The organism is Corynebacterium sp. KPL2830 (genome assembly GCF_040225635.1).
Taxonomy (GTDB): domain Bacteria; phylum Actinomycetota; class Actinomycetes; order Mycobacteriales; family Mycobacteriaceae; genus Corynebacterium.
This window is the reverse complement of sequence record NZ_JBEHFR010000018.1, coordinates 1-52,877: the sequence shown is the minus strand read 5'-3', so window position 1 is coordinate 52,877 and position 52,877 is coordinate 1. Positions and strand designations below refer to the sequence as shown.

The following is a 52,877-nucleotide window of genomic DNA, read 5'->3' as shown; positions in this document are numbered from 1 at the left end:
TGAAATAATCCTAATACCAGCACGCCAGACCGGCTAAACATATAACTTCACCAACACATCCTGTCGTTTAGGCCGCGGTTAGTGCGATGGAGTGGCCTCAGCCTAGGCTTAAACGACGGGTTAAACGACAAAATGTGTGTTTAGGCCGCGGTTTAAGCCATCCGGGGCAGGTGCACATAAAAAGAGGCGCTCAACCCATAAGAAGGGGAGCGCCTCTGAAGCTAGAATGGGAGTACAGGCAAAAGAATGTCAATGTACAAAGGTAATGACATATCTTTTACGTGATTCCCATTTGCAACTTTTAGGTTAGCACACCGATGATCATCATCAAACCAGAAAAGCTAGAAGGCATAGTGCCTCGTATGCTTGAATTGACCTCCCGCACCACCCCTTGGCACCGGAGGGATTGGCGCGCTGGCACTCTCGAGTTGGTCGATGAGGCCTTAAACGAATCGAGGATCCCTGGGACCAGCTCAGCAGCATTAAAGGAGCTGCGTGGGCATATGCGTAAGGCTCTTGGAAATGATTTGGGAGTATCCTCTATCCAAAAGAACCTTAATAGCATTGTGGATAATATCGGTTCCGCTAGCAATGCGAATAGTCACGATGTCCAGCTAGCTGAGAAGCACGCACAAGATTTGAAGCAGACCTATCTACAAAATTGGGCAGATGTATTCGAGTCTCCAAGTAAAGCTGGAAATCTAGATGTAGAGGGAACTGCGAAGCGTATCGTGTCGCACTTGCTTTACTGTGGCGTGCCTGCACCAAGCATCTATAGCGTTATACATGACTACAAAACTTCGGATGACCACTGTGAATTCTCCACCCTCCTGCGTGAATTAGACAAGAGGATAAAATATAAGGCTAAGAACTTTAGCTTTGCAGTTCCTGTCGACCGCGCTCCTGACTTTCTTCATTCATCTACGCCACCCTCTGAGTGGCTTAGTGCAAAACAACTGAAGCAGTGGAAACACAAGCACGCTCCTCAGGCAAAGACCGAGCGTCATCATGGCGGTTTCATACTTAATGTGCAAGCACGTGACGTAAACGAAGCTGCCAGTCAGGCACAACAATTACTGTCGCAGCTATCTTTTAAGTTTGAATCTGGATCCGAAAACCGGTTCTCCATTCTTCCTGTCATGTGGTCTAAAGAAAAGGGGAACTCCTTTCCCACTCGGCGGGGAATCCAACCTTTGAAACTCCGTGCATTCCAGAGGGCGGACACTCTCCACCATTTGGAAATCGGAAATAAACCCAGAAATATTCTGGCTATTATAGAACCTCTTCAGACGAACAATCCCCACGTGGCTCTTGTCAATGGATGGGTTGCCATCGAATCCCTTTTAGTGGATTCGGGCGAGGATGATCGAATTGGTGCCGAAAGAATGGCGCGCGTAGTCGCGGCGAGTTATTTTCGTACCGAAATGACGTGGTTAGCTAAGAATTATGCAGATCGTTACAAAGGCGAGTGCTCGGTAGCAGCGCAGATCAAAAATGCGGAAGCTAGCATAGAGAGAGCAAAGCTAATGGAGAGTGTAATCCTAGAGCGGAATGATTTTTATCTTCTCGATCCCGTCGATCAACTAGCTATCGGCAAGATGCAAGAAGCTTTTAATAATCCAAGCGAAATCTTCGAACGCACTTCCGGTATTCTGCAAAGGGAATTTCAGCGTCTATACCGGAAGCGAAATTTGATCGTCCACAGCGGACGGGTTGTAGGTAACGGGATTGAATCCGTCGCGGATAAAGTTATCCCACTTTAGTAAATGGGATCGATCAATTGCTTATCGCGAGCATCCAACATGACCTGGATCCCAAGAATTTAGCAGCGTCAGTTGCCTTTAAATCTCTTCATCTTGGCCAGGCTGGGAACTCGAGAAACTATTCCATACTGGATTTGTTGGAGGTTGACGAGACCATAGGGCCCAACCTGCATAAGCCAGTGCAGCTGCAATGAAAGTCTGCTTTACAGGCCCGCTGCTGTCCAAGTAGTGGAAACAGCGGGCCTCAATAGGTGCACAGGGCATAACCCGGCTTTGAGGGCTTAGAGCCCGAAGTAATCGCGCAGATCGGCCGCGATGGCATCGAGGCGACCGGCGTCGGGGGACTCCAGGTAGCACTTGAGCTTGGGCTCGGTGCCGGAGGGGCGAACGATAACGCGGTCATCGTTATCGGTGAAGAACTTCGAGCCTTGGGCAAACTTTTCCACCTTGGACACCGGGGAGCCGGCGAGCTCGGTCGGTGGGGTGGTAGAAACTTTTTCCATTGCTTGGGTAATCAGGCTCAGGTCCTCGACGCGGAAGGTCAGCGGCTGCGTGTGCAGGGCGCCGACCGTGGCGTAGATGTCGTCCAAGCGGCCTAGGAGGCTGCTTCCGGCTGCCTTGCATTCGGCGGCGAGGCTGGCGAGCACCACGGAGGTGGAGATGCCGTCCTTGTCGCGCACTGCGTTGGGATCGGGGCAGAAACCAATGGCTTCTTCGTAGCCGAAGGCGAGCTCCGGAGTGCGGGCGATCCACTTGAAACCGGTCAGGGTTTCCTCGTGGCCGAGGCCGTAGTGCGCGGCGATGCGCCCGAGTAGGCGGGACGATACGAGGGAGTTGGCGAAGTTGCCGGTAGCGCCGCGGCGGGCGAGATAATCGCCAAGCAAGGCGCCGGTCTCATCGCCACTGAGCTGGCGCCAGGTGCCATCGGTGGGCACGGCGGCGGCGCAGCGATCGGCGTCAGGGTCATAAGCAATAAGGATATCGGCGCCGATTTTCTCGGCATGCTGAATGCCAAGATCCAGCGCGCCGGGCTCCTCCGGGTTGGGGAAGGAGACCGTAGGGAAATCTGGGTCAGGAGCGGCCTGCTCTGGCACCAGCGAGACGTTAAAGCCGCAGCGAGACAGCAGTTCCTTGCCCAGTTCGGCACCTACGCCGTGCATGGCGGTCAGCGCGATGGTGATATCGGTATTTTCACCGACCAACGCGGCGGCGCGCTCGAGGTACTCCGCACGGGTATCGACGTCCTCGATGTGATCGGAGGTGAGCGGGACCTCGTCGGCGTAGGGGGCCTTAGCAATGGCGGCGGCGATCTCCTTATCGGCTGGGGAGATAAGCTGCACGCCCTCGCCCGGGCCGGTGGCAACGCGGCCGCCCAGGTAGACCTTGTAGCCATTATCGGCAGGCGGGTTGTGGGAGGCGGTAACCATAATGCCGGCATCCGCGCCCAGGGAACGGACCGTGAAGGCTGTCAGTGGGGTAGGGTTCTGCGCGGGCAGGACCAGGGCGTTACCACCGGCGGCGGAGATGACCTGCGCGGCATCACGCTGGAACTGCGCAGAGCCGTGGCGGGCATCGCAGCCGATGACCACGACTGGGGTATCCACCTGCTGCTTGAGCCAGGTGATAAGCCCGTAGGTGGTGCGAATAACCACCGCGCGGTTCATGCGGGATTCGCCCGCGCCCACGGCAGCGCGCAGGCCTGCGGTACCAAAGTTCAGGGGGCCAGCGAAGGCGGCGGCGAGTTCTTCGGAATTATCTTCCTCGATCCATGTCAGCACCTGGCGGGCGGTGTCCGCATCCGGATCGTGTTCGGCCCAGGTGCGGGCGTAGTCGAAATCGAAGCTCGTATCCACAGACATGGCTTAAAGCTCCTCGAGGATCTTGGCGGAGGAGGACAGCCCCAGGCGGCTGGCGCCGGCCTCGATCATGGCGAGGGCATCCTTGGCGGTGCGGATGCCGCCGGAGGCCTTCACACCCAGCTTGTCGCCTACGGTCTCGCGCATGAGCTTTACCGCGTGGGTGGAGGCGCCGCCGGCGGGGTGGAAGCCGGTGGAGGTCTTGACAAAGTCCGCCTGGGCGGCAGCGGAGGCCTGGCAGGCGAGGACGATGGCGGCATCGGAAAGCGCGGCAGACTCGATGATGACCTTGAGCACCTTGCCTGGGATGGCATCGCGCACGGCCTGGATTTCTGCCTGCAGCTCCTCGGCGCGGCCTTCGATGGCCAGCGGGATGTTGATGACCATGTCTACTTCCTCGGCGCCATCGGCAACCGCGCGGGCGGCCTCAGCGGCCTTGATTTCCGGCTTGACGGCGCCGGAGGGAAAGCCCACGACCGTGGCGACATGGAGGGACTCCGGGGTCTCGAGCGGCAGGGCGGAAGGGGAGACGCACACGGCGTAGGTACCAAGCTTGGTGGCCTCTTCTACCAGGGCGCGGAATTGCTCCGGGGTGGCCTCCGGCTTGAGCAGGGTGTGGTCGATATAGGAAGCAACGTCTGAGCGGGTGAGATTCTGGGAAGTCATGATTTTCTCCTTTAGGAAACTGCGGCGGGTTCGTTTTTAGCCATCTTCAGATCCGAAATGATGTACAGCGCGGAACCGAAGAGGGCGATGACGGTGAGAATGAACAGGGTGGTGGTGTAGCTGGTGGACTCCATCAGCTTGGCGGTGTACGCAATGCCCAGCGGGATGGCGATATTGATGGTGAGGTTATAAAAGCCGATGGCGATACCGGACTTGGCTGCGGTGATATTGCGCAGCGCGGTATTGACCAGTGGTGCGTACATCAGGGAAAAGCCGCTGGCAAAGGCAATGATGGTGATAACAAGCACGGCTACGTGAACCTGTGCAAAGAGCGCGGCAATGAATAAGGAACCTGCAACCAAAGCAAAAGCAGTATAGATGGTGGATCGAGACGAGAGCACCGTGCCGATCTTGCCGGATAAAACACCGACGAGCACGGCGCAGGCATACCCAGGAATGAGCAACAACGAAGCGCGGTCAAGGCTCATCCCGTGCATGTCCTGGGCTGCATAGGGAAGCAGGAAGATAAAGCCCAGCTGGGTGGAATAGACAAAGAGCACCATGACGATGGTCCACACGTAGCGTCCATTGGTAAAGAAATCCGGGGTGACCACTGGGTTCTTCGCGTTCTTGATGTGCACGATGAACAGGACTAAGCCAATGGCCGCCACGACGAGCCAGTACCAGAGGTAATCCTGCATAAACAAGATGAGGGCGCTGGCGAAGAGGGCGACAAAGAACAGGCCAAGTGCGTCCAGGTGACCCTCCACGGCCTCATCTTCTGGCACATTCTTAATGATGGGCGGAATGGTGAGCAGGAGGATAAGTGGGATGAGGAACATCGCCGTCCAGGACACATAGGTGGAGATGAACCCGGAGGTCAGCGCGCCAATGAGCAGGCCGGCCTGGAAGGCAGCGGTGGAAAAGCCGAGGTAGGTCTTTTGGTCATCCTCGCTCAAATGTTTGGTCACGTAGATAACGTAGAGCGTCTCAGCGGCGGCCAAACCAGTGGTTTGAATCAGGCGGCCGGTCAGCACCATGGCCCATGAACCAGAGAAGATGAAGGCCAAGATGGAGCCTACGGCCACAAAAACTATGCCGGTAAGCATGAGCTTCCGAATAGAGATGGAGTCTGCCAAGGCGGCGTAGACGACGGCGCCGATACCAATGATGACGCCAGCAAGGGAGGCCTGCAGCGAAGCGGTCTTATCGGAGATCTCCAGCGCTTCCGCGATCGGCATGGTCATCGTCTTGAACCCATTGTCAATGATGAGGGAGAAGACGAAGACGAAAAGGAGGATAGGGACGGCCGCCTTGGGGTTGACCTGGGTGCGATCCCCGGCATGGCCTTAACTTTTTTCAGCATGGAAGTAGTAGTCCTTTGTAGAAGGAGGAGCTTAGTCGACTGCGTTAAGCGGCAAAGCGAGTTTCATCATGGTGTGGAATGCGCTCTGGCGGTCCTCGGCAGAAAGCTGGGTGCCGTTGACCACATTGTCTGAGACGGTAAATAGGCCCAATGCATCCACGCCAGCCTCGGCGGCGGTGGCATAGAGCGCGGCGGATTCCATCTCCACGCCAAGCACGCCCATGTGTGCCCAGCGGCCGTTGACGGTCTGGTCCATGTGGTAGAACGTGTCGGTGCTTAGGATATTGCCCACGTGAATCGGGGTCTCCTGGCGCTCGGCCTCATCTACCAGCGCCTTGAGCAGCTTCCAGGATGCGGTGGGGGCGTAGGTACCAGGCAGGTCATACTGTGACAGGAAGTTGGAATCGGTAGAAGCAGAAGCTGCCACGATGACGTCGTGCAATTCGATGTCTTCCTGCATAGCACCGATGGAGCCGACGCGGATGAGCTTCTTCGCACCGAACTTATGGATCAATTCCCAGGAGTAGATACCGATAGAGGGAATTCCCATACCCGTGCCCATAACGGAGATGGGCTTGCCGTTGTAGGTGCCGGTAAAGCCCAGCATGTTGCGGATTTCATTGAATTGGACGACATCTTCCAGGAAGGTATCCGCGATGAATTTGGCGCGGAGGGGATCGCCGGGCAGCAAAACGGTCTCTGCGATGGGGGCGCCATGCGGATTGATGTGCGGGGTGGAAATCTCGGTCTGAGACATGGAGTACTCCTCAACGTTGACTGGTGGACTGTGTCACCAGTCAGTTTAGCCCCCGTGGCACCAATGTCAATGAAATAATTAACAAATGTGCATTAATGGTGAGGAAGGCGCCTCTCTGTAGAGTTCACCAGTTTGTGTGCCGTAGTTCGATCCGTGACTAGGTGGGTGGCAAGGCCCATATCCAAAGCGACCTGTAGTGCCTCGGCCTTATGGGCACCGCCGGCTACTAAGACGCGGGTGGGGCGTGTTGTTAAATCGCTCAGGCTAATGCCAACGGTGCGCTCATCCACCGCCTGACTGGCAACATCGCCTTGGGCGGTGAAAAAGCGCGAGCATACATCTCCCACCGCATTGGTGAGCAATTCTTCCTCTTCGCTTTCGGTGAGATATCCCAAGTTAAGCGCGAGCGATTCTTTTTCCATGGCGCCGACGGTAAATACTGCCACGCTTACTGATGCCCCCATCTGCAAAATCTTGGCAATATGCCTATCGCGGGAGACCCATTCCTTGGCTTCAACGGAATCGAAGATGACTGGAAGGGGAAGCAGGTGCGCCTCGGCATTAAAGGCCTGGGTAAACGCCTGCATCGTCTGCAGATCCTTGGTGGAGCGATCCGAGTGGGAATGCCCGCCCTTGAGCTGGATGATGTCCACGCCATCCAGTGGCCGCTTGCGCAAATGGGAGGCCACCGCGGACATGGTTTCGCCCCAGGACAAGCCTACCGAAGTGTGATCGGTAATGAGCTCTTCCAATAGGGCGGCGCCAGCGCTGCCCAAATCCGCGAGCAGAGATCCGCCGGGAGGGGTGGCGGTGACGCGGGCATCGGCAAGCGAAAAGCGCTCGCAGAGTGCAGAAACCAGCTCATCGGACTGCTCGCGGGGATCGGTAATACTCACGGTGACAAAGCCGCGCTCGGCGGCATGGGTGAGCAATTTGGAGACCGTCGGCCGGGAAATCCCCAGGTGTGCCGCCACCTCCGCCTGCGAAAACCCGGAGTTGTAGTAGAGCTTCGCGGCGTCGATAGAAAGACAGTCTTTATGATCCAGCATGCCTTTCATTCAAGCACACCGGGCGGGGAGGGCCAGCATCGAATAAGCCCCAGAAATTTCCTCGCTTATGGGGCGCTGACGTGGCGATTTGTGCAAAGTGGAGGTGTCAGGTTACATTATTGAAGTCCGCAACGGAGAGCACAACGAAATATTGACGTGCTTGATGCTGGGATATGCCCCCTTAGCTCAGTCGGCAGAGCGTTTCCATGGTAAGGAAAAGGTCGACAGTTCGATTCTGTCAGGGGGCTCCATTCATGTCTGGAGGAAATATTTTCTTGCAGGATGAAGGTGTTCACCATGGCGGTGTAGCTCAGTGGTAGAGCAAGCGACTCATAATCGCTGTGTCGCGAGTTCAATTCTCGCCATCGCTACCGGGAAAGAAAAGCGCCACTACGGCGCTTTTTTACTACCGTGCCTATGGCCTTAGCGGCGTACTGGTTTCCGTGCGGAATTAGGGATCTGGTAAGGTCATCGGCGCGTGGCGCTCAAGCGTCACGGATAACAAAATAGGGGCGTGGCGCAATTGGTAGCGCAACGGTCTCCAAAACCGTAGGTTGCAGGTTCGAGTCCTGTCGCCCCTGCAAGGATCCCCGTCATCTGCTTTCCAGATGGCGGGGATATTTTTGTCACAGCGGCGCGCATCCGCCCCGGCGTGCTTTCCTGCCCGTGCACCTTTTGCTAGGGTTGACAAAGTTATGTCTGGGCGGAATATCGCGCTCGGAAAAAGAATTCATTTCCCAAGGAGGGTTAGCTGTGAGCGATGAGCAGCAGCCGAAGGGCTCGGCGGCCCCGCGTCCCACCGGTAAGCGCCAGCTTTCTGGTGCGGCTTCCACGACCTCCACGGACTCGGCGAACAAGAACGTCGTCCGCGTTGAGGATAAAAACCGCACCGACAGCCCGGGTGGCGGCGTCGCCGCATTCCCTGGCGAGGTTGTTTCTGAAATGAAGAAGGTGGTGTGGCCCACCCGTGGAGAGATGCTGCAGTACACCCTCATCACGTTCGCCTTCTTGATCGTCATCACCGCCTTGGTCTGGGGCGTTGACACCCTGGCTGGCCTCGGAGTTGAGAAGATTCTGACCAATTAGTTAGAATAACTCCATAAACTTTTATCCCGCTGTTTCCGCACTCCGGAACGGCGGGATACTTTTTGCCCACGCGCGCCGCGGGTAGGCTGGTTCTACAACACGCGCCGATGACATTTTGGAGTACCACTCATGAGCGACGAGAATAACGTCGAAAACCCAGGAACCTCCCTAGAGGAGGCCATGCAGTCCAACGTGCAAGAGCAGGCGGCAGAGCACGCCAGCGCAGTCGAGGACGCCCAAGAGGAGGCCGCAGCGCCTGCTGAGGCTGGCGCAGGTGACGCAGAAGACGCTGCGCTTGCCGATGCCCCCGCAGCAGAGTCCGAGCCCTCGGCAGAGGCCGAGCCCGCCGCAGAAGAGGACGCTGCAGGGGCTTCCGCCGAAACCGAGGAAGAGGCCGAGGACGCCGCTTACCGCAAGCGCTTGCGTGAATTCACCCGCGAGCTGAAGAAGCAGCCAGGCCAGTGGTACATCATCCAGTGCTACTCCGGTTACGAGAACAAGGTGCGCACCAACCTCGACATGCGTGCGCAGACCCTTGAGGTGGAAGATTCCATCTTCGAGGTCGTCGTCCCCATCGAGCAGATCATGGAAAACAAGGACGGCAAGAAAAAGATTGTCAAGCGCAAGCTGCTGCCGGGCTACGTCCTAGTGCGCGCTGAGCTTAACGATGCCGCCTGGTCGGTCATCCGCGAAACCCCAGGCGTTACCTCCTTCGTGGGCAATGAGGGCAACGCGACGCCGGTTAAGACCCGCGACGTGGCCAAGTTCCTCATGCCGAATGAAGCGCCCGCCACCAAGGGCGAGGCCGCTCCAAACGAGCAAGAGGGCGAGCAGGTTGTTGACTTGCCGGAGAAGGAGGTGGCCAAGAAGTACGCCCACGACTTCGAGGTGGGCGAGGCCGTCACTATCCTGTCCGGCCCGTTGGCTGCCGTGTCCGCCACCATTTCTGAAATCGACCCGGAGACAGGCAAGATGCAGGGCTTGGTCTCCATCTTTGGCCGCGAAACCCCAGTGGAATTGTCGCCGACAGAAATCGAGCGCATTTCTTAAAAATGATTTTGTGCAGGGCGCACGGTGTTCTAGACTGGAACGCCGTGCGCCTTTTCTGTGCGCACGCGTAAATCGTTTCATCCTCCGGTGGCCCACTGAGGTGAGCATCCGGACGGGCCGCGTTATTCATCGTGACGCAGGTCCCGGTACCACAGGAAAGAGGTAATTCGATGGCTCCAAAGAAGAAGGTTTCCGGCTTCATCAAGCTGCAGATCGAGGCTGGCGCCGCTAACCCGGCACCGCCAGTTGGCCCGGCACTGGGTGCCCACGGCGTCAACATCATGGAATTCTGCAAGGCTTATAACGCCGCTACCGAAAACCAGCGTGGCAACGTGGTCCCTGTTGAGATCACCGTCTACGAAGACCGCTCCTTCGACTTCAAGCTGAAGACCCCGCCGGCAGCCAAGCTGCTGCTGAAGGCCGCAGGCGTCCAGAAGGGCTCCGGTGTCCCGCACACCGATAAGGTCGGCACTGTCACCTGGGATCAGTGCAAAGAAATTGCACAGACCAAGTTCGAGGACCTCAACGCCCGCGACATCGAGGCCGGCGCACACATCATCGCTGGTACCGCCCGCTCCATGGGCCTTAACATTGATGGCGCACCGGAGAAGTAAAAACTTTATGTGGTAGGGCCAGCTTCGGCCCGCCAAATACCACGCCAATCCAGAAAAGGAATTGTTAAATGAGCACCAAGTCTAAGGCTTATAAGGCCGCTGCGGAACTGGTAGATAAGTCCCGCCTGTACCGTCCGATCGAGGCTGCAAAGCTGGCCAAGGAGACCTCCTCCAAGAACTTTGACGCCACCGTTGACGTCGTCTTCCGCTTGGGCGTTGACCCACGCAAGGCTGATCAGCTGGTGCGCGGGACCGTGTCCCTGCCTAACGGCACCGGTAAGGACGTTCGCGTCGCCGTCTTCGCTGAGGGCGAGAAGGCAACCGCAGCCCAGGAAGCTGGCGCTGACATCGTCGGTACCTCCGAGCTGATCGAGCAGATCAACGAGGGCAACCTGGACTTCGACGTTGCCATCGCTACCCCGGACCAAATGGCCAAGGTTGGCCGCGTCGCCCGCGTCTTGGGCCCACGTGGTCTGATGCCTAACCCGAAGACCGGTACCGTGACCAATGACGTTGCTAAGGCAATTAGCGAGGTTAAGGGCGGTAAGATCTCCTTCCGCGTGGACAAGGCTGCAAACCTGCACGCCATCCTTGGTAAGGCTTCCTTCGATGCTGAGAAGCTCGCTGAGAACTACGGCGCCCTCATGGATGAGATCCAGCGCCTGAAGCCTGCTTCCGCTAAGGGCATCTACATCAAGCGCGCCACCATCTCCACCACCTCCGGCCCAGGCATTCCTGTGGACGGCTCCGTACAGAAGGGCTACACCGACTAAGACGGTGATAGCGCATAGCGCGTGAATGAAGACCCCGAGGATTTTCCTTGGGGTCTTTTGCATCGTTCAACAGGCCTTGCGGTGTGAACGAAAAGTCTAGGTATTGAGCGTTAGTCTGCGCCTTTGACCTCGGCGTAGGCATCTAGGGCCGCCTGGCGCGACTGCCTGAGATCCACGATGGGTGGGGCGGATAGCGTGGGAGCCCAGCGGCGGATATAGGCGCCTTCGGGGACGAAGCGCTGTGCCTGGGTTTCAGGGTTGAAGATGCGGAAGAAGGGCGCGGCATCATCGCCGCAGCCGGCCACCCATTGCCAGTTAAATGGGTTGGATGCGGCATCGGCATCCACCAGGGTGTCCCAAAACCATTCCTCGCCTAGGCGCCAATGGATTCCCAGGTTCTTGGTGAGAAACGATCCCACCACCATGCGCACGCGATTGTGCATGTATCCGGTTTTCCAGAGTTCGCGCATACCGGCATCGACAAGCGGTATACCCGTCGTCCCGTCCTGCCAATCCTTTAGCCGCGGGTCATCCCAGGACCAGTCGAAGCGGTTGAATTTTTGCTGCACGTTGCGGGTGGCCAGATCGGGCAGGTGGTAGAGCCGGTGCCAGGCAAAGTCGCGCCACAGCAACTCGGAGTGGAACTTCTCCGCGTCGGGCTCCTCGGCGGCGGCCACCCAGACCTCGCGCGGGGATACCTCGCCAAAGCGCAGGTGCGGCGATAGCAGAGAAGTGGCGTTGTGCGCGGGTATATCGCGTTCTCTGGCATAGTGAGTTAAGTCGAGCTGGGCTAGGCGTTCGCGCGCACCTGCCTCCCCTGGCGTCCAATACTGGGCGAGCGACGCAGCCCACTTCGGTTCAGCGGCGCTGGGATCGGGCCAGCTGCTGCTTGCCGATGCCCCCATCTCCCGCCCCGCCAGCAATTCCGGTACTGGCAGCGGTTCCTCATCAGCAAGCTGGGACCGCGCGGCGGCCGCGAAGGGAGTAAAGACTTTATAAGGGTTGCCCTGGGCGTTGGTGACCTCCCATGGCTCCACGAGGGTGAAACCGGGGCAGGAGATGGCGTTAATTCCGGCATCGGCAAGCGTTGCTTTGACCCTGGCGTCTACCTCGCGCAGCGGGCCGTGGTAGCGGCGGTTCCAGGTGACGGTATCGGCGCCAACCTCGTGGGCGATGCGGGGAATGACGGTGCGGGCATCCCCGGTAGCGCGGAGGAGCTTCACCCCGCAGGTTGCGAGGTCCTGCGCAAGGGCATAAAGCGAGCGCTCCCGCCACCAATTGCTGGCACCACCGAGTGGTCGGGTACCGGGGTAGGCGGGCTCATCGAGAACTATGGCCACTAACTCTGGCTTTGAACCGTCTTTATCATCGGTGGCGGCTTGCGCTGCGCGGGTGAGAGCCTGGTTATCGGATAAGCGCAGGTCATCGCGAAACCACATGAGGGAAGTCATAGTAGATAGCCTACGCGGGTGGGCAATTTGGGAATACGAGGAAAGTACGGTAGTATCGCTTCTGAAGTTTGAACGGCCTTGTGGCCGAGTCAAAGTTCACCGAAGACCGTTGGTCATCCATTAAGGATTGAAAGTTCTCCACCATGGAGGCGGCCCACGCAGGAGACACTTTGCGCATTCCGCGGCATTTCTCATGTCGCACGCCCTGTGCTCTTGCACGGGGCTTTTCTTTTTGGAAGGCCCCGGCGGAAAATAAAAGAGATGTTTTGGAAGGAGGCGAGAGACAATGGCAAACCCAAAGAACACTGCAGACTTGGCAGAGCTGAAGGAGAAGCTGGCCGATTCTGGCTCCGTCGTTTTGACTGAGTACCGCGGCCTGACCGTATCCCAGCTGCAGGAGCTGCGTAACAACCTGGGCTTTGACGTTGACTACTCCGTCGCCAAGAACACCCTCTTCAAGATCGCTGCCAACGAAGCTGGCATCGAAGGTCTTGATGATTTGCTGACTGGCCCGACCGCAATTGCGTTCATCAAGGGCGAGGCAGTAGATGCTGCGAAGGTCATCACCAAGTTTGCTGATGACAACAAGGCACTCGTCATCAAGGGTGGCTACATGGACGGCGACGCATTGTCTGCGGAGCAGGTTCAGGCCATCGCCAAGCTGGACAACCGCGAGACCACCCTCGCAAAGCTGGCTGGCGCTATGAAGGGTTCTATGGCGAAGGCAGCCGCTGTCTTCAACGCTCCTGCAACCAAGGCGGTTCGCACCGTTGTTGCTCTGCAGGACAAGAAGGAAGCAGAAGCTTAAGTCGTCACAACAGACGCACACATAAAACACCGTGCCTGTTACCCCATCACCGGGGAACAAGCACACAACACAGAAAGGACTTGCCATCATGGCTAAGCTCACCAAGGACGAGCTCATTGAAGCTTTCAAGGAAATGACCCTCATCGAACTGTCTGAGTTCGTTAAGGAATTCGAGGACGTCTTCGACGTTGAGGCTGCTGCACCGGTTGCCGCTGCTGCACCGGGCGCCCCGGCTGAGGGCGGCGCTTCCGCTGCTGAGGAGCAGACCGAGTTCGACGTCGTTCTGACCGACGCTGGCGCTAAGAAGATCGGCGTTATTAAGGCTGTCCGCGAGCTCGTCTCCGGCCTGGGCCTGAAGGAAGCTAAGGAAATGGTTGAGGGCGCACCTAAGGCCATCATCGAAGGCGCTTCCAAGGACGACGCTGAGGCTGCTAAGACCAAGCTGGAAGAGGCTGGCGCTTCCGTCGAGCTCAAGTAATTTAACTGAGCTTCACGCTTTCGAAGCCCCCACTCTTACCGCGCTATACGCGGTGGGAGATGGGGGTTTCTCCCGTTTTGCGGGTTCCTTGAGCTTAGTGGGTCGTTGCGACGACTCTAATAATGATTGTCTCAGCGGTAGACTCAAGTTTCAAAGTGTGACACTATAGGATTGTGGAATTTAGGAGAGATAGCTTAGAGCTGTTTCACATTAATGGTAAATCGCCCAAGTACGTACCTCCTGAATTGCGGAAAGTATTACGCCGGAAGTTGATCATGATTGATCGATCTGCGACAGTTTCTGATTTAAGAGTTCCGCCAGCGAATCACCTGGAAAAGCTTAGAGGTCAGTTCGAAGGCTTTTATTCGATTCGAGTAAATGCACAGTGGAGGATAATTTTCCGGTGGACAGAGAAGGGAGCTATCGATGTTGACTTCATCGATTACCACTAATGGGTCTGAAGGAGCACTGGACATAGTCCCTGTGCCGCACCCAGGTGAGGTATTAAGCGAAGAGTTTTTAACGCCTTTAGGTATTACTCAATATCGCTTGGCGAAGGACGTTTTTAGCAGCAAATCCCAGATTTCGAAGCTTGTCCGAGGGCGAATTGGATTGAGCGCGGATATGGCTTTGCGTCTTTCAGCATATTTTGGCAATTCCGCCGAATTCTGGTTGGGATTGCAAGAAGAATATGACCTTTGGTGCGCTCGGCGCACGACGGACACGAGCGGCATTATTGCCTGGGATAAGCACACGGCGTAGGAATCTTAGGTTTAGTCCGCTCAGGCCCGCCTGTAGAAACTAGGATTCGGGGGTTAGCGCTGTAGAATTAGCCCCCATGCTGCCCAAGTCCCGCATCTTTTCCGTCCTTTTACTTGGCCTCGGCGTAGCGCTGGTGGCCGCCGGAGTAGCGGCGCCGGCGTTTTTGGATTTCTCGCCGCGGTTGCCGTTGGAACTCAAAAACACTACGTGGACCCTTAAGGATGACTCCGCGGATTCCCAAGTGGTCAATAAGGATGGCACGTCGCCTTATTCTGGGCCGATGACCTACCAGATTAATGCGGGCATCCAAGAGCCTTCAGATGAAGATACCGCGACGCTGCGCATAGGGGAGACGCGCCTGCGCGGCGATGGTCAGGGCATCGACGATTTAAGCCAGGCGCAGGTGTGGACCTATCCCATCGACCGTCTGAGCGGTGAGGCAGAGGCAGAAGCCAGCCTGAGCCACACTTTGGCTAGCCCCGAAGATCAGGTGGCCATCGACGGGTACTGGCTGAAATTCCCAGCGGATGCGGAGAAAACGAACTACCCGGTTTTTGACCCCACCCTGCGCAAGGCGGTGGACGCGGTCTTTGAAGAAGAAACTGACATAGAAGGCCGCACGGTGTATCGCTATCACCAGGAAATTGAACCAACGAACGTAGCGCAGCTGTATGCCGCCGATGGCAATACCACCTCCTTCCCCAAGGAAGATGGGGGTCAAGAACCTGGTTATTTGATGCACTCGGGCAGCCGAGACTTCTACGTCGACCAAGCCACCGGCTTGGTGGTGGGCATGGATATGGATATCGATGACTACTACGCGGATCGCGAGGGGGTAGGGCGCGAGCGAGCCTTTGTCTTTAATGGTTCCACTTCACAGGAAAGCCGTGCGGCGCTCATCGCGGAAGCAGAATCATTCCCACGCAACCACATGGCGGAGATCGCGCGCTGGGTAGCCCTAGGAATCGGTATCTTGCTTACCTTTATTGGGGTCATTGGGGCACTTGGAATATATGACCGTAAAAACAAGCATGTACGCCGTCACGGAAAGAAAAACGTCACCCAAATAGCTAGGCAAAGTTCCAGCTAAGAGCCTTAAGTGTGGTTCGGGTTGCGGTTGCATGAGTTTTTAGTGGTACGGTGCTTGTGGTTGCCGCGATAGACGCGGTGCAGCATTACTGCCGCGTTGGCGCAGCGGCGAGCGAGAGCTTGCCCCCGAACGCGGAATGAAAAAGCCTTAAGAGTGGTGTGTCTTTACATACCTGAGTTTTTCCTATACACTAATTCGTTGCGCTGGAATCTGGATCTTCGGTGCACATTTAGCCTTTCGGGTTGGTGATGGCAAAACCGACTTGACAAGGTGATTTTGTGCATTCTGAACCCAGACACTCCACAGCAGACCGAATGCTAAAATTACCAGCGGTTTTGCTGCTCGTCGGCCAGGGCGAGTAGCAATCCGCGTGAGGTGCTGGAAGGACCCATCTTGGCAGTCTCCCGCCAGACCAAGTCAGTGGCCAATATCCCCGGAGCCCCGAAGCGATACTCGTTTGCGAAAATTAGCGAGCCTATCGCCCTGCCGGGCCTCCTTGACGTACAACTCGATTCCTTTGCTTGGCTCGTCGGCTCGCCGGAATGGCGCGAGCGTGAGCAGGCTGAGCGCGGCGATGACGCACGCGTGACGAGTGGCCTTGAGGATATCCTCGAAGAGCTCTCGCCGATTCAGGACTACTCGGGCAATATGTCCCTGTCCCTGTCGGAGCCTCGCTTCGAGCCGGTGAAAAACACCGTCGACGAGTGTAAAGAAAAGGACATCAACTACTCCGCGCCGCTGTACGTGACCGCAGAGTTCATTAATAACGACACCCAAGAGATTAAGTCGCAGACCGTCTTCATCGGTGACTTCCCGATCATGACGGATATGGGTACCTTCATCGTGAACGGTACCGAGCGCGTCATCGTCTCCCAGCTGGTGCGTTCCCCGGGCGTGTACTTCGATCGTTCCATCGATAAGTCCACCGAACGCCCGCTGCACTCCGTGAAGATTATTCCTTCCCGCGGTGCTTGGCTGGAGTTCGACGTGGACAAGCGCGATACCGTCGGCGTGCGCATTGACCGCAAGCGCCGTCAGCCGGTAACCGTCCTGTTGAAGGCTCTGGGTTGGACCGAGGAGCAGATCAAGGAGCGATTTAGCTTCTCTGAGCTCATGATGTCCACCTTGGAATCTGACGGTGTATCCAATACCGATGAAGCGCTGCTGGAGATCTACCGCAAGCAGCGCCCAGGCGAGCAGCCTACCCGCGAGTTGGCGCAGTCCTTGTTGGATAACTCCTTCTTCCGCGCTAAGCGCTATGACCTTGCGAAGGTTGGCCGTTACAAGGCCAACCGCAAGCTGGGACTTGGCGGCGACCACGACGGTCTAATGACCCTGACGGAAGAAGACATCGCCGTCACCCTGGAGTACTTGGTACGCCTGCACGTTGGCGAGCGCGAGATGAAGGCGCCAAACGGCGAGATGATTTCGCTGAACACCGACGACATCGACCACTTTGGTAACCGTCGTCTGCGTACCGTAGGTGAACTCATCCAGAACCAGGTTCGCGTGGGCCTGTCCCGCATGGAGCGCGTCGTGCGTGAGCGCATGACCACTCAGGATGCCGAGTCCATCACGCCGACGTCTCTGATTAACGTGCGCCCGGTCTCCGCTGCTATCCGCGAGTTCTTTGGTACCTCGCAGCTCTCGCAGTTCATGGACCACAACAACTCCCTGTCTGGCCTGACCCACAAGCGCCGCCTATCCGCGCTGGGCCCGGGTGGTCTGTCCCGTGAGCGCGCCGGCATCGAGGTGCGAGACGTGCACGCTTCGCACTACGGCCGCATGTGCCCGATTGAGACCCCTGAGGGTCCAAACATTGGTCTGATTGGTGCGCTGGCGTCCTACGCCCGCGTGAACCCCTTCGGCTTCATCGAGACCCCGTACCGCAAGGTCGTTGACGGCAAGATTACGGACCAGGTGGAGTACCTCACCGCTGATGAGGAGGACCGCTTCGCCATTGCTCAGGCCGAGGTCGAGCAGGACGAGGAAGGCCGTTTGATTGGTGAGCGCATCGAGGTCCGCCTGAAGGAGGGTGACATCGGAGTGACCGATGCCTCCGGTGTGGACTACGTTGACGTTTCCCCGCGTCAGATGGTCTCCGTTGGTACCGCCATGATTCCGTTCTTGGAGCACGACGATGCTAACCGTGCCTTGATGGGTGCGAACATGCAGAAGCAGGCGGTTCCGCTGGTTCGTTCCGAGGCCCCACTGGTGGGTACCGGTATGGAGCAGCGCGCTGCCTATGACGCCGGCGACGTCGTCATCACGCCAAAGGCCGGTGTGGTAGAAAACGTCACCGCCGACGTCATCACCATCATGGACGATGAGGGCCAGCGCGATACCTACATCTTGCGCAAGTTCGAGCGCACCAACCAGGGCACCAACTACAACCAGACCCCGCTGGTTTCCATGGGTCAGCGCGTAGAGGCCGGCCAGGTTTTGGCCGATGGCCCAGGTACCCACAACGGTGAGATGTCGCTCGGCCGTAACCTGCTGGTTGCGTTCATGCCATGGGAAGGCCACAACTACGAGGACGCCATCATCCTCAACCAGCGCATCGTGGAAGAGGACATCCTGACCTCCGTCCACATCGAGGAGCACGAGATCGATGCTCGTGACACCAAGCTGGGTGCCGAGGAAATCACCCGCGAGATTCCAAACGTCTCGGAGGACGTCTTGAGCGACCTCGATGAGCGCGGCATCATCCGCATCGGTGCTGACGTTCGTGCCGGCGATATCCTGGTGGGTAAGGTCACCCCGAAGGGTGAGACCGAGCTGACTCCGGAAGAGCGCCTGCTGCGCGCCATTTTCGGTGAGAAGGCCCGCGAGGTGCGCGATACCTCCATGAAGGTTCCGCACGGTGAGGTGGGCAAGGTCATCGGCGTTGCCCGCTTCTCCCGCGATGATGACGACGACCTGGCACCTGGCGTCAACGAGATGATCCGCGTCTACGTGGCACAAAAGCGCAAGATCCAGGACGGCGATAAGATGGCCGGCCGCCACGGCAACAAGGGTGTTGTGGGCAAGATCCTGCCGCCAGAGGATATGCCGTTCATGGAGGACGGCACCCCGGTGGACATCCTGCTGAACACCCACGGTGTGCCGCGTCGTATGAACATCGGCCAGGTTCTTGAGCTGCACTTGGGCTGGTTGGCTCACGCTGGTTGGAAGGTCGACACCGAGGATCCGGCTAACGCCGAGCTCCTCAAGACCTTGCCAGAAGAGCTTTACGATGTCCCTGCGGACTCCCTGACCGCCACCCCGGTCTTCGATGGTGCTACCAACCACGAGATCGAGCGCCTGTTGGCATCGTCCCGCCCGAACCGCGACGGCGACGTACTGGTCAACGAGCACGGTAAGGCCACGCTTTTCGATGGCCGCTCCGGCGAGCCGTACAAGTACCCCATCTCCGTGGGCTACATGTACATGCTCAAGCTGCACCACTTGGTCGATGAGAAGATTCACGCTCGTTCCACTGGTCCTTACTCCATGATTACCCAGCAGCCACTGGGTGGTAAGGCTCAGTTCGGTGGCCAGCGCTTCGGCGAGATGGAGGTGTGGGCAATGCAGGCTTATGGCGCTGCCTACACCCTGCAGGAGCTGCTGACCATAAAGTCCGATGACGTGGTAGGCCGCGTGAAGGTCTACGAGGCCATCGTGAAGGGCGACAACATTCCAGATCCGGGCATCCCTGAGTCCTTCAAGGTGTTGCTCAAGGAGCTGCAGTCCCTGTGCCTGAACGTGGAAGTTCTTTCCACCGACGGCACCCCGATGGAGCTGTCTGGCTCTGATGACGATGACATGGATAGCCCATCGCTTGGCATTAACTTGTCCCGCGATGAGGGCTCCTCCGCTGACATCGCCTAAATAGATTCTCGGTCCACTGCGGAATGCACGGTTCCGGTGTTTACCACCGGAACCGCCGCGGGCGGGCAATAAAGATTAATTCATTAAAAGCCATCAATTCCTCACATGACGAGGATGAAAGGGAGACATTACGTGTTTGACGTAAATCTCTTCGACGAGCTCCGCATCGGTCTGGCCACTGCTGACGATATCCGTCGCTGGTCTAAGGGCGAGGTTAAAAAGCCCGAGACCATTAACTACCGCACGCTGAAGCCGGAAAAGGACGGCTTGTTCTGCGAGCGCATTTTCGGACCTACCCGTGACTGGGAGTGTGCTTGTGGTAAGTACAAGCGCGTCCGTTACAAGGGCATCATCTGTGAGCGTTGCGGCGTAGAGGTCACCAAGTCCAAGGTGCGCCGTGAGCGCATGGGCCACATTGAGCTGGCCGCTCCGGTAACCCACATCTGGTACTTCAAGGGCGTTCCTTCCCGTCTGGGCTACCTGCTGGACCTGGCTCCGAAGGACCTTGAGCGCATCATCTACTTCGCCGCCAACATCATCACCTCCGTTGATGAAGAGGCTCGCCACAACGATCAGTCCACTCTGGAAGCAGAAATGCTGCTGGAAAAGAAGGACGTTGAGGACGATACCGAGTCCGAGATCGCAGAGCGCGCTTCCAAGCTCGAGTCCGACTTGGCAGAGCTGGAGGCAGCCGGTGCGCGTGCCGATGCCCGCAAGAAGGTACAGAACGCTGCCGATAAGGAAATGCAGCACATCCGTGAGCGCGGCGAGCGCGAGGTCGCACGCCTGGATGAAATCTGGAACACCTTCCTGAAGCTTGCTCCGAAGCAGATGGTCATCGATGAGACCATCTACGAAGAGCTGGTTGACCGCTACGAGGATTACTTCACTGGCGGCATGGGTGCAGAAGCCATCCAGACCTTGGTCCGTAACTTCGACCTCGAGGCAGAGGCCGAGGAGCTGCGTGAGATCATCAACAACGGCAAGGGCCAGAAGAAGATGCGCGCGCTTAAGCGCCTCAAGGTTGTTGCCGCATTCCTGAACTCTGGCAATGACCCGGCAGGCATGGTGCTGGACGCTATTCCGGTTATCCCGCCTGAGCTGCGCCCGATGGTGCAGCTGGACGGTGGCCGCTTCGCCACCTCGGACCTGAATGACCTGTACCGCCGCGTTATCAACCGCAATAACCGCCTAAAGCGCATGATCGACCTGGGTGCACCAGAGATCATCGTGAATAACGAGAAGCGCATGCTGCAGGAGTCTGTGGACGCGCTCTTCGATAACGGCCGCCGTGGCCGTCCGGTTACCGGCCCGGGTAACCGCCCGTTGAAGTCCTTGTCTGACTTGCTGAAGGGTAAGCAGGGTCGTTTCCGCCAGAACCTGCTGGGTAAGCGCGTGGACTACTCCGGTCGTTCCGTTATTATCGTCGGTCCGCAGCTCAAGCTGCACGAGTGTGGTCTGCCGAAGCTGATGGCACTCGAGCTGTTCAAGCCCTTCGTTATGAAGCGCTTGGTCGAAAACGACTACGCCCAGAACATCAAGTCTGCAAAGCGCATGGTGGAGCGCCAGCGCCCAGAGGTGTGGGACGTGCTGGAGCAGGCCATTTCTGAGCACCCTGTGATGCTCAACCGTGCGCCTACGCTGCACCGCCTGGGCATTCAGGCCTTCGAGCCGAAGCTGGTTGAGGGTAAGGCTATTCAGCTGCACCCGCTGGCCTGTGAGGCCTTCAACGCCGACTTCGACGGTGACCAGATGGCAGTTCACCTGCCGCTGTCTGCAGAAGCACAGGCGGAAGCTCGCGTGCTGATGCTGGCTTCCAACAACATTCTGTCTCCGGCATCCGGTAAGCCACTGGCTATGCCGCGTCTGGATATGGTGACCGGCTTGTACTACCTCACCATGGACAAGGCAGAGGACGAGATCGGCGGCAATGGTCGCTACCGCGAGGCTGGCGAGGACTACCCGGCAACCGGTGTGTACTCCTCTTACGCTGAGGCCCTGATGGCTTATGACCGTGGCACCGTTGGTCTGCAGGCACCGATCAAGGTTCGCATCGATCACCTGCGCCCGCCAGAGGACATCGAGGCAGAGCTCTTCCCTGATGGCTGGTCCAAGGGCCAGGCATGGTTGGGCTACACCACCATCGGCCGCATCATGTTCAACGAGCTGCTGCCGTGGAACTACCCGTACCTTGAGGGCATCATGGTCCGCAAGGGCGGCGGCACCGATGGCAAGGTGCTCATTGGTGACGTGGTCAATGACTTGGCCACCAAGTACCCAATGATCACCGTGGCCCAGGTACTGGACAACATGAAGGACGCTGGCTTCTACTGGGCAACCCGTTCCGGTGTGACCATTACGATGTCTGACGTACTGGTGCTGCCGAATAAGACCGAGATCCTCGAGTCTTATGAGAAGGAAGCAGAGCGCATCGAGCGTAAGTACTGGGAGCAAGGTGCTCTGACGGAGCGCGAGCGTTATGACCGCCTGGTTGAACTGTGGAAGGATGCTACCGACACCGTTGGTGAGGCCGTCGAGAACATCTACCCGGATTACAACCCGATTCCAATGATTGTGAAGTCGGGTGCTGCCGGTAACATGCGTCAGATCTGGACGCTGGCCGGTATGAAGGGCATGGTTGTGAACTCGCACGGTGATTACATCACCCGCCCGATTAAGACCTCCTTCCGCGAAGGCCTGTCCGTGCTGGAGTACTTCAACAACTCCCACGGTTCCCGTAAGGGTCTGGCCGATACCGCGCTGCGTACCGCTGACTCTGGTTACCTCACCCGTCGTCTGGTGGACGTCGCTCAGGACGTCATCGTCCGCGAAGAGGATTGTGGTACCCGCCAGGGCGTGCGTGTTCCTATCGGCGAGGTATCCGGCGATAAGGTCGTCCTCTCCGAGCTGTGGGAGACCTCCGCTTCCGGTCGCGTACTTGCCACCGACGTCAAGGACGAGAACGGCGAGGTCGTCGCAGAGGCTGGTGCTGACTTGACCGAGGAGCTCACGCAGAAGCTTCTCGATGCCGAGGTCACCGACGTCAAGGTCCGCTCCGTGCTGACCTGCCAGACCCCGGCTGGTGTCTGTGCTAAGTGCTACGGCAAGTCCATGGCTTCCGGCCAGTTGGTCGACATCGGCGAGGCCGTCGGCATCGTGGCTGCACAGTCCATTGGTGAGCCTGGTACCCAGCTGACCATGCGTACCTTCCACCAGGGTGGTGTCGGTGGCGACATTACCGGTGGTCTGCCGCGTGTTCAGGAGCTCTTCGAGGCCCGTAACCCGAAGAACCGCGCACCGATTGCCTCCGTGGACGGCACCGTGTCCCTGTCCGATGAAGGCAACTTCTGGACCATGACCATCACCCCGGATGACGGTTCCGATGACGTGGTCTACGAGAAGCTGTCCAAGCGCCAGGGTCTGGCCCAGGTGCGTCGCCCGATGGAGTCCAACCCGGATGCGATGATCGAGCGTTCCTTGAAGGACGGCGACCACGTTGAGACCGGTGACCGCTTGATGCGTGGTGCGGCTGACCCGCACGACGTGCTCGAGGTTCTGGGCCGTCGCGGCGTGGAGCAGCACCTCATCAACGAGGTGCAGGCCGTGTACCGCACCCAGGGTGTGGCCATCCACGACAAGCACATCGAGATCATCATCCGCCAGATGCTGCGCCGCGGTACCGTCATCGACGCCGGTACCACGGAGCTGCTGCCGGGTAACCTGATCGACCTTTCTGAGGCCAAGCAGATGAACGCTGCTCAGGTCGCAGAAGGCGGCGAGCCGGCTCAGCTGCGCTCGGAGATCATGGGTATTACCAAGGCGTCCTTGGCTACCGAGTCCTGGCTATCCGCCGCTTCGTTCCAGGAGACCACGCGTGTGCTTACCGATGCCGCTATTAACAAGCGCTCCGATAAGCTCATCGGCCTCAAGGAGAACGTCATCATCGGTAAGCTGATCCCGGCCGGTACCGGTATCTCCCGTTACCGCAATATCTCCGTCAAGCCGACCGAGGCTGCGCGCAACGCCGCATACTCGATTCCGACTTACGGCGATTCCATCTACGGTGACGATGGCTTCGGTGAATTCACCGGCGCCTCCGTCCCGCTGGATGAGGACTTCACCTTCTAAGTCCTAGGCGCTCGTGCCCCTCGGCACCGCGTCCAGTCAGAGCCCCCGCTTCCGTGTTAAACGGTAACGGGGGCTCTTGCCGTTGGAGTCTGTTGGCGCGGTTGAGCACGCCAATTCGGCCGCCGAATTGGTTGTGGGGACCCGTATGCGTGCCTGCTAGTATGAGTAAAGCCTGTGCCCAGATAAGTAAAATGTGGGCCTTGGGCTATTTGATTTAAACCATTACACGGGAGCTTTCAGAATCTGTGGGCCCGTGGGGCGCACAGGCCGCACCGGCACAGAAATGAAGGCTGAGATACTGCGATATGACGCGGTGAACCGTTGAACCTGATCCGGGTAATTCCGGCGAGAGGGAGAAAATAATGACTGCTAATACTACTGGGGCCGCAGCACCAAAGCGCAGCTTGGACTGGCGCGTGGTGGACATCGTGGTGGCATCAGTCTTGGGTGTTGCCTGTGGTTTCGTGTTCTTGGGCTGGAATGCCGTGGGCTATGCCTGGTACGAGGCCATGGATGCTCTTACGCCGGGTCTTGGTGGCTTGGCCACCGGCATCTGGCTGCTGGGCGGCATCCTGGGTGGCTTGGTTATCCGTAAGCCGGGTGCGGCGGTGTACGTGGAGGTCCTTGCCGCGACGGTATCGGCCGTCTTGGGTTCACAGTGGGGCATTAGCACCCTGTACTCGGGCCTGGCGCAGGGGATTGGTGTGGAGATCATTCTCGCCATCTTCATGTACCGCCAGTTCAACCTTGGGGTGACCATCCTGGCCGGTATGGCAGCAGGCTGGGGCGCCTTTGTCCTAGAGCTGTTTACCTCCGGTAACCTCGCGAAGTCCTTCGAGTTCAATATGATCTACTTGGTCACGTTGACCATTTCCGGTGCTATCTTGGCCGGAGCCCTGGGCTTTTATGTGGTGAAGGCATTGGCAAAGACCGGTGCCCTTGACCGCTTTGCAGTAGGCCGCGAACAGCGCGCTTAGGGCTTAGACCGCTGTGACTGATTTTTCACGCTTAGCAGGAAACGCCACAAAAATTGCGGCCCGCGGCTACGGCTGGACCCACGCTGGGCGCTCCCAACCGGCGCTGCAGGACATAGACCTCGTCATCGAACCCGGTGAGAAAGTCTTGCTGTGCGGGGATTCCGGTTCCGGAAAGTCGACGCTATTGGCGGCGATGGCAGGTGTCTTGGGTTCCGATGAGGAAGGCACGCGCACCGGCGAGATTACCTTGGAGGATTCTGCGGGCACGGTCGAAGAGCCGGGTCGGACCATTCCGGTGGGGTTGGTTCTGCAGGATCCGGATTCGCAGGTCATCTCCGCGCGCGTGGGCGACGATATCGCCTTTGGCTGCGAGAACCTGGCATATCCGCGCGAGGAGATCTGGCGTAGGGTGCAACAGGCTCAGGAGCTGGTTGGCCCCTACGTGGACCTGGATTTTCCTACCGAGCACCTCTCCGGCGGGCAGAAGCAACGCCTGGCGCTTGCCGGGGTCATCGCCATGGGCGCGGGCGTGGTCCTATTGGACGAGCCCACCGCCAACCTGGATCCGGAAGGGGCGCAGGACGTGGTGCGGGCCGTCGGCAAGCTGGTAGAGCACACCGGTGCCACCTTGGTGGTGGTCGAGCATCAGTATGCGGCGTGGGAAAGCGTGCTGGATCGCGCGGTAGAGCTGCAGGATGGGCGCATTATTTCCGATGGTCCCTTTGCTGACGCTGCCCGCAAGCGCCAAGTCACCGGTCTTCCGCAGGCAAGGTCGCTAGAAAGCGATGCGCTCGCAGGATCCACTGCGGCGCTGTGGAGCAAGGATTTGGTAACCCGCTATGGTCCGCCGCGATCCATCTCCCTGCCGGCGGGGGCTTCGACCGTCATTACCGGGCGCAATGGCGTGGGAAAATCGACGTGGCTGATGACTATGGCGGGGCTACTGACGGCCGAATCCGGGGAAATCGGGGTCGCTGACTTCATCCGCCGCGGCGTCAAGGGCCCGCCTTCCCGGTGGAAATCTCGCGAATTGGCTGACCGGATTGGTTTCGTCTTCCAAAATCCGGAACACCAATTTGTCGCCCGCAGCGTGGAAGAGGAATTGCGGGTCGCGCCCAAGGTCATGCGCGTCGATCCCCCAGAAAAGCGCATCGCACAACTGGTGGAATCGCTTCGCCTGGGGCACCTGCTCAAGGCCAATCCGTTTACGCTATCCGGCGGCGAAAAGCGCCGGCTTTCGGTAGCAACGGCTCTGGTGACCGCGCCGGAGGTGCTGCTATTGGACGAGCCGACCTTTGGCCAGGATCCCGGCACCTTCGTGGAATTGGTGGGCTTGTTGCGCCAATTGGCCGATGAAGGCACGACGATTGCGTCCATTACCCATGACCCGCTGTTCATGGCGTCCTTGGGCGATTACCAGGTGGAGGTGCGCGGTGCCTAATCTCTTGCGCAACGTCAACCCGCTAACCCGTATCTTCTTGATGTTCGTCTGGGTTACGCCGCTGCTTGCCTCCATCGACTGGGTTTCGGCGGCGATATCGCTAAGCCTGACACTCATCTTGGCGCCGTTATGTGGCGTCTCCTGGGTGCGCTTGTGGAAGGCCGGTTGGTTCTTATTCCTTATCGCCCCGCTATCGGGGATTTCCATGCTGCTCTATGGCGCGCCCGGGGGAGAGGAGTACTTCAGCTGGTGGCTGATTACGGTGACGGAAAATTCGCTCACCTTGGCCATTGCGATCACGCTGCGTGTGCTTGCGGTCGCACTACCAACGGTGGTGCTCGCACGCGATATCGATCCCACCGAGCTTGGCGATGCCCTCTCGCAGATCCTCCGCCTTCCCTCCCGCTTCGTTATCGGCGCCGTGGCCGGCGTGCGGATGATGACGCTCCTGAAATCCGATTGGCAATCGCTCGGCATGGCGCGCAGGGCCCGCGGGCTCACGGATGAAGGGCGCTTCAAGCACTTGCTTACGATGTCCTTTGGTCTGTTGGTCATTGCCCTGCGCCGCGGCGGCAAGCTTGCGACCGCGATGGAAGCACGCGGTTTCGGGCGCACCCCACCCGGAGGAGGGGAGCGGACCTGGGCCCGAGAATCCAGGCTGCACGCCCACGATGGGTGGGTGATGGCCTGCGGCCTCGCCCTTGCTTGTGTACCGGTGGTAACTTCGGTACTTACTGGGGCCTGGAGATTCTTTGGCCTTTAATCCGCGAAAGCAGTGATTCAAGCACTATGGACATTGATGCCGAACAAGAGCGCCTCTTGGAGGACATCGTTAAGCTAGCAGCCTCGCGAAAGCGTGCGTTTAAACCCGTCACGGTGCTTATCGATGGTCCCTCGGGCTCCGGCAAAACCTGGACCTCCGCCGCCTTGGCAGATCGCACCAATTGGCGGGTGGTTCACCTTGATGAATTCTATCCCGGCTGGCATGGCCTGGAAAAGGGCTCTGAGATGGTGGGCGAGCAGGTCTTGCGCACCATGAATCCCGGCTATTGGCGCTGGGATTGGGAAGCCAACTGCCCCGGTGACTGGGCCAGCCTCGATGTGCGCGATGATCTCATCGTCGAGGGCGTTGGCTCCGTCACCGCTGACAACATTGCGGCCGCGAAAAAGCGCGGCGCGGTGGTGACCGTGCGCATCGATGGCCCCCGCGAGCAGCGCTATGAGCGCGCGATTGCGCGCGAGCCGGCCTATGAGAAGTGGTTTACCACCTGGGAAGAGCAGGAGAAATCCTACTTTTCCGACAAGGCTGCAGAGCCAGACCTGACGTGGGAGTGGGAGTAACCCTTCCGCGCAGCCGGCAGGATGGCCTAGCTGTTTTGTGTTCGTAGCGCTGGCTTTGCTAGTCTTATCTCTAGTTCACTATGTACCGCGCACCCTGTGTGAATATGGCGCGCAAAGAACATGGTGAAAAGTCTGATCCTTAACAAGGCACCCGCCTTGGGAAGAGTTCTGGACATGCGGCAGCGCCCCGGGAAAGAGCGCCTATTTTTGCATGTTTGGTTCCCTTCTTAAGAAGTGGTGCAATTCGACAGAAAGACTGTTTAATGCCAACTATTCAACAGCTGGTCCGCAAGGGCCGCCAGACCAAGCGCAAAGAGGTCTCTACCGCTGCGCTGAAGGGTTCCCCGCAGCGTCGTGGCGTGTGCACCCGCGTGTACACCACCACCCCGAAGAAGCCGAACTCCGCTCTTCGTAAGGTTGCCCGTGTGCGCCTTACCAGCGGTATCGAGGTTTCGGCCTACATCCCAGGTGAGGGCCACAACCTGCAGGAGCACTCCATGGTCCTCGTTCGCGGCGGCCGTGTGAAGGACCTTCCAGGTGTTCGTTACAAGATCATCCGCGGCTCCCTGGATGCCCAGGGCGTCAAGGACCGTAAGCAGGCTCGTTCCCGTTACGGCGCAAAGAAGGGACAGTAATAAACAATGCGTAAGAATGCTGCTCCGAAGCGTCCTGTAGTAAAGGACCCGGTATACAACTCCGAGCAGGTAACCATGCTCGTCAACAAGATCCTCCAGGATGGCAAGAAGTCCACCGCAGAGCGCATCGTCTACGGCGCGCTTGAGGCTTGCCGTGAGAAGACCGGCACCGACCCGGTTGGCACCCTGGAAAAGGCCCTGGGCAACATCCGCCCGGACCTCGAGGTTCGCTCCCGCCGTGTGGGTGGCGCTACCTACCAGGTTCCTGTTGAGGTCCGCCCAGACCGTGCCAACACCCTGGCACTGCGCTGGATGGTGACCTTCACCCGCCAGCGTCGCGAGAACTCCATGATCGAGCGTCTCTCCAACGAGATCCTGGATGCCTCCAACGGCCTCGGTGCTTCCGTGAAGCGCCGTGAGGATACCCACAAGATGGCTGAGGCTAACCGCGCCTTCGCTCACTACCGCTGGTAATTTTTAAGCACCTTCATCAATGGCCTAAGCAACGAGAAACGAGTTTCGCGCTGATTTCCGGGTTTCCCGGCGGCGAATTAAAACTTCATATCTCTTGCTTAGGCCATTTTGGTGGCGCGTGGTGTGATTTAGTCCAGCACAGCTGGCCCAGTCCAGCGCATTCGCTTTGTGTCCAGTACACTGAAGCGATGGAAGTCTAGGAGCCGCTGGGCACCTAGCACGGCCACACAATGGCAAACTTTTCAAGAACTTATCCATGCAGGCGTCTTAGCCAGGTTTCTGGTCACGGCGTCGACGACTATTAAGTTGGGGTATAAACGTGGCACAAGAAGTGCTCAAGGATCTGAACAAGGTCCGCAACATTGGCATCATGGCCCACATCGATGCTGGTAAGACGACCACCACCGAGCGTATTCTCTTCTACACCGGTATCAACCGTAAGGTGGGCGAGACGCACGACGGTGCATCCACCACTGACTGGATGGCACAGGAAAAGGAACGCGGCATCACCATTACCTCGGCTGCCGTGACCTGTTTCTGGAACAACAACCAGATCAACATCATTGACACCCCGGGTCACGTTGACTTCACCGTTGAGGTTGAGCGCTCCCTGCGTGTCCTCGATGGCGCCGTCGCCGTCTTCGACGGTAAGGAAGGTGTGGAGCCGCAGTCCGAGCAGGTGTGGCGCCAGGCTGCCAAGTATGACGTTCCGCGTATCTGCTTCGTCAACAAGATGGACAAACTGGGTGCGGACTTCTACTTCACCGTTGACACCATCGTTGAGCGCTTGGGCGCTAAGCCGCTCGTCATGCAGCTGCCTATCGGCGCTGAAGATGACTTCGACGGCGTTGTTGACCTGCTGAACATGCAGGCCATCACTTGGCGCGGCAAGGTCGAGACCGGTGCTGAACCAACCTACGAGGAGATCCCTGAGGACCTCAAGGAAAAGGCTGAGCAGTACCGCGAGCAGCTGGTTGAGGCCGTTGCAGAGTCTGACGAAGAACTCATGGAGAAGTACTTCGGCGGCGAAGAGCTTTCCATCGACGAGCTGAAGGCCGGTATCCGCAAGCTGACCATCAACTCTGAGATTTACCCGGTCTACTGTGGTACCGCTTACCGCAACAAGGGTGTCCAGCCGCTGCTGGATGCTGTTGTGGACTTCCTGCCTAACCCGCTGGACGTGGGCGAGGTTATCGGCCACGCTGTGGGCGATGAGGACCAGCAGCTTACCCGTAAGCCTTCCGTTGAGTCTTCCTTCTCCGCACTGTCCTTCAAGATTGCAGCTCACCCATTCTTCGGTCAGCTCAACTTCGTGCGCGTTTACTCCGGCCAGGTCACCCCTGGTACCGAGGTCATGAACTCCACCAAGGGCAAGAAGGAGCGCATCGGTAAGCTCTTCCAGATGCACGCCAACAAGGAGAATCCGGTGGAGCAGGCTGACGCCGGCAACATCTACGCCGTTGTTGGTCTGAAGGAAACCACCACCGGTGACACCCTGTGTGACAAGAATGACCAGATCATTCTTGAGTCCATGGACTTCCCGGACCCGGTTATCAAGGTCTCCATCGAGCCGAAGACCAAGGCCGACCAGGAGAAGCTGGGTAACGCCATCCAGAAGCTCGCTGCCGAGGACCCAACCTTCACCGTTGAGTTGGACGATGAGACCGGCCAAACCGTTATCGGCGGTATGGGCGAGCTCCACCTCGACGTTCTTGTTGACCGCATGAAGCGCGAGTTCAAGGTCGAGGCGAACATCGGTAACCCACAGGTTGCTTACCGCGAGACCATTCGCCGCAAGGTGGAGTCCATCGACTACACCCACAAGAAGCAGACCGGTGGTTCCGGCCAGTTCGCAAAGGTTATCTGCACCATCGAGCCGTACAACCCGGACCCAGAGACCTTGGAAGAGGGCGAGTCTGCAACCTACGCCTTCGAGAACGCCGTGACCGGTGGCCGCGTGCCGAAGGAATACATCCCTTCCGTCGATGCTGGTATCCAGGATGCAATGCAGTACGGCTACCTGGCTGGCTTCCCGATGGTCAACATCAAGGCAACGCTGGAAGACGGCGCTTACCACGACGTTGACTCCTCCGAGATGGCTTTCAAGCTGGCCGGCTCCCAGGTATTCAAGGAAGCTATGGCCAAGGCAAAGCCGGTTCTGCTGGAGCCAATGATGGCCGTTGAGGTTGTTACCCCTGAGGAGTACATGGGCACCGTTAACGGTGATATCTCCTCCCGTCGTGGCCAGGTCTTCGCCATGGAAGACCGTTCCGGCGCCAAGGTTGTCAAGGCTAAGGTGCCGCTGTCTGAAATGTTCGGCTACATCGGTGACCTGCGTTCTTCCACCGCAGGCCGCGCTAACTTCACCATGGTCTTCGACTCCTACGCTGAGGTTCCTTCCTCCGTGGCACAGGAGATCATCGAAGAGCGCACCGGCGGCGCTAACTAATAACGACGCCCCGCCCATTAAGCGGAGGCTAAGGGCTGGTAGTCTCTGCCAGTAGATGCCAGCCTCACCGCTAAATGCGGCAACTGGGCCGGGTAGCGGCGGGCTGAGTTTGCAGCTAAAACCATTGGTTGTGAATTGAGCCGGCCGTTACCCTCCCAGGATCCTTTATTTGAGACTCTTGTTGAGGGAAATGGCCGCGAAAATACGCGGGGTTACCTCCTATAATGGCGGTTTGAAAAAACCGCGGGATAAATCTAGGATCGTGTAACTGGCACGTAAAGAAAGCGTCATTAGCGCTTTGCCCCAGACAATGGGTCAGGTGCCAATGACAACTGTCAACCACGTGGCTGCGAAGGTCGTAGCCACCATATAGTCCAGGAGGACATACAGTGGCAAAGGAGAAGTTCGAGCGTACGAAGCCGCATGTGAACATCGGCACCATCGGACACGTCGACCACGGCAAGACCACCACCACCGCAGCGATCACCAAGGTTCTGGCTGACCAGTACCCTGAGGAGAACCAGGCATTCGCGTTCGACATGATCGACAAGGCTCCTGAGGAGAAGGAGCGCGGTATTACCATTAACATCTCCCACGTGGAGTACTCCACCCCGAAGCGTCACTACGCACACGTTGACGCCCCGGGCCACGCCGACTACATCAAGAACATGATTACCGGCGCAGCTCAGATGGACGGCGCTATCTTGGTTGTTGCTGCAACCGATGGCCCGATGCCGCAGACCCGCGAGCACGTTCTGCTTGCTCGCCAGGTTGGCGTTCCTTACATCCTCGTTGCACTGAACAAGTGCGACATGGTTGACGATGAGGAAATCATCGAGCTCGTGGAGATGGAAATCTCCGAGCTGCTCGCAGAGCAGGACTACGATGAGGAAGCTCCTATCGTTCACATCTCCGCTCTGAAGGCACTCGAGGGTGACGAGAAGTGGGTACAGTCCATCGTTGACCTGATGGAGGCCTGCGACAACTCCATCCCTGACCCGGAGCGCGCTACCGACCAGCCGTTCCTGATGCCTATCGAGGACATCTTCACCATTACCGGCCGCGGTACCGTTGTTACCGGCCGTGTTGAGCGCGGTCGTCTGAACGTCAACGAGGACGTTGAGATCATCGGTATCCAGGAGAAGTCCCAGAACACCACCGTTACCGGTATCGAGATGTTCCGCAAGATGATGGACTACACCGAGGCTGGCGACAACTGTGGTCTGCTTCTGCGTGGTACCAAGCGCGAGGACGTTGAGCGTGGCCAGGTTGTTATCAAGCCGGGCGCTTACACTCCTCACACCAAGTTCGAGGGTTCCGTCTACGTCCTGAAGAAGGACGAGGGCGGCCGCCACACCCCGTTCATGAACAACTACCGTCCTCAGTTCTACTTCCGCACCACCGACGTTACCGGTGTTGTGAACCTGCCTGAGGGCACCGAGATGGTTATGCCTGGCGACAACGTTGAGATGTCCGTTGAGCTCATCCAGCCTGTTGCTATGGACGAGGGCCTGCGCTTCGCTATCCGAGAAGGATCCCGCACCGTCGGCGCTGGCCGCGTTACCAAGGTTCTCGACTAATCGAGACCCCGTAACCGCTCAGTAGAGCTTCTAAAGTCCGCTGCACCGCATGCCGGTGCGGCGGACTTTTTTTAATCCCTAGACGCGTCTTGAGTTCAGAGGGTCGTTGCAACACTTTCCCTTAGGAGGGTGTTGTTGTGCCTGGAGTTGTTGGCCCGTTTCATTCGTTGTCTGAGCCGGATCGTCGTGGCTTGGTGTCCATGGTTGGCAGTGGGCGTAGCATTCGCTCGGCTGCTGGTGAGCTTGGCTGTCATTACGTGCATGCTTTGAATTTTTGCCATGCTCACGGAGTGCCAGTCATACATAAAGCTAAACGAGTTGATCGCCGCGGTAGCCAGGCTTTACAGCTTGTAGAACTAGTTCAAGGCGGGCCTGGCCCGCCCTTTGTGGTTACGGATACTGAGGGCTTTGAGCACCGTCTTGGAATCGTCTCCAGCATCATGCGCTTGGCTGACCGGCTACCAGAACTCAGCGGCCTTAAACGCTACGAGTTGGGTGAGTTTGTCTATGTCCTCCGCTTCGAGGACGCGATTGCAGTTCTAGACCACGGATTGCATCTCTTTCATAAGGAGAATCGGCGGGTGGTGGACCGCGATTATGCGTGGAAAAGGATAGAAAAATGCCGCCCCGGCGAGGAGCTGGAAGTACTCCTCGAGGGCGGCGATTATGCGCGATTGGGCAAGGTGGTTGAGGTCCTTGTTGCTGAGACCCCAAACCCCTTATTCAGCTAAATCCTTCATCGGCTTAACCTTGGTGAAGTGCAGCTTATAGCTGGTATCCAAGTCAGCGTTTGGGAAAGCCTCCCGGAAGTCGCGTTCATTGGTCTCCACAGCATCAGTCAGTCTCTCCAGCGGGGTATCTGGGTTAGCAACCACCGTGTACTGCAGCGTTGGGCGGGCGCGGTCGTATGCAACCAAGCGGTCTACGCGTTCCACTCCATCGAGCGAGTCCAGATCCTTGGCCACCGCGGTGGCGATGGCGTTCATGGATGCAGAGATTGCGCCTTGTTCATTGGAGGCTGCGGATTCCACATTATTAAAGCGGCGGTGACGAAGGTTCACGACGATGAGCCACAAGCCAATGATGAGCAGCAGGGCAGAGGCGCCAGCCAAGACCCACACCCACCAATTATTATCGCCCAAAGTGCGCCACGTATCGTGGTCTACCCACTCGGCCAAGTACTCAGCAAATTCCACATTGAAGTTAATGAGGATCGGCCATACACCTAGCGCGATGAGGATAATTCCAAGCAAGCCGAGGAGGATTCGGTCAAAGGTAGCAAGCTTTTTAGACATGATTATCCATCTCCGGAATCTTCTCTACGGCTACGGTGACCTTGGGTGGGTCTGCAAGGACCTCTAAAGCGCGGGTGACAGCCTTTTCCACGCGCCCAGGCAAATCGGCGTCTTGCTCATCGCCATTAACGGTGACCTTCGCGCTCTTGGTATCCGCCGAAGTCTGCGCGGAAGCAACTCCCGGAACACGGCGTGCTGCAGCAGAGCTCAATCGCGCGACATCAACTGGCCGCATCCACATGGAAGCGGACTCGGAAGCGACCTGGGTGTGGGTATTGCGACGGGTCTTTACCGCAGCGAATACAAAGATGAGACCAACCACGATGGAAGCCACGCCAGCCCAGATCATCCACGTCTCTAATTGCTCGGTGGCAATAAGATCAAGGACCGGCTGAACCCACGATTGGGCATTGGCATCTGCTCCGACAAGCCAGGTTTCGCGGACACCCACAATGCCAATGGCAAGCAGAACGAAACCCAGAATTACGGTCCACGTGCGCACTGCAGGAGACGCCTTGGGCCGCTGCCCGAAATGCTCAGGCAAATTCATTTCAGCCATTATTGCCTCCTTGCTCGTGGTACGGGGTAATGGAAATGGCACGCAGCGGCTCAGGCCGTGGCGCATAGACGTGCAACGGGCGCTGGCTAGCTGGCGATACCTCAATGCGCTTTAGCGGTTCCTGACGCGGGGTCTGAACCTTGCGCAGGGACGCGGGCCTAACGGTCCGCACGCGTTGCTCGCTTCGGGAATTGTCGATCTCGATCTTGCGCAGCGGCTGCGGGCGCGGTGGCTGCACCTTGCGCAGGGGAGCCGGGCGGGCAATGCGAACGCGCTTTTTCTGTTCTGAATTGTCGATCTCGATTTTGCGCAAAGGCTGCGGACGGGGAACAGAGACCTTTGCCTTTTTGACAAAGGGGCGTACCTGTCCGCTCGGAAGCAACCTGCCAGGGCGCGGAGCGCGAACGCTGCGTACCTGCTCTGGGCGTGGTTCGACGATGCGACGCAGTTCGTGATCTTCTGGAGCGCTAATTTCTAGCAGCTGGTGGTCTGGAAGAGCAGCGGAAATGCTGCGTACCGATGCTTCTCGCGGCGTATCGACGGAGCGCACTGGCGTGTCACCAGAGGATGTCGATACTCCGCGAACCGCAACTTCCTTTCCAGAAGAAATTTCGCGGATTTCCGCCTCTTGCGGGGTGTCGACGTTGCGAACCGTGGCTTCTTCCGGAGTCTCGATGCTTCGCACTTCGACCGAGTCCTGAGTAACGGGTTGGGTCACGGTAGAAGGACTGACCTCCGGGGTAAAAGCTGAAGCGGCAGGACGCTGCGCAAGCTGTTCTGCGGTAACCCGGGTATCCGGAACCGATTCACCGACGGTGACATTAACGCGGGTGGTGGAATAGCCGGTATGGGCAGCAATAGCCTCTGAAATGGCGGCACGCGTACTTTCCGCGACTGCGGTAACCGGAGACGGCCACACCACAGCGATGGTCGCGCTCACGGCAGCGACTTCACGCTCTGGATCCATCTGTACCGAAACCCGTGGATAACCGCGTCCGCCAATGCCAGCAAGCTTGGCATCTAAATCTTTTGTGCCAGGCACGCTAGCAATTGCGGCGGTCACGATTCGTTCCATGGTCCGCAGCGAGAAACGCGTGTGGCCCTTAGTGGAACCTTCTGACATTAGCCTTGGCCTTTCTCCTTGCCAATGAGGCCATTCCACACAGCGCTGAGGTCGATGCGGCCATCAAAGTGGGAGCCCAAGAGGCCACCGACGGCAGCAAGCAGCACGGCGAGCAGCGTCCAACCCCAACCTAAGTACAAAAAGAAGGCAAGTAGTAGGCCGATAACAATGCCCAATGTGGTGTAATTCTTCATATCTAATCCTTCGAGGGAGCAGCGGATAAGCCATCTACGGCGTCAGAAAACTCAACGTCGACGCGTTCCAGCTCCGTACATGCCTTGCGGGCGGCCGAGCGGATTTCTTCCGCTAGGCGGTACAGATCAGGCTGCGCACTGATATCAACACGGACGTTGATTTGCAGGTGGCGATCGTCGCGGGGATCGGGCCGGCGCATGCCGGTAACCCTTTCGCCCGGGAAGAGTAGGCTCACCGAGCCGTAGGGTCCGCCGTCAAGGCCCGCGACACCGTTGAGCTTTTGCACCGCTTCCGCAATTGCGTGAGCGTGGCTTACCTCGAGCTCAAATTGTGCTCGGGGTTCAGGCATTGTTCTTATGCCTGGCCCTGGTTCAGTGCAGCCTGCTCTTCAGACTCGGAGTCTTCCTTCGGCAGCTTGACATTGTGAACAACAACATCAACGCGTTCTACGGTCAGGCCGGTCATGCGCTCGACAGCGTTCATGATGTTGCGGCGGATTGCCTCAGCCAGCTCGTGGATAGCAACACCGTACTCAGCGGTGATGGCGATCTCGATCTTTGCGGAGCCGTTTTCTACCTCTACGTCAACACCCTGGCGTACGTCCTCGGATGCACCGAAGGACTCGCGGATGGTGCCCATCATGCGAGCGCCGCCGCCACCGAGGGAGTCAACGCCGGAAACTTCGCGGGCTGCAATGCCAGCGATCTTGGAAACAACGACGTCATCAATGGTGGTGGTGCCGTACTGAGTCTCCAGGTTGTTGTTTACCTCGCGCTCTTCAGAAGCGGCAACGTTGTTCTCAGAGTGCTTTGCAGGAGTGTTGTTCTCAGACATGGTCTTTAAGGCCTTTCCTTAAATATTGACTTGCATGGTCGCAATATGAAATTGAAGGACCAAGAACCAGCGGTTCAAAATCCTTCCTTGAGCGTACCTACCGCTTAACCACACGTGGGGTCTGGGACAACAATATTTACCAAAACGTGATTATTGGCACTATTGCTGGGATGGTTTGAAAAACACCAGCCCATCGTGCTTAAATACATAGGTTGCTTTAACAGGGCAGCGCGAACCGGTAACGCACCGTCTTAGACACGGTGCATATCGGCGAGGCGCTGAGCTGGTAAAGCGAACATGACACCTTCGTTGTCACCGTGGATCAGGATTTTCCTGAAACACAGACTGGAAGGTCATCCGATCGGGCTAGGTCCGCGCTAGAGCAGAGACACCCCGAGACGATGGACCGGAGAAGGGGCATGGCAAATAAACAGCGGCAGTTAGCGAATAGGACACTCTCCACGTGTAATGCGTGAAAACCGTCCTCTTCACAATACTTTGACTACGGGTCTTGTGCCCCGTCAGGAGCACTGCAGACTGGCATTTGCCATGTGCTGTATCTCTTGGTTGTCATGACAGTCAGACCACTGGCGTTGTGTCAGGCCCCAAGCCCGGACAACGTTATAGAGAAATCGAGAAGCAATTTCCCACCGCTTCACGCCCCGGAAACGCCGGGAATGTGAAAGTGGGGAAGCGAGGAAGAGGATAAGCGTGGCGGGACAAAAGATCCGCATTCGGCTGAAGGCCTATGACCACGAGGCAATCGACGCTTCTGCAAAGAAGATCGTCGAGACCGTTACCCGTACGGGTGCTCGTGTAGTTGGCCCAGTGCCGCTCCCAACCGAGAAGAACGTGTACGCAGTTATTCGTTCTCCGCACAAGGACAAGGACTCTCGCGAGCACTTCGAGATGCGCACGCACAAGCGCCTGATCGATATTCTCGACCCGACCCCGAAGACCGTTGATGCTTTGATGCGCATCGATCTTCCGGCAAGCGTCGACGTGAACATCCAGTAAGCGACTTTGGTGGAGAACTAATAATGAGTGAAAACGAGATCAAGGGCATTCTGGGCAAGAAGCTCGGCATGACCCAGGTCTTCGACGACGAAAACCGCGTTGTTCCGGTTACCGTCGTTGAAGCAGGGCCATGCGTTGTCACCCAGATTCGCACCCCCGAAATCGATGGCTACAGCGCCATCCAAATCGCCTTTGGCGAGATTGACCCACGCAAGGCAAACAAGCCTGAGTCTGGTCACTTCAAAAAGGCTGGCGTAACCCCGCGTCGTCACGTTGCGGAAATCCGCATGGACGACACCTCCGCATACGAGGTTGGCCAAGAGGTCAAGGTAGACATCTTCGAAGACATCACTTTCGTTGACGTCACCGGCCAGACTAAGGGCCACGGCTACGCTGGTGCTATGAAGCGCCACGGCTTCCAGGGTCAGGGCGCAGCTCACGGTAACCAGGCCGCTCACCGCCGCGTTGGTGGTATCGGTGGCGCTGCTACCCCGGGCCGCGTCTTCAAGGGCAAGCGCATGGCTGGCCGCATGGGCCACGACCGCGTGACGACCCAAAACCTGAAGATTCAGAAAGTCGATGTCGAGTCCAACCTGCTGCTCATCAAGGGTGCTATCCCTGGTGCGCGCGGTGGCCTCGTCACCGTTAAGACCGCAGTGAAGGGCGGTGCACACGCATGAGCAACCTCAAGCTAGACGTCCACACCTCCGAAGGTAAGACCAATGGCTCCGTGGACCTGCCGGCTGAAATCTTTGACACCGAGGCATCCGTTGCTCTGATGCACCAGGTAGTCAACGCACAGCTTGCTGCTGCTCGTCAGGGCACCCACGCCACCAAGACCCGCGGCGACGTCCGCGGTGGTGGTCGCAAGCCTTTCCGCCAGAAGGGCACCGGTCGTGCGCGCCAGGGTTCCATCCGTGCGCCGCACTACACCGGCGGTGGCACCGTCCACGGCCCGCAGCCACGTAGCTACGCACAGCGCACCCCTAAGAAGATGATCAAGGCTGCTCTCTTCGGTGCGTTGTCTGACCGTGCTCGCAACGAGCGCATCCATGTCATCGAAGAGTTGGTTCCTGGCCAGAAGCCGTCCACCAAGGCGGCCAAGGCTTTCCTCGAGTCCCTGACCGAGCGCGACAACGTGCTGCTGGTTATCGGCCGCGAGGACATCAACGCCCGTCGTAGCGCTAATAACCTGCCGAACGTTCAGATCTTGGACGCCGGTCAGCTCAACACCTACGACGTTCTCTACTCCGATGACGTTGTGTTCTCCGTTGAGGCGCTACACACCTTCATCACTCGCGCTACCGGCGCGGATAAGGAGGAGAACTAATGGCTAAGATTTCTAACCCGCGCGATGTCATCATCGCCCCGGTTGTATCTGAGAAGTCCTACGGTCTGATGGAGCAGAACGTCTACACGTTCTTCGTCTCCCCAGACTCCAACAAGTCCCAGATTAAAGATGCCGTCGAGCAGATCTTTGACGTGAAGGTCGACTCCGTGAATACCGTAAACCGTGCAGGTAAGCGCAAGCGCACCCGCACCGGCTTCGGTCAGCGTAAGTCCACCAAGCGCGCATACGTGACGCTCCGTGAAGGCAGCGACTCCATCGACGTCTTCGGCGCAGGCGCTTAAGCGCCACCGGAGAGCCGAAAGGAAAAGGAAGAATTATGGCTATTCGTAAGTACAAGCCGACAACTCCGGGTCGCCGCGCATCCTCCGTATCTGAGTTCGACGAGATCACTCGCTCGACTCCGGAGAAGTCCCTGCTGCGCCCGCTGAGCAAAACCGGTGGTCGTAATAACTACGGCCGCATCACCACCCGCCACATCGGCGGTGGACACAAGCGCCGTTACCGTCTGATCGACTTCCGTCGTAACGACAAGGACGGCATTCCGGCAAAGGTCGCTCACATCGAGTACGACCCGAACCGCACCGCAAACATTGCATTGCTGCACTACGTAGATGGCGAGAAGCGCTACATCATTGCGCCGAAGGGCCTGAAGCAGGGTGCTGTTGTCGAGTCCGGCGCGAACGCAGATATCAAGGTGGGCAACAACCTGCCGCTGCGCAACATCCCGACCGGTTCGATCATCCACGCTGTTGAGCTCAAGCCGGGCGCTGGCGCTAAGCTGGCTCGTTCTGCTGGTGCTTCCATCCAGCTGCTGGGTAAGGAAGGCAAGTACGCCGTTCTGCGTATGCCGTCTTCTGAAATCCGCCGCGTGGACATCCGTTGCCGCGCAACGGTTGGTGAAGTTGGCAACGCCGAGCAGATGAACATCCGCTGGGGCAAGGCCGGCCGCATGCGTTGGAAGGGCGTTCGCCCGACCGTCCGTGGTGTCGTTATGAACCCGGTTGACCACCCACACGGTGGTGGTGAGGGAAAGACCTCCGGTGGTCGCCACCCAGTGTCCCCATGGGGTCACAAGGAGGGTCGCACCCGCAACCCGAACCGTTACTCCAACAACATGATCGTGCGCCGTCGTCGCCCGAACAAGAAGCGCTAAGAGGAGGTAAACAATGCCACGCAGCCTTAAGAAAGGCCCGTTCGTCGATGAGCACCTCCTCAACAAGGTGGATGCTCAAAACGATGCAGGCACCAAGCAGGTCATCAAGACCTGGTCTCGCCGCTCGACCATTCTCCCCGATTTCATCGGACACACCTTCGCCGTCCACGACGGCCGCAAGCATGTGCCGGTCTTTATCGAGGACTCCATGGTCGGCCACAAGTTGGGCGAGTTTGCACCAACCAAGACCTTTAAGGGTCACGTCAAGGATGACAAGAAGGGACGTCGATAAGCGATGAGTGAGACCATCACCTCCGCATCCGCCACGGCCCGCAACGTCCGCGTTACCCCGATGAAGGCACGTCGTGTGCTCGATCTGGTCCGCGGCAAGTCCGTAAGCGAAGCTTTGGCAATCCTGAAGTACGCACCACAGGGTGCTTCCAAGCCAGTTGCAAAGGTCGTTGCTTCCGCAGCCGCTAACGCTGAGAACAACTTCGGCCTCGACCCACGCACCTTGGTCATCTCCGAGGCATACGCCAACGAGGGACCGATCATGCGTCGTTTCCAGCCGCGTGCACAGGGTCGTGCATTCATGATTCGTAAGCGCACCAGCCACATCACCGTGGTTGTCGAAAGCCAGCAGGAAGGGGCCAAGTAATGGGCCAGAAGATCCATCCTCACGGCCTACGTTTGGGCATCACTTCCGACTGGAAGACCCACTGGTTCGCGGATAAGGACTACGCGAACTACGTAGCCGAAGACATCAAGATTCGTAACTACCTCAACAAGGGTCTCGAGCGTGCCGGCATCGCCGACATCGTCATCGAGCGCACCCGTGACCGCGTCCGCGTGGACATTCACACCGCCCGTCCGGGCATCGTGATCGGCCGCCGCGGTGCTGAGGCTGACCGCATCCGCCGCGAGCTGGAAAAGCTCACCGGCAAGATGGTTGCCCTCAACATCCTCGAGGTCAAGCAGGTAGACGCAAACGCAACCCTCGTTGCTCACTCCATCGCGGAGCAGCTGGTTAACCGCGTCGCATTCCGTCGTGCAATGCGCAAGGCTATCCAGTCCGCTATGCGCCAGCCACAGGTTAAGGGCATCAAGATTCTGCTGTCCGGCCGCCTGGGCGGTGCAGAAATGTCCCGCGTCGAGCGCTACCACGAGGGCCGCGTTCCGCTGCACACTCTTCGCGCCGAGATCGACTACGGCACCGCAGAGGCCCACACCACCTTCGGCCGCATCGGCATCAAGGTGTGGATCTACAAGGGTGACGTCGTCGGTGGCGTACGCGAGTCCGAACTGAACGCTCCGGCACAGGGCCGTGGCCGTGGTGACCGCAATGGTCGCTCCCGCCGCGGTGGCCAGCGCCGCCAGCGTGCACAGCAGAAGCAGGAGGGCTAATCCATGCTGATTCCTAAGCGTGTTAAGTACCGCCGTCAGCACCGCCCGAGCCGTCGTGGCGTATCCAAGGGCGGAAACCGCATTAACTTCGGCGATTACGCAATCCAGGCACTGGAGCCTGCGTACATCACCAACCGTCAGATTGAGGCCGCACGTATTGCCATCAACCGCCACGTTAAGCGTGGTGGCAAGGTGTGGATCAACATCTTCCCGGACCGTCCGTTGACCCAGAAGCCGCTCGGTGTTCGTATGGGTTCCGGTAAGGGCCCGGTTGAAAAGTGGGTGGCTAACGTGAAGCCTGGCCGCGTACTTTTCGAGATGAGCTACCCAACTGAGGCTGTTGCAATCGAGGCTCTGCGCCGCGCTGGCCAGAAGCTTCCTTGCAAGGTCCGCATCATCAAGAAGGAGGACCAGTTCTAATGGCAACCGGTACCCCCGCCCACGAGTTCCGTGAGCTCGACAACGCAGAGCTGGAAACCCGTCTGAAGGATGCGAAGGAAGAACTGTTCAACCTTCGTTTCCAGAAGGCCACCGGCCAGCTGACCAACAACCGCCGCATCGGCACGGTTAAGCGCGACATTGCCCGCATCTACACCGTTCTGCGCGAGCGCGAGCTGGGCCTGTCTGTCGCTCCGGGAGCTGAGGCTTAATCATGAGTGAGGCTAACGTGACTGAATCCAAGAAGGGACCAACTCCGAAGAAGGAGAAGGTCAAGGGTGCTCCTAAGGTCCGCACCGGCTACGTCGTCTCGGACAAGATGTCCAAGACCATCGTTGTCGAGTTGGAAGACCGTAAGCAGCACGCTCTGTACGGCAAGATCATGCGCTCTAACAAGAAGGTTAAGGCGCACGATGAGGAAGAAACTGCAGGCGTAGGCGATCTCGTACGTATCGCTGAGACCCGCCCGCTGTCCAAGGACAAGCACTTCCGTCTCGTAAAGATCATCGAGAAGGCTAAGTAAAACCTAGCCAGCGCAGCCTCTGTACCGGACCATATGGTTCGATACAGGGGCCTTTAGCTGTTTTAGAGCTCTTAAGGCCGGGCCCTTCCGTAGAACCAGTAGGGCACCCAGGTGACGTCGTCGGAAGAAAGGCCCCAATCTCTCACCGCGAGGCCCCGGACCTTCTTCGCCAAGTCCCCCTCGCCGGAGACCCACACGTATCCTGGCGTCGGCGCACCGGCATAATCTGCTTTCAGCGCGGCAACGACAGAATCCGCCTCCTTGTGCGGCTCGGTGCGAAGGACACGCAGGCTACGCACGCTGGGCTCCCACCTGGCCGCGAGCCCGGGCTCTACTTCGTCATCGCTGGTCACTACGGCCATAACGTCGGTGCGGCTGAGCATCGCCGGGTTATGGTCCTCTTGGTAGGCCAGGATATGCCGCAGGGCCGGCAGGGCGGAGGCATCGGCGACCAATAGTTGTGCTGCTTCGGTTGGCCGCCACAGCTCGTTGCAGGTAAAGAACCCCGCTGTATCGCCGGGTTGCGCGCGCAGAATCCATCGCGAGCCGGGCCCGGAATCGCCGTGGGTGACTACGTCGACATCGATAGTGGCCTCCTCGGGGTGGAGCGCGCGGATGGTGTACCAGCGCAGGTCCGGCCGCGTCTCCTCGTCTATAGCGGCGACGGCGGCTCGGAGGTTAACGCCGTCGACGGGGAAGGGCGTAAATTCCTGCCCGGTTTGGGGCATGACAAGGCCAAAGAATTCATCGGGGCCGGCGAGGTCATACGTCCGGAACGCCTCGGCATGAAACGTCAGGCGGTGCAGGCGCGGCCGGATCAGTTCATTCGCGGTCAGGGTAACGGGAATCAGTTGGTGTTCAGGCATCGGGGACGATTGTAGGGAACAGCTCATGCATCCAACATACTCGTTCGAAGCTAAGCCTTGCCTAATCCTCCAATTCGGGTCTAGGATCAACAACGTCAATTTCTTCCTTTTTGAAAGGTCCAGCTTCATGAAGATTTTCGGACGCCGCACCATGGGCGTTGTGGCACTGCTGTCAGCCGGAGCCGTCGCATTAGCCGGTTGCTCGCGTGGTGAGGGCGATGAAAGCACGCAGTCCACCGAGGCCGCCAGCGAAGAGCGCGTGGCTAGCCTGGGCTTGGGGGATGCCGATACGCTGCTCGCCCTGGGCATCACTCCCGTGACGGTGGCGCCGTGGGGCGCTGAGGGCGATGGCGATCCTTCCGGCGTTGGCCCGTGGTCAAAGAAGCTGCTTGGCGATGCCAAGCCTGAGGTCATCTACAACACCGCGACCGGATTTACCGCGGATACCTTCGAGCAGATCACCGCTGCCGATCCCACCAAGATCATTGCTGTGAACCAGGCGGTGGATGCGCGCACGAAGGAATCCCTGGAGGATATCGCGCCGACCACCGTTAAGCCGGATGATTATGAAGACTGGCAGGTTCCCTGGGAGGACCAGGTTGAGGCCATCGCGGATGCCGTGGATAAGGAAGACAAAGGCGATAAACTTATCAAGGACACCGAGAACGCCTTCGAGGAATTCCGCCGCGAGCACACCGAATTGCAGGGCAAGTCCGCAGCCATCGTCATGCCCTATGACGGCAAGATTGGCCTGTACACCGATGAGGATGGGCGCGGCCAGTTCATCGAGGAGCTTGGCATGGAAATCCCTGATGAGTTGAAGGGCGATGGCAGCAGCTTCTTCGTTGACATTGCCCCGGAAAACTACGCAAAGCTCAACCAGGTTGATCACCTCTTTGTCCTGGATTACAACGGCTCTGCCGATGTCTTGAAGAAGGATAAGACCTTCCAGGGCCTCGATGTAGTCAAGGATAAGCGCGTGCGCTACCTAGACACGGATACCGGCAACGCCATGAGCATGCCGAACCCAGTGACCATTCCCTGGGCAATAGATAAGTTTGAAGAGAAGCTGTAATTGTCAGCAACCACGAAGGACGGCCAGACTATCCAGACGGGTCCCACAGCGCAAAACCCCACAGCCACACCGGTGATGGCGCGGGGAAAGGGCCGTAAGACGTTCCTTGTCGCCCTTATCCTCGCCAGCCTGGCGCTGGCGGTGGCGTCCTTGGCGCTGGGTTCCCGTTCCATTCCGCCCGATGAGGTCATCGCCGCGCTGCGCAGGGCAGGCGAGCAGGATATCCGCGATATCGTGTGGAACCTGCGCATGCCGCGCACCTTCTTGGCCTATTTCGCCGGCGCAGCCCTTGCCGTCGCCGGTGTCTTGGCGCAATCGTGGACCAGGAACCCGCTGGCGGACCCGGGCTTTATCGGTATTACCGCGGGCGCGTCGTTCTTCGTTGCCCTAGGCACGGCCATCGGCATTGCTACCACCACCGGCATGCGCACCACCCTCGCGCTTGCAGGGGCGGGCATTACCACGCTGCTGGTTCTGGCCGTCTCGCGGCGGTTTCAGGATCCGCTAACGCTCATTCTCGTCGGCGCCGGTGTCTCCGCCGCCTTGGGATCGGGCGCGGTGATCATCGGCCTGTATTCCACGGACGTCCTCGATAGCATGCGGCGCTGGACCATCGGCTCGACCTTTGGGCGCGGCCCAGAAGACGTTGCCATTGCGGGTATTGGCCTGCTCATTGGCCTCGCGTGCGCGGCGATGGCGGCTAGGCCGCTCGACCTTTTGGCCATGGGGGAGGAGTCCTCGCTCGCCTTGGGCGGGTCTCCCACCACCGCGCGGGTGGGCGCAGCACTCAGCGTCGTGGTACTGGCCGGCAGCGCCACGGCGGCAACGGGCCCCATTGCCTTCGTCGGCTTCGCCATTCCCCACATCGTGCGGCGGGCGGTTGGCCCCAGCGTTGCCACGATGATCCTGCCCTCTGCTCTCCTGGGCGGTTGCGCCGTGCTCGCCGCCGATATCATCGGCCGGCTCATCGTCGGTAACTCGGAGCTAGAGATGTCTATCGTGCTTGCCATCGTGGGCGCGCCCTTCCTCATTTGGGGCGCCCACCGCGGCGTGGGTAGATCGTGGGGCGATAACGCATGACAACAATTAGCAGTATCCTGCAAGCGCAGCAGCGCCGCAGGCACGTCCGCGTGCTAGCCTCTACGCTCGTATTTGGCCTCATCGCACTTGCCGCCTACCTGGTATTACTGGGGCAAGGCCCGCTGGAGTTGAGCCCGCGGCAGGTCATCGATGTGCTTACCGGCGGCGGCAGCGAGAGCCACATTAGGGTGGTATGGGACTTGCGCCTGCCGGTCGCCATCGCCACCGTCATCGTCGGCGCCGCCCTCGGCGTGGCCGGTTCGTGGACGCAGACCATGGCCCGCAACCCGCTAGCATCGCCGGATATCCTCGGCGTTACTGGCGGCGCATCGGTCCTGGTGGTGCTGGGCACCGTGCATTCGCGCCCCGGTTTCGCGGACGGTATCCCGGACTTCTGGTGGCGGGCATGCTTGGCGATGTGCGGCGCCCTCCTCGTCGTTATTCTCCTCGCCGTCTTGGGTGGCATCGGCACGAGCAATCGCATCGTCATCGTCGGCATCGCCCTATCGCTGATGTTTCAGGCCATCGTGGCGTATTTGATGCGCAGCGCCCAGATCCAGCGCGCGGCCGAGGCGCAAACGTGGCTGGCGGGATCGACCGGGTTCGTGCGCATGGAGGTCATCGTTCCCCTGCTGGTGGCCTTGGCGCCGTTCCTCGCCATAGGCATCTGGTGCGCGCGGGAGCTGCCGCTGCTTGCCCATGATGATTCCTCCGCGACCACCCTGGGTGTCAATATCACCCGCCAGCGCGCCCTGTTGCTCATCGCGGCAACCGGTATCTGTGCCGTGGTGGTTTCGGTGGTGGGGCCCATTGGATTTATCGCCCTGCTGGCACCGCACCTGGCGCGGATGGTGGCGCGCACGCCTACGCCCTCGCCGGTGGCATCGGCAGCCGCGGGCGCAGCGCTGCTGACCGTGTGCGCCGTCATCGCTGGCGCGATTCCGGTCAATGCCCCGGTGGGCGCGGTCTCCTCGGTCATCGGCGGCTGTGCCCTGGTGGTATTGGTGTGGAATGCGGCCCGGCGCAGCTAAGCGCCGTGGCGCGGCACAGCGAGGTTCAGCTCAGCGCGCCACCCAAATAGTGCTACACACTCGTACGTGGATGAAGGAAAAGATATGACGGATAATCAGCCCACGCGCTCGAAGCGCCGGTGTAGCCTCCAGGCCACCGGCATCCATGCGGGATATAAGGACGGCGAGGATATCCTCGCCGGCGTTGACCTGGACGCCCGCGCCGGTGAAGTCACCACGCTCATTGGCCCCAATGGCTGCGGCAAGTCCACGCTGCTCAAGACGCTATCTAAGATCCTGGCCCCGCGGCAGGGCAGCGTCATAGTCGGGGAGGCTGACCTGCATGCGATGAACGCGAAGGAAGCCGCGCAGCAGGTGGCACTTCTGCCGCAGCACCCCGTGGCGCCGGATGGGCTGCGGGTAGGCGAGTTGGTCGCGCGCGGGCGCCACCCCTATCAGGGCAGGATGCGCGGCCTTTCTCCTACGGACCGAGAGATCATCGCCCAGGCCTGCGAGGCCACGGAGATTGTGGACTACCTCGATCGCGATATCGCCTCCCTGTCGGGCGGGCAGCGCCAGCGCGTCTGGCTGGCTTTGGCGCTCGCGCAAGATACGCCGGTGCTGCTTCTCGATGAACCCACAACCTTCCTCGACCCCGCCCATGCCATGAGCATGCTGGAGCTGGCTCGCGCACAGGCGCGCGCCGGCAAAACAGTGGTTGTGGTCCTGCACGATCTCATGCTCGCGGGCCACTACTCCGATTCCATGGTGGTGATGAAGACCGGCGAAATCATCGCGCGAGGGGCGCCGAAACAAGCGCTGGCTCCGAAGGTATTGGCGCAGGCCTATGGCATCGAGGCGGAGGCCTGGGACGACCCGCTTGGCGATGCCCCCATTATCGTCCCTCGCCGCGTCCTCCCCAGCGACCGCTGAGCGCACCCCGCGCTAAGCGCCAGGAGCGCTTGGTCCGGCTACTGCCGCGCCAACCGGCGGATATCCAAAACCGAAATGGCGATGATGAAGAGGTTGAGCACGCAGCCGACACTCAACAGGAAATTGCCAATGCGGTAGGTACCCGTGCCGACTGCCGCCATGTTGCCGTAAATGTAGATCCAGATTCCCCAGCCCACCAGCAGCACGATGCCGGCGATGCCGGAGAGCAACTTGAGGCTGCGTGGGGAGGCGGGGGCGAAGAACTTAAAGGCGGCATCGATAAGCGCGCCCGCTGCAAGGATGATGCTTACTCCACCCGAGAGCCAGAGGGGGAGTAGGGCTGCGGTGCCGACGACGACGGGGAGGATGAATGCGAGGAATGCTAAGAGGAATAGGCCCAGGTGTATCCACAGCGTGCGCTTGGTATAGCTCATAGGGCAGACTCTACTTCCTTGCGCAGTGGGGGATTGGCGCCGGTGCGGGAGACGGTGATGCCGGCTGCGGTGGCAGCAAAGTGGAGGATATCGCGCCACTCCCCGGCGCTCAGTGCTGCGGCCTTGTCCGCATCGAGGCGGCGTTCATCTAATTGCGCCAAAAGGGCTGCCATGATGGTGTCGCCGGCGCCGATGGTATCGGTGACTTCAACCGCGGCTGCAGGAACGTCGAGAGAAGTATCCCCAGCTCTGACGCTAATTCCGTCGCCGCCGCGGGTGGTGACCACGATGGGTACCTGGTTGGTGAAGTCTTCGCCTAAAAAGTCCACCTCTTCATCCGACAGCTTCAGCACCGAGACGTGTGGCAGCAAATCAGCCAAGAATTTCTTATGCGCATCGGTGGCATAAAAGTGCCGGATATTGGGGTCTAAGGCCACGAGTGTTCCCTGTGCGGCGAAGTCCTTGAGCAGCTGCGCATAGCGCGAAGCGCCTGGTTCCAAGGCCAGGGAGACGGTACCGAAGCAGGCGGTATCGGCCGGAAATAATTTGGGTTCAACGAAGCGATCTGCTGTGCCTTCCACATAAAAGTTATAAGAGGCCGTGCCATTATCCGCGATGGTGGTCACCGCCAGGGTGGTCGGTTCTTCGCCGCGCTGCACGTGGGCGGTTACGACGCCTTCTTCTTCCAAGCGTCGGAATAATTCCTGGCCAAACCCATCGGTAGAAATCCGCGATTGAAATTCCACGTCCGCGCCCAAGCGCGCCGCGGCGATGGCCACGTTGAAGGGGCCGCCGCCCAGCGCCGGGGTGAGGTCATTCAAGCGGCCGGGGGATACCGGAACCAGGTCCACGAGGCCTTCGCCGCACACATGAATAGTCATAGTTCCATAGTATCGGGGACATGAACCACCGACCGAACTTTCACCTCGCCCCACCACTGGGCCGCCTCAATGACCCCAACGGTCTTTTTGTGGATGGCGATATTCTGCACGCATATTACCAGCATGACCCTGCCTTTCCGCACAAGCCCAAGCGGACTGGCTGGGGTCACGCCACCACCACGGTGTCCGCGCCTACTCCATGGCGGCATTATCCCGATGCGCTTTATCCTGACCTGCCCTATGACAAGGATGGGTGCTACTCCGGTGGGGCCGTTGTTGACGGCACGGACGTGTGGCTTTTTTATACGGGCAACTTGAAAGAAGACGGGCGCCGCATCCCGTCGCAGAACCGCGTGCGGGTCATGGACCCCTCTGGGCCGGAAGGCGGGATTTATGTCCGCGATGCCGACAACCCGCTCATCGCTGATTCTCCGGAGGGATATACCGGCCATTTCCGCGATCCCCATATTTCCCGCGCCGGGGAGGGATGGCGCATGGTCATTGGTGCGCAAACGGAAGACGAACGCGGAACCATCGTGCTGTATTATTCACAGGATTTAAGGCAGTGGGAGTTTCAGGGTGAGCTTGTTTTTGATGATCCCGCGCAGCTTCCCGGTGGCTATATGTGGGAGTGCCCCAACCTGCTGACCTTTGGGGATAAACACGTGTTGATCTTCTGCCCACAGGAGGAAACGGACCGGTGCGGCTACGTCGTCGGCACCTTGGACGGGCTTAATTTCCACGTTGAGCGTGGCTTTACCCTTCTGGATCACGGCACGCAGTTCTATGCGCCGCAGGCAACCGAGGAAAATATCTTGCTGGGCTGGATGGGCATGCCCGCTCATGATGAGACGCCAACGCACGGGTGGGTGCATACCTTGACTATTCCGCGGCAGCTGTGGCTGGAGGATAATTACCTGTGCCAAGAACCTCTGTGGTCTGCGCTGCCGGAAACCCGCGGCAGGGAGGGCTATGGCTCGACCATCGATATAACGGGGGAGGGAGCTTATGCGCTTGTCGATGCCACTGGCAAGGAAGCGTTTCGCGTGGTGCAAGGAGGTGGCACCATCTCTTTCAACGACGGTGAGCCGATCGCATGCCCCGATGGAGAAATGCGGCTCATCGCCGATGGCTGCGCCGTAGAAGTCTTTGCCGGTGGCGGTCGCATCGCCGCGTCCTTCGCGGTCTTTGGTGATGCTCCCTGGCATGCATGGGAGCCGCTGGACTAAGACCCTGCGGAACTAGGATCGACAGCTTTTTGCTTTGTGGACATTTGGGCCCAAACAGACTTAAATGGGAAGTAGTCAATCACATTCGGTCACTTAATGTGACCTAAATAACAAAGGTTGGTCCATGGAGCATAAAGAGGTCGCCGCCCGCACCCTGAAGGCATTAGGCGGCGAAGATAATATTATTGCCCTTGCCCACTGCGCCACGCGCTTGCGCATGGTCTTGGATGATTCGGACAAGGTAGATACCGCAGCGCTAGACAACGATCCGGATCTGAAGGGCACCTTCGAAGCCGGTGGTATGTTCCAGGTCATCGTGGGCCCAGGCGATGTCAATATCGTCTTTCAGGAAATGACCAAGTCCATTTCCAAGGACGTCGCCGTGTCCACCGATCGCCTCAAGGATATTGCCGCGGAATCTGGGAACTGGTTCTCCCGTGCGGTCAAGGTCTTGGCCGATATCTTTGTTCCGCTAATCCCCATCCTGCTCGGCGGCGGTTTGTTGATGGCATTAAATAATGTGCTGACCGCGCCGGGATTATTTGGGGATCAATCCGTCATCGAAATGTATCCCTCGTGGGAAGGTTTTGCTGGACTGGTCAATCTCCTGGCATCCGCTCCCTTTGCTTTCTTGCCCATCCTCGTGGGCTTTACTGCTACTAAGCGCTTTGGCGGCAATGAATTCCTCGGTGCTGGCATGGCCATGGCGATGGTCATGCCGGATTTGGTTAGCGGCTATAACGTTGCTGAGGCCATTGATAATGGCGAGATGCCCTACTGGGATATCTTTGGCATCGACGTTGCCCAAGCTGGCTACCAAGGCTCCATCTTGCCCATTCTGGTCATCGCCTGGATCTTGGCGACGATTGAAAAGTTCCTGCACAAGCACCTCAAGGGCACCGTGGACTTCATGCTCACGCCCCTGCTTACCCTACTGGTGACGGGCTTTATTACCTTTATGGGCCTAGGACCCATCTTGCGTACCGCCGGTGAGTGGTTGGGCATGGGGCTGGCCAACTTGTATGACTTTGCCGGTCCCGTGGCGGGCTTCCTTTTCGGTCTGGTTTATTCGCCGATCGTCATTACCGGACTACACCAATCCTTCCCGCCCATTGAGACGATGCTGTGGAATGAGGGCGGTTCCTTCATCTTCCCCATTGCCTCGATGGCCAATATTGCCCAGGGTGGCGTGGCCTTGGCAGTGTACTTCTTGGCGCGTTCCGAAAAGCTCAAGGGCTTGGCCGGTGCCTCCGGTATCTCGGCGCTGTTTGGTATTACTGAGCCCGCGATTTTCGGCGTTAACCTGCGCCTGCGTTGGCCGTTTTATATCGGTATGGCGGCATCAGCCATTGCGTCTACGTTCATCGCCATTTTTGGCGTGCTTGCGGATGCCCTCGGCGCCGCCGGCTTCATTGGTTTCGTTTCCGTTCCGCGCTTTGTCCCAACCTTCTTGCTGTGTGGTGTCATCTCCTTCGCCGTAGCCTTCATCGGGGCCTACCTGTACGGGCGCGTGCTCATCCATCGCAATGGCACCATTGATCCTGATGAAGTTAATCCTCCCGCAGCACAGGCTTTGGCCGCCGAGGCTGCTGCCGCTGGCTCCGCCGGTGAGAATGCCGCGACAATCTTTTCCCCGCTAGAGGGCAACGCCGTGCCCCTATCCAAAGTTGAGGATCCCATGTTTGCCGGGGGCAAGTTGGGCAAAGGCGTTGCTATCGAACCGACCGTGGGCAAGCTCGTCGCGCCTGCCGATGGCACCATCACCGTGACCTTCCCTTCTCACCACGCCTACGCCCTGCGTGTCGAAGACCCAGCGGTGGGGCCGATTGACATCCTTATGCACATTGGCTTCGATACGGTAAACCTCAAGGGCGAACACTTCACCTCGCATGTCAATAAGGGCGATACCGTAAGGCAAGGCGAGGTCCTGGCTGAATTCGATATCGAGGCCATCAAGGAAGCGGGCCTGCCGGTAACGACGCCAGTGGTTGTGTCCAATGCTAAGAAGACTGGCCCCGTTATTCCCACCGCGGCTTTCCGCGAGGGCGAGCTCATCGGTTCTGGGACGGACCTATTTACCGTTGATCCAAAGGCTAGGCAGGAGACTGCGGAGACTTCTACGAAGGAAGCTACGTCTTAAGGGCTGGGGTTTCTGATACAAGAAAGGCTGGGGATAAACCCAGCCTTTTACTTGTTGGTGTTCATTAGGCGCCGTTGCGCCGTTGCCCAGGCTTTGGGCGGCTGGTGTCACCACGGTGACAATGGCTACGGTATCGATCCCCTAGAAAACCATAAGAGACCGCCAAGTCGGTCGCTACCAACACCGGCACGGCTAAGTTTTGCTGTGGGCCAATCGCGTGGGAAATTGCCTTAGGGCTACTCAGGAATACGAGTGCTAACGCACACCTACCGTTTAGTGCAAGAGAATTGAACTATGCGAAGAATCTCCGGCGGGCGGTGAACACGCCGCCAAGCATCATTGCTGCAATGCTGAGGGCTGCTAGGAGCCGAGCGACAGTGTTCGAGCCGGTTTCTGCCGCCATGCCACGCGGAGCCTCAACAGCTGCAGGTGCTTCGGCTTCCACCGGTGTTTCGACGGGGGCCTGCTCAGGAGCCGTTTCCTCGATTGCGCCACTTTGAGCGATTACTTCTTCTTTGTTGTTTTTGATCATTTCTTGGGAGGCGGCTTTCTCTTCTGGAGTAGGCTCCAAGTGAGTCCGAGATTGATCTCTGATGTAGGCAATGCCGTCCTTGGCGAGGTACCACGTCACGCCACCGATTACGAGAACTGCTGCTAAGGCAGCAATTCCAATTCCACTTTGCGCCTGAGCGTTTGCTTCCGGCGTAGGGGCGGTGGGTGTGACGCCGAAGGCGAGGGCGCCAGCTAACGCAGTGGCGGTCAGAACTTTAGGTATGCGATTCATTTTTGTCCTTAGGGGGGTGTTCCTATATAGTTTGTCAATCTCGCGGGTGGGGCGGACGGGGGCGGATCCTCAACTCGGGATTTTTTAGG

Annotated in this window: 54 protein-coding genes and 3 tRNA genes; 41 read left to right on the top strand and 16 right to left on the bottom strand. The window is 58.7% G+C overall.

Going from position 1 to position 52,877, the window contains the following annotated elements; translation table 11 throughout:
- Positions 1–317: 317 nt before the first annotated feature.
- Positions 318–1,763, top strand: a complete 1,446-nt coding sequence (locus ABRP87_RS07700) for a hypothetical protein (RefSeq protein WP_349868248.1) — start codon at positions 318–320, stop codon at positions 1,761–1,763.
- 281 nt (positions 1,764–2,044) lie between these two features.
- Here the strand turns inward: ABRP87_RS07700 and ABRP87_RS07695 are convergent, their stop codons facing one another.
- From ABRP87_RS07695 to ABRP87_RS07675, 5 genes are all read right to left on the bottom strand, one after another.
- On the bottom strand, positions 2,045–3,622 hold the full coding sequence (locus ABRP87_RS07695) for a phospho-sugar mutase (RefSeq protein WP_349868247.1): 1,578 nt from the start codon (positions 3,620–3,622) through the stop codon (positions 2,045–2,047).
- A gap of 3 nt (positions 3,623–3,625) precedes the next feature.
- The gene (gene deoC / locus ABRP87_RS07690; RefSeq protein ID WP_349853326.1) at positions 3,626–4,285 is read right to left on the bottom strand and encodes a deoxyribose-phosphate aldolase; all 660 of its coding nucleotides are present in this window, start codon (positions 4,283–4,285) and stop codon (positions 3,626–3,628) included.
- An 11-nt stretch (positions 4,286–4,296) separates the two neighbouring features.
- On the bottom strand, positions 4,297–5,526 hold the full coding sequence (locus tag ABRP87_RS07685; protein WP_349868246.1) for an MFS transporter: 1,230 nt from the start codon (positions 5,524–5,526) through the stop codon (positions 4,297–4,299).
- A 156-nt stretch (positions 5,527–5,682) separates the two neighbouring features.
- Complete coding sequence (gene deoD, locus ABRP87_RS07680; protein WP_023025153.1) at positions 5,683–6,408, bottom strand: purine-nucleoside phosphorylase; 726 nt, start codon at positions 6,406–6,408, stop codon at positions 5,683–5,685.
- A 92-nt stretch (positions 6,409–6,500) separates the two neighbouring features.
- Positions 6,501–7,457: a sugar-binding transcriptional regulator gene (locus ABRP87_RS07675; RefSeq protein WP_349868245.1), complete on the bottom strand. Its 957-nt coding sequence runs from the start codon at positions 7,455–7,457 to the stop codon at positions 6,501–6,503.
- A gap of 175 nt (positions 7,458–7,632) precedes the next feature.
- On the opposite strand from ABRP87_RS07675, the gene ABRP87_RS07670 reads away from it, so the two are divergent.
- The 7 genes from ABRP87_RS07670 to rplA all read left to right on the top strand — a co-directional run bounded on the left by ABRP87_RS07670 (position 7,633) and on the right by rplA (position 10,980).
- Positions 7,633–7,708: transfer RNA gene (locus tag ABRP87_RS07670), tRNA-Thr, on the top strand.
- Positions 7,709–7,756: 48 nt separating this feature from the next.
- Positions 7,757–7,828, top strand: a tRNA-Met gene (locus ABRP87_RS07665).
- A 137-nt stretch (positions 7,829–7,965) separates the two neighbouring features.
- Positions 7,966–8,038 (top strand) — tRNA-Trp (locus ABRP87_RS07660).
- 172 nt (positions 8,039–8,210) lie between these two features.
- Positions 8,211–8,543 carry a preprotein translocase subunit SecE gene (secE, locus tag ABRP87_RS07655; protein WP_349868244.1) on the top strand — a complete coding sequence of 111 codons (333 nt, stop codon included), beginning with the start codon at positions 8,211–8,213 and terminating at the stop codon, positions 8,541–8,543.
- 129 nt (positions 8,544–8,672) lie between these two features.
- Complete coding sequence (gene nusG / locus ABRP87_RS07650) at positions 8,673–9,593, top strand: transcription termination/antitermination protein NusG (RefSeq protein ID WP_023025156.1); 921 nt, start codon at positions 8,673–8,675, stop codon at positions 9,591–9,593.
- Between the two features lie 170 nt (positions 9,594–9,763).
- Complete coding sequence (gene rplK, locus ABRP87_RS07645; RefSeq protein WP_023016714.1) at positions 9,764–10,207, top strand: 50S ribosomal protein L11; 444 nt, start codon at positions 9,764–9,766, stop codon at positions 10,205–10,207.
- Positions 10,208–10,275: 68 nt separating this feature from the next.
- The gene (gene rplA / locus ABRP87_RS07640) at positions 10,276–10,980 is read left to right on the top strand and encodes a 50S ribosomal protein L1 (RefSeq protein WP_023025157.1); all 705 of its coding nucleotides are present in this window, start codon (positions 10,276–10,278) and stop codon (positions 10,978–10,980) included.
- 110 nt (positions 10,981–11,090) lie between these two features.
- Here the strand turns inward: rplA and ABRP87_RS07635 are convergent, their stop codons facing one another.
- On the bottom strand, positions 11,091–12,431 hold the full coding sequence (locus ABRP87_RS07635; protein WP_349868243.1) for a cryptochrome/photolyase family protein: 1,341 nt from the start codon (positions 12,429–12,431) through the stop codon (positions 11,091–11,093).
- Positions 12,432–12,717: 286 nt separating this feature from the next.
- Here ABRP87_RS07635 and rplJ point away from each other — a divergent pair, with 286 nt between their 5' ends.
- The 16 genes from rplJ to ABRP87_RS07555 all read left to right on the top strand — a co-directional run bounded on the left by rplJ (position 12,718) and on the right by ABRP87_RS07555 (position 33,195).
- On the top strand, positions 12,718–13,239 hold the full coding sequence (gene rplJ / locus ABRP87_RS07630) for a 50S ribosomal protein L10 (protein WP_349868242.1): 522 nt from the start codon (positions 12,718–12,720) through the stop codon (positions 13,237–13,239).
- Positions 13,240–13,327: 88 nt separating this feature from the next.
- Complete coding sequence (rplL, locus tag ABRP87_RS07625; protein ID WP_005276856.1) at positions 13,328–13,717, top strand: 50S ribosomal protein L7/L12; 390 nt, start codon at positions 13,328–13,330, stop codon at positions 13,715–13,717.
- A gap of 173 nt (positions 13,718–13,890) precedes the next feature.
- Positions 13,891–14,169, top strand: a complete 279-nt coding sequence (locus tag ABRP87_RS07620; protein ID WP_284642670.1) for a type II toxin-antitoxin system RelE/ParE family toxin — start codon at positions 13,891–13,893, stop codon at positions 14,167–14,169.
- Positions 14,144–14,479 (top strand): HigA family addiction module antitoxin, encoded by a 336-nt coding sequence (locus tag ABRP87_RS07615; RefSeq protein ID WP_284864783.1) that lies wholly within the window; start codon positions 14,144–14,146, stop codon positions 14,477–14,479. Before ABRP87_RS07620 ends, ABRP87_RS07615 begins: the two co-directional genes overlap by 26 nt.
- A gap of 76 nt (positions 14,480–14,555) precedes the next feature.
- Positions 14,556–15,569, top strand: a complete 1,014-nt coding sequence (gene pgfA, locus ABRP87_RS07610) for a cell envelope lipid trafficking protein PgfA (RefSeq protein ID WP_349868241.1) — start codon at positions 14,556–14,558, stop codon at positions 15,567–15,569.
- Between the two features lie 375 nt (positions 15,570–15,944).
- The gene (gene rpoB, locus ABRP87_RS07605; protein WP_349868240.1) at positions 15,945–19,439 is read left to right on the top strand and encodes a DNA-directed RNA polymerase subunit beta; all 3,495 of its coding nucleotides are present in this window, start codon (positions 15,945–15,947) and stop codon (positions 19,437–19,439) included.
- 132 nt (positions 19,440–19,571) lie between these two features.
- Positions 19,572–23,567, top strand: coding sequence for a DNA-directed RNA polymerase subunit beta' (locus tag ABRP87_RS07600; RefSeq protein WP_349868239.1), 3,996 nt, complete (start codon positions 19,572–19,574; stop codon positions 23,565–23,567).
- Positions 23,568–23,929: 362 nt separating this feature from the next.
- Positions 23,930–24,544 (top strand): ECF transporter S component, encoded by a 615-nt coding sequence (locus ABRP87_RS07595; RefSeq protein WP_023025165.1) that lies wholly within the window; start codon positions 23,930–23,932, stop codon positions 24,542–24,544.
- Between the two features lie 13 nt (positions 24,545–24,557).
- Complete coding sequence (locus tag ABRP87_RS07590; RefSeq protein ID WP_349868238.1) at positions 24,558–25,985, top strand: ABC transporter ATP-binding protein; 1,428 nt, start codon at positions 24,558–24,560, stop codon at positions 25,983–25,985.
- Positions 25,978–26,748, top strand: a complete 771-nt coding sequence (locus ABRP87_RS07585; protein WP_023025167.1) for an energy-coupling factor transporter transmembrane component T family protein — start codon at positions 25,978–25,980, stop codon at positions 26,746–26,748. Before ABRP87_RS07590 ends, ABRP87_RS07585 begins: the two co-directional genes overlap by 8 nt.
- A gap of 26 nt (positions 26,749–26,774) precedes the next feature.
- Entirely contained in the window at positions 26,775–27,326 is a 552-nt protein-coding gene (locus ABRP87_RS07580) for a nucleoside/nucleotide kinase family protein (RefSeq protein ID WP_349868237.1), read from the top strand.
- A 263-nt stretch (positions 27,327–27,589) separates the two neighbouring features.
- Entirely contained in the window at positions 27,590–27,961 is a 372-nt protein-coding gene (gene rpsL / locus ABRP87_RS07575) for a 30S ribosomal protein S12 (protein WP_005276879.1), read from the top strand.
- A 6-nt stretch (positions 27,962–27,967) separates the two neighbouring features.
- The gene (gene rpsG, locus ABRP87_RS07570; protein WP_023025169.1) at positions 27,968–28,435 is read left to right on the top strand and encodes a 30S ribosomal protein S7; all 468 of its coding nucleotides are present in this window, start codon (positions 27,968–27,970) and stop codon (positions 28,433–28,435) included.
- A gap of 319 nt (positions 28,436–28,754) precedes the next feature.
- Positions 28,755–30,884 carry an elongation factor G gene (fusA, locus tag ABRP87_RS07565; protein WP_349868236.1) on the top strand — a complete coding sequence of 710 codons (2,130 nt, stop codon included), beginning with the start codon at positions 28,755–28,757 and terminating at the stop codon, positions 30,882–30,884.
- A gap of 389 nt (positions 30,885–31,273) precedes the next feature.
- The gene (tuf, locus tag ABRP87_RS07560) at positions 31,274–32,464 is read left to right on the top strand and encodes an elongation factor Tu (protein WP_023025170.1); all 1,191 of its coding nucleotides are present in this window, start codon (positions 31,274–31,276) and stop codon (positions 32,462–32,464) included.
- A 386-nt stretch (positions 32,465–32,850) separates the two neighbouring features.
- Positions 32,851–33,195: a hypothetical protein gene (locus ABRP87_RS07555; protein WP_349868235.1), complete on the top strand. Its 345-nt coding sequence runs from the start codon at positions 32,851–32,853 to the stop codon at positions 33,193–33,195.
- Here the strand turns inward: ABRP87_RS07555 and amaP are convergent.
- From amaP to ABRP87_RS07525, 6 genes are read right to left on the bottom strand one after another with little or no spacing between them, the layout of a single operon-like run.
- The gene (amaP, locus tag ABRP87_RS07550; RefSeq protein ID WP_023025173.1) at positions 33,184–33,759 is read right to left on the bottom strand and encodes an alkaline shock response membrane anchor protein AmaP; all 576 of its coding nucleotides are present in this window, start codon (positions 33,757–33,759) and stop codon (positions 33,184–33,186) included. The two genes, ABRP87_RS07555 and amaP, sit on opposite strands and share 12 nt — an antisense overlap.
- On the bottom strand, positions 33,752–34,318 hold the full coding sequence (locus tag ABRP87_RS07545; RefSeq protein ID WP_023025174.1) for a DUF6286 domain-containing protein: 567 nt from the start codon (positions 34,316–34,318) through the stop codon (positions 33,752–33,754). The genes amaP and ABRP87_RS07545 overlap by 8 nt, the downstream gene beginning before the upstream one ends.
- Positions 34,311–35,441, bottom strand: coding sequence for an Asp23/Gls24 family envelope stress response protein (locus ABRP87_RS07540; RefSeq protein ID WP_349868234.1), 1,131 nt, complete (start codon positions 35,439–35,441; stop codon positions 34,311–34,313). Before ABRP87_RS07540 ends, ABRP87_RS07545 begins: the two co-directional genes overlap by 8 nt.
- Complete coding sequence (locus ABRP87_RS07535) at positions 35,441–35,635, bottom strand: hypothetical protein (protein WP_023025176.1); 195 nt, start codon at positions 35,633–35,635, stop codon at positions 35,441–35,443. Before ABRP87_RS07535 ends, ABRP87_RS07540 begins: the two co-directional genes overlap by 1 nt.
- 2 nt (positions 35,636–35,637) lie before the next feature.
- Entirely contained in the window at positions 35,638–35,985 is a 348-nt protein-coding gene (locus tag ABRP87_RS07530; RefSeq protein WP_023025177.1) for a Rossmann-fold NAD(P)-binding domain-containing protein, read from the bottom strand.
- Positions 35,986–35,990: 5 nt separating this feature from the next.
- The gene (locus ABRP87_RS07525; RefSeq protein ID WP_005276899.1) at positions 35,991–36,470 is read right to left on the bottom strand and encodes an Asp23/Gls24 family envelope stress response protein; all 480 of its coding nucleotides are present in this window, start codon (positions 36,468–36,470) and stop codon (positions 35,991–35,993) included.
- A 711-nt stretch (positions 36,471–37,181) separates the two neighbouring features.
- Between ABRP87_RS07525 and rpsJ the strand changes: the two genes are divergently transcribed.
- From rpsJ to rpsQ, 11 genes are read left to right on the top strand one after another with little or no spacing between them, the layout of a single operon-like run.
- Positions 37,182–37,487, top strand: a complete 306-nt coding sequence (rpsJ, locus tag ABRP87_RS07520; RefSeq protein ID WP_005286760.1) for a 30S ribosomal protein S10 — start codon at positions 37,182–37,184, stop codon at positions 37,485–37,487.
- 23 nt (positions 37,488–37,510) lie between these two features.
- On the top strand, positions 37,511–38,167 hold the full coding sequence (rplC, locus tag ABRP87_RS07515; protein WP_349853299.1) for a 50S ribosomal protein L3: 657 nt from the start codon (positions 37,511–37,513) through the stop codon (positions 38,165–38,167).
- The gene (gene rplD, locus ABRP87_RS07510; RefSeq protein ID WP_005281229.1) at positions 38,164–38,817 is read left to right on the top strand and encodes a 50S ribosomal protein L4; all 654 of its coding nucleotides are present in this window, start codon (positions 38,164–38,166) and stop codon (positions 38,815–38,817) included. The genes rplC and rplD overlap by 4 nt, the downstream gene beginning before the upstream one ends.
- Positions 38,817–39,119, top strand: a complete 303-nt coding sequence (rplW, locus tag ABRP87_RS07505) for a 50S ribosomal protein L23 (RefSeq protein ID WP_005276934.1) — start codon at positions 38,817–38,819, stop codon at positions 39,117–39,119. The genes rplD and rplW overlap by 1 nt, the downstream gene beginning before the upstream one ends.
- Positions 39,120–39,154: 35 nt before the next feature.
- Positions 39,155–39,991 carry a 50S ribosomal protein L2 gene (gene rplB, locus ABRP87_RS07500; RefSeq protein ID WP_349862043.1) on the top strand — a complete coding sequence of 279 codons (837 nt, stop codon included), beginning with the start codon at positions 39,155–39,157 and terminating at the stop codon, positions 39,989–39,991.
- A gap of 13 nt (positions 39,992–40,004) precedes the next feature.
- Entirely contained in the window at positions 40,005–40,283 is a 279-nt protein-coding gene (rpsS, locus tag ABRP87_RS07495) for a 30S ribosomal protein S19 (protein WP_005276936.1), read from the top strand.
- A gap of 3 nt (positions 40,284–40,286) precedes the next feature.
- On the top strand, positions 40,287–40,649 hold the full coding sequence (gene rplV / locus ABRP87_RS07490; protein ID WP_349868233.1) for a 50S ribosomal protein L22: 363 nt from the start codon (positions 40,287–40,289) through the stop codon (positions 40,647–40,649).
- A complete protein-coding gene (gene rpsC, locus ABRP87_RS07485; protein WP_005276941.1) occupies positions 40,649–41,395 on the top strand; it encodes a 30S ribosomal protein S3 in 747 nt (248 codons plus the stop codon). Before rplV ends, rpsC begins: the two co-directional genes overlap by 1 nt.
- 3 nt (positions 41,396–41,398) lie before the next feature.
- Complete coding sequence (gene rplP / locus ABRP87_RS07480; protein ID WP_005276943.1) at positions 41,399–41,815, top strand: 50S ribosomal protein L16; 417 nt, start codon at positions 41,399–41,401, stop codon at positions 41,813–41,815.
- A complete protein-coding gene (rpmC, locus tag ABRP87_RS07475; protein ID WP_005276944.1) occupies positions 41,815–42,045 on the top strand; it encodes a 50S ribosomal protein L29 in 231 nt (76 codons plus the stop codon). Before rplP ends, rpmC begins: the two co-directional genes overlap by 1 nt.
- Positions 42,046–42,047: 2 nt before the next feature.
- Positions 42,048–42,356 carry a 30S ribosomal protein S17 gene (gene rpsQ, locus ABRP87_RS07470; RefSeq protein ID WP_023025182.1) on the top strand — a complete coding sequence of 103 codons (309 nt, stop codon included), beginning with the start codon at positions 42,048–42,050 and terminating at the stop codon, positions 42,354–42,356.
- 71 nt (positions 42,357–42,427) lie between these two features.
- Here the strand turns inward: rpsQ and ABRP87_RS07465 are convergent, their stop codons facing one another.
- Positions 42,428–43,222 (bottom strand): siderophore-interacting protein, encoded by a 795-nt coding sequence (locus ABRP87_RS07465; RefSeq protein ID WP_349862042.1) that lies wholly within the window; start codon positions 43,220–43,222, stop codon positions 42,428–42,430.
- Positions 43,223–43,349: 127 nt separating this feature from the next.
- Here ABRP87_RS07465 and ABRP87_RS07460 point away from each other — a divergent pair, with 127 nt between their 5' ends.
- The 4 genes from ABRP87_RS07460 (at position 43,350) to ABRP87_RS07445 (ending at position 47,320) form a co-directional block, all read left to right on the top strand.
- A complete protein-coding gene (locus ABRP87_RS07460; protein WP_349868232.1) occupies positions 43,350–44,297 on the top strand; it encodes an ABC transporter substrate-binding protein in 948 nt (315 codons plus the stop codon).
- Complete coding sequence (locus tag ABRP87_RS07455) at positions 44,298–45,377, top strand: FecCD family ABC transporter permease (protein ID WP_349868231.1); 1,080 nt, start codon at positions 44,298–44,300, stop codon at positions 45,375–45,377.
- Positions 45,374–46,408, top strand: coding sequence for a FecCD family ABC transporter permease (locus tag ABRP87_RS07450; protein WP_349868230.1), 1,035 nt, complete (start codon positions 45,374–45,376; stop codon positions 46,406–46,408). Before ABRP87_RS07455 ends, ABRP87_RS07450 begins: the two co-directional genes overlap by 4 nt.
- 84 nt (positions 46,409–46,492) lie before the next feature.
- On the top strand, positions 46,493–47,320 hold the full coding sequence (locus tag ABRP87_RS07445) for an ABC transporter ATP-binding protein (protein WP_349868229.1): 828 nt from the start codon (positions 46,493–46,495) through the stop codon (positions 47,318–47,320).
- Between the two features lie 38 nt (positions 47,321–47,358).
- On the opposite strand, the gene ABRP87_RS07440 is transcribed toward ABRP87_RS07445, so the two are convergent.
- Both ABRP87_RS07440 and ABRP87_RS07435 read right to left on the bottom strand, forming a co-directional pair.
- Positions 47,359–47,754: a hypothetical protein gene (locus ABRP87_RS07440; RefSeq protein WP_023016742.1), complete on the bottom strand. Its 396-nt coding sequence runs from the start codon at positions 47,752–47,754 to the stop codon at positions 47,359–47,361.
- Complete coding sequence (locus ABRP87_RS07435; protein ID WP_349868228.1) at positions 47,751–48,635, bottom strand: carbohydrate kinase family protein; 885 nt, start codon at positions 48,633–48,635, stop codon at positions 47,751–47,753. Before ABRP87_RS07435 ends, ABRP87_RS07440 begins: the two co-directional genes overlap by 4 nt.
- Positions 48,636–48,655: 20 nt before the next feature.
- On the opposite strand from ABRP87_RS07435, the gene ABRP87_RS07430 reads away from it, so the two are divergent.
- Complete coding sequence (locus tag ABRP87_RS07430) at positions 48,656–49,864, top strand: glycoside hydrolase family 32 protein (RefSeq protein ID WP_349868227.1); 1,209 nt, start codon at positions 48,656–48,658, stop codon at positions 49,862–49,864.
- Between the two features lie 124 nt (positions 49,865–49,988).
- On the top strand, positions 49,989–52,004 hold the full coding sequence (locus ABRP87_RS07425) for a sucrose-specific PTS transporter subunit IIBC (protein ID WP_349868225.1): 2,016 nt from the start codon (positions 49,989–49,991) through the stop codon (positions 52,002–52,004).
- Between the two features lie 292 nt (positions 52,005–52,296).
- Here the strand turns inward: ABRP87_RS07425 and ABRP87_RS07420 are convergent, their stop codons facing one another.
- Positions 52,297–52,788, bottom strand: a complete 492-nt coding sequence (locus ABRP87_RS07420) for a hypothetical protein (RefSeq protein WP_349868224.1) — start codon at positions 52,786–52,788, stop codon at positions 52,297–52,299.
- Positions 52,789–52,877: the final 89 nt, after the last annotated feature.

Excerpts from the sequence above, each read along its gene's own strand:
- ABRP87_RS07580 (WP_349868237.1), top strand. The coding sequence starts at position 26,775 with ATGGACATTGATGCCGAACAAGAGCGCCTCTTGGAGGACATCGTTAAG.
- pgfA (WP_349868241.1), top strand. The coding sequence starts at position 14,556 with ATGCTGCCCAAGTCCCGCATCTTTTCCGTCCTTTTACTTGGCCTCGGC.
- rpmC (WP_005276944.1), top strand. The coding sequence starts at position 41,815 with ATGGCAACCGGTACCCCCGCCCACGAGTTCCGTGAGCTCGACAACGCA.
- ABRP87_RS07615 (WP_284864783.1), top strand. The coding sequence starts at position 14,144 with ATGTTGACTTCATCGATTACCACTAATGGGTCTGAAGGAGCACTGGAC.
- ABRP87_RS07685 (WP_349868246.1), bottom strand. The coding sequence starts at position 5,526 with ATGCCGATCGCGGAAGCGCTGGAGATCTCCGATAAGACCGCTTCGCTG.
- ABRP87_RS07425 (WP_349868225.1), top strand. The coding sequence starts at position 49,989 with ATGGAGCATAAAGAGGTCGCCGCCCGCACCCTGAAGGCATTAGGCGGC.
- ABRP87_RS07595 (WP_023025165.1), top strand. The coding sequence starts at position 23,930 with ATGACTGCTAATACTACTGGGGCCGCAGCACCAAAGCGCAGCTTGGAC.
- ABRP87_RS07445 (WP_349868229.1), top strand. The coding sequence starts at position 46,493 with ATGACGGATAATCAGCCCACGCGCTCGAAGCGCCGGTGTAGCCTCCAG.
- deoC (WP_349853326.1), bottom strand. The coding sequence starts at position 4,285 with ATGACTTCCCAGAATCTCACCCGCTCAGACGTTGCTTCCTATATCGAC.
- ABRP87_RS07525 (WP_005276899.1), bottom strand. The coding sequence starts at position 36,470 with ATGTCTGAGAACAACACTCCTGCAAAGCACTCTGAGAACAACGTTGCC.
- rpsG (WP_023025169.1), top strand. The coding sequence starts at position 27,968 with ATGCGTAAGAATGCTGCTCCGAAGCGTCCTGTAGTAAAGGACCCGGTA.
- ABRP87_RS07540 (WP_349868234.1), bottom strand. The coding sequence starts at position 35,441 with ATGTCAGAAGGTTCCACTAAGGGCCACACGCGTTTCTCGCTGCGGACC.
- ABRP87_RS07545 (WP_023025174.1), bottom strand. The coding sequence starts at position 34,318 with ATGGCTGAAATGAATTTGCCTGAGCATTTCGGGCAGCGGCCCAAGGCG.
- rpsL (WP_005276879.1), top strand. The coding sequence starts at position 27,590 with ATGCCAACTATTCAACAGCTGGTCCGCAAGGGCCGCCAGACCAAGCGC.
- nusG (WP_023025156.1), top strand. The coding sequence starts at position 8,673 with ATGAGCGACGAGAATAACGTCGAAAACCCAGGAACCTCCCTAGAGGAG.
- ABRP87_RS07435 (WP_349868228.1), bottom strand. The coding sequence starts at position 48,635 with ATGACTATTCATGTGTGCGGCGAAGGCCTCGTGGACCTGGTTCCGGTA.
- ABRP87_RS07460 (WP_349868232.1), top strand. The coding sequence starts at position 43,350 with ATGAAGATTTTCGGACGCCGCACCATGGGCGTTGTGGCACTGCTGTCA.
- rplW (WP_005276934.1), top strand. The coding sequence starts at position 38,817 with ATGGCTAAGATTTCTAACCCGCGCGATGTCATCATCGCCCCGGTTGTA.
- rplD (WP_005281229.1), top strand. The coding sequence starts at position 38,164 with ATGAGCAACCTCAAGCTAGACGTCCACACCTCCGAAGGTAAGACCAAT.
- ABRP87_RS07700 (WP_349868248.1), top strand. The coding sequence starts at position 318 with ATGATCATCATCAAACCAGAAAAGCTAGAAGGCATAGTGCCTCGTATG.
- rplP (WP_005276943.1), top strand. The coding sequence starts at position 41,399 with ATGCTGATTCCTAAGCGTGTTAAGTACCGCCGTCAGCACCGCCCGAGC.
- rpsS (WP_005276936.1), top strand. The coding sequence starts at position 40,005 with ATGCCACGCAGCCTTAAGAAAGGCCCGTTCGTCGATGAGCACCTCCTC.
- ABRP87_RS07635 (WP_349868243.1), bottom strand. The coding sequence starts at position 12,431 with ATGACTTCCCTCATGTGGTTTCGCGATGACCTGCGCTTATCCGATAAC.
- ABRP87_RS07695 (WP_349868247.1), bottom strand. The coding sequence starts at position 3,622 with ATGTCTGTGGATACGAGCTTCGATTTCGACTACGCCCGCACCTGGGCC.
- rplL (WP_005276856.1), top strand. The coding sequence starts at position 13,328 with ATGGCTAAGCTCACCAAGGACGAGCTCATTGAAGCTTTCAAGGAAATG.
- ABRP87_RS07450 (WP_349868230.1), top strand. The coding sequence starts at position 45,374 with ATGACAACAATTAGCAGTATCCTGCAAGCGCAGCAGCGCCGCAGGCAC.
- ABRP87_RS07675 (WP_349868245.1), bottom strand. The coding sequence starts at position 7,457 with ATGCTGGATCATAAAGACTGTCTTTCTATCGACGCCGCGAAGCTCTAC.
- rplA (WP_023025157.1), top strand. The coding sequence starts at position 10,276 with ATGAGCACCAAGTCTAAGGCTTATAAGGCCGCTGCGGAACTGGTAGAT.
- deoD (WP_023025153.1), bottom strand. The coding sequence starts at position 6,408 with ATGTCTCAGACCGAGATTTCCACCCCGCACATCAATCCGCATGGCGCC.
- ABRP87_RS07440 (WP_023016742.1), bottom strand. The coding sequence starts at position 47,754 with ATGAGCTATACCAAGCGCACGCTGTGGATACACCTGGGCCTATTCCTC.
- rplV (WP_349868233.1), top strand. The coding sequence starts at position 40,287 with ATGAGTGAGACCATCACCTCCGCATCCGCCACGGCCCGCAACGTCCGC.
- ABRP87_RS07530 (WP_023025177.1), bottom strand. The coding sequence starts at position 35,985 with ATGCCTGAACCCCGAGCACAATTTGAGCTCGAGGTAAGCCACGCTCAC.
- ABRP87_RS07465 (WP_349862042.1), bottom strand. The coding sequence starts at position 43,222 with ATGCCTGAACACCAACTGATTCCCGTTACCCTGACCGCGAATGAACTG.
- amaP (WP_023025173.1), bottom strand. The coding sequence starts at position 33,759 with ATGTCTAAAAAGCTTGCTACCTTTGACCGAATCCTCCTCGGCTTGCTT.
- rplB (WP_349862043.1), top strand. The coding sequence starts at position 39,155 with ATGGCTATTCGTAAGTACAAGCCGACAACTCCGGGTCGCCGCGCATCC.
- ABRP87_RS07430 (WP_349868227.1), top strand. The coding sequence starts at position 48,656 with ATGAACCACCGACCGAACTTTCACCTCGCCCCACCACTGGGCCGCCTC.
- rplJ (WP_349868242.1), top strand. The coding sequence starts at position 12,718 with ATGGCAAACCCAAAGAACACTGCAGACTTGGCAGAGCTGAAGGAGAAG.
- rpsQ (WP_023025182.1), top strand. The coding sequence starts at position 42,048 with ATGAGTGAGGCTAACGTGACTGAATCCAAGAAGGGACCAACTCCGAAG.
- rplK (WP_023016714.1), top strand. The coding sequence starts at position 9,764 with ATGGCTCCAAAGAAGAAGGTTTCCGGCTTCATCAAGCTGCAGATCGAG.
- ABRP87_RS07535 (WP_023025176.1), bottom strand. The coding sequence starts at position 35,635 with ATGAAGAATTACACCACATTGGGCATTGTTATCGGCCTACTACTTGCC.
- rplC (WP_349853299.1), top strand. The coding sequence starts at position 37,511 with ATGAGTGAAAACGAGATCAAGGGCATTCTGGGCAAGAAGCTCGGCATG.
- ABRP87_RS07420 (WP_349868224.1), bottom strand. The coding sequence starts at position 52,788 with ATGAATCGCATACCTAAAGTTCTGACCGCCACTGCGTTAGCTGGCGCC.
- rpsC (WP_005276941.1), top strand. The coding sequence starts at position 40,649 with ATGGGCCAGAAGATCCATCCTCACGGCCTACGTTTGGGCATCACTTCC.